Genomic DNA, 57,523 nt, shown 5'->3' with positions numbered 1-57,523 from the left:
GCTCGATTCTCATGCTAATAACTGATAAATCAACCGACGATGCGTTGCCTGATTAGGAGTATTAAAATAAGCCACCACGAATACGCAGCGCAATCCAACAAAGGTAAAAGGCCTCAAAACTTAGAAGCCTATGCACTTTAACTCTTACTAGTGGAAACGAGCTTACGGGGATGTAAAAATCTTAAGATCCACATCAAGCTCATCTGCAGTGCTCAGCCAATCTTCAATTAGTTGATGCGCCTGAATACTTGTGGGCGAACACGCTAGCGGACTCTGCATACTTCTTGTGAAATGACTAGCTGAGAAAGAGTTGCCGGCAACAATCCAAATCTCCTTCTTACATTTCATCGATACTCTCCGCTCACAGATAACATCCCAGACCCTCTCAGAGAGTGAATCATCAAGTGGTGCAGGATGATTAATAGAACCTTCCACTAACCTGTAACGTGTATCTAGCGGAAACTCAGCACCAGCAGCGGGCCAAGCTTGCTTCCATGTAGAGAAGTTTCCAGGCTTCACCCTTTTAAGCCCTGAAATCAACATGTGAATGTTTTTTATTGCCTGACTGCCAACTTCCGCAATAGCACCGGCTGGAGATTGAGGGTTTAATGAATCACCACACTTAACATGAACAAAGCACAATTTTTCCGGCGAAGACAAAATGAAATCAGCAGGCTCAACGCCCATATCACAACAAAGAACAATATCACAAGCAGGGATATATGTTGCGAAAGGACCCAGTGCTCCAATTGGAGTTGTTTGGTCCCCATACCCTTTCAGCAAGTCGATCAAATAAAATATCGAATCCGTATCAAAATCAGCTCTAGTAGTCCGATGATACTTATGGTCGAGAGTGTGCCCCTTCTCCCTGAGAGCTGGAGCTCTAAGTGCGTCAAGCGGAAAAATGGCATTGCCTGCAAAGCTTTCTTCAGCAGGAATCCCGCGTTCGTAGGGTAAGGCTAGCTTGTAAAAGGCTCCCGCCAGATACGTTACGCCGTCTTCGTACAGCACTTTCAATCTATGCCCGGAATTCAAGTACTCCACTACCCACTCGATATCGGCTCTTCCTTCCGACGCTCCACTTAGAGCAACTTCAAAAAACCCATCATCATCCGAGTAACTTAACGAAAGTTCTATAAGATCACCTTGAGCGTCGAAAGCAATCCCCTGCTGATAGTCGACATAAACAAAATCAGGATAAACCACACCGTTGTCCGTCGCTTTAGGGCCTTCAAGATCTGTAAAATCTAGCAGAACTGACAAAATTTCTGACGTGGGCTTTTCGCTGACAGGCTGAGCATAGGACTTGATCAGTCGCCCAGCATTCCCTCCAGCATTGATACATTGGCTTATCGCATCGACCCATTCAGAAATGTCTTGAAGAGTGAAGTTGGATTCTTTTTGATCGACGATCCGCCCGGACCTAGCGCCAATGTAAAAACTACTGTCTCTTTTGCCGTCCAGGCCAATATTATCGACCTTCACCATAGTTAATGCGTACCTGGAGTTACTTTGACTGCCGCGCCCGCCATCAAGATTCTGCCCTTTCAATGCTACGGACTCTGGACGGCGCAAAGCCCGACCAATAGCACGAGCGTGAGTTTCCTTAATCTGATTAATTGCTGTTTTAGCAGCCAAAGCAGTCAGCTTGTCAATATGAATCGCATTACCAAGCCTATACTGCTCCTGATTATAATAACGGCCACCGCCGCTATCGAAGATAGCGACACCAGAATCAATTTCTTTTACCACAACTACATGCAGCCTAGGCTCAAAGAAAAGCTTATTTGTAAAAAACTTTGAACTTTTAAACTCAACATAAATCATGACATGCAAATCAAGAACTTCTTCATAAGATTTGACTAGCGATCCAGAACCATGCAATTCCCAATACAATCGATCCATCAGAAGCGGCAGAGAGAAATCAACCTCTTTTTGTACAAAGCAGACTGATGCATGAGGAATCTTGAGATCATCTTCTGGGTCAACACTATTGAGATCAACTCTTTCTTTGAACTTACCATCAAAATAACTATATTTTGGAAAGCTCTCTAAGAAAGATTCAATCAAATAACTTGTGCTTAATGAGCTGACAAATTCGCCTGCACCACCATTGGCGAGATAGCTATCAAATTTCTGATATCCATCCCACATGCCCTCATTTGCCCCGCGGCTCAGGTCGATCACCAGCGGTTGGGTTTCTCCATACCGGCGTACAATCCGACCTACTGCCTGAACTAGCTCACGACCACTACCCAGCTCATAGGTAAGTATCAGTAACTTAGCCTCAGGGATGTCAACTCCTTCATCAAGCTTGTGCTGGTGAATTATCACCCGCACCCCCTCAACTTTAAGAGCTGGGCCAACTCGCTTAAATTTATTTTGCGCCTCGTCGATTTCTAGTCGCTCGTGAACGCTTGCCGTGATGAATGATTGAGAAAGGAGTTCATGGTATTTTAATATCTCTTCCAGACTCTTGCATTTCACGATACATTTCACATCTTCATTTGCACCTAGGTAGCCTAGAATGCCTGCAAGCAAATCGTCCTCCCTATCAACTTGATCGTACTGGGGTTCCATAATAACCCCATCCTCGATAGCCTCTTTAAATGTAAAAACATAAAAATGATCGGTACTTACGTTCAGTTCAAACAAGTCATTACGATAAGGAGTTGCCGTAACCACTACTTTCATCGCTACGGACTGACGTATTATCTCACGCCAAACTGGAGAGGGCTCAGAGTGCCCTTCATCTACAATAATTAGATCAAAATCGCCTTGGACATTCTTTAATTCTTCATCACTCAGCATCGTCAGCTTTTGAAAGCTTGTTATATAAACTCCGTCACCCTGATCAAAATTAGAGTCCCTATAGGTTTTCTTTAACTCAAACTCTTGATCACCAATTGTATTACGGAAGAATTTTTTTGAAATCTCTTTAAACAACTGATCTTTCACGGCCTTTCTGTGACATATCACAAGAACCTTCAAGGCATCTGACAGGTGTGATATAAGAGAGATAACTCCTGTTTTCCCCGCACCTGTTGGCAGGTTGATCAGAAACCCTCTCTCAGTATCATTTTCTTCGGCATACCTAACGAAGCTACGTACTGCTTCTAACTGACACTTTCTTAGCTTTTCTTCAGTAGAATCCAGATATTCCAAGATAGTCACAGCGGTCTTCCATGTAATTATATAGGGTGTTTTAGGATCTTCAGGCCACGATGCAGAGGCGCGACATCAAAACGCCATTATTCCATACACCTCGGCGCCAAGGGTAGATACTTGATCAGGCCATATAGGAGACGATCGAGCTTCCTTTCACCGGACGACGCGAGACCATCCTTCGTCCGCTCTTGGCTAAGGGAGTCCTCTACCAGCTTCACCTTTGGGTTATCCACAGGAACCAATATTCGAAAGAGTGGCTGCCACGCCTCAAGGAGGCAATTCTTGAGTAGATCTCCTGGCATGAGTGAAAGGTTGAGCTGCCTTTAAAAAGATATTTTTAGAGATAGAACTGGGATCAGCTTTATGAGAAATATATACAAAACATATAGTTAGAGTTAATTTCGACTCCTGGTGCCGCACCATACAAAACAAAGCCCTCGCAGAAATGCGAGGGCTTTGTTGTTTCTGAAGCAGTGATTGCCCAGTTATCCCTGCACAACACTGCCTCCTACATTGCCAGCGCACTGCGTGCTCCGAGCACTTCGCCTTTCAGACCCTCTTCTCAGAGCGGAAAAACCTTCTTGCTTTGGCTTGGACATACACGCGGCCAGTCATGCGGCCAGCCGATAAGTGGACTGTACCAACCCAGAAGGAAAGCAGCGGCTGGATACCAGTTTCAATTCAACGTCCTGCTGAAGGGCCCCGAACAATGGCCTTCCCGACCCGATCAGCACAGGAACAGTGGTAATCACCATGTCGGCGACTAATCCATCGCGCAGGAATGATTGCACCACCTGCCCGCCATCGACATAGACCCGACGCACGCCTTGCCTCTTCAAGTCCTCCATCAGTTCCATGGGTGCAAGGTTGGAGAAACGTACCTTGCCCTTCAACGCCTCGGGCACTGGCGAATCCGCCAGCCGTTCAGACAGCACCACCACGGGTCGTTCATAGAACCAAGTGTCGAAGGTCAGCACCTTCTCATAGCTTCCCCGCCCCATCACAATCACATCCTTGTCAGCGATGAAGTCTGAATAGCCATGGTCCTCAGTTGGATCGTCGCGCTGCAAAAGCCAGTCAATGTCACCATCGGGCCTGGCGATGAAGCCATCCAGACTGGTGGCGATGAAAACATGGGCAGTGGTCATCAGGACTACCTTATGACGTATGTCGATGCATGATCATAAGCCGAATAAACGTTTCTCTTCGCTCTCGCACGCCTCGCGGTTTTAGCTGCTTTCTATCGGAGAAGGGGCTCAGGCAATAGAGAGCCTGCTCCAGCCCAGCGGGAGCAAGCTCCCTCGCCACGAGGCGTAGCGCAACATTCACCTAATCATTTCTCCCGCCGATACCCTCGATAACAGCATCGCCCATCCCAAGCGCTGCGCTGACGCTCAACTACACTTCCCCAAATCCCCGCTCCAGGAGCACTAGCGATGAAGATCCGCAGCAAGATCATAGGCTCGGGGTTGATCAGCCTCTTCTTTGCCCTTTTGCTCGGTGGCATCGGGTTGTGGGGGTATCACTCCATGACCGAAGCCCTGGTGCAGAATGAGACCAGTATTTCGGCCATGCGCAAGCACATGGAGGCCGACATGATGCACGACGCCATCCGTGCCGATGTGCTGGCGGCGTTGCTGGTGGCGCCGGGGGATGCTCAAGCGGCCAAGGACGTAACGGAGGCGTTCGATGAACATACGCAGCGGATGCGCAAAGTTATCGCGGAGAACGCTGAGGCGAAGCTGCCAAAGGATGTCGCCCAGGCAATTGTCGAGTTGAAGCCCCAGGTCGAGACCTACATCGATAAAGCCAAACAGGTGATCGGCAAGGCGCTGAGCGGCGCTCAGGATGGGCATGCGTTGCGTACCGAATTCGACGCGGCGTTTTCGGCACTGGAAGAGCGCAACGAGGCGGTGAGTGAGCTGATCGAAAACCAGGCGCAGTCGTCGCGCGAGCATCAGGACAACAGTATTCAAGCGTCGCAAAGTTGGCTGATCGTCACGTTGCTGGCCACGTGCGTGGCGCTGGCGCTGGTGTCGTGGACTCTGCTCAAGGCTGTGCTTACGCCGCTGAACAAAATCATCCTCAACACCCAGGCGATTTCCCAAGGGGATTTGCAGCGGTCGATGGGCGCGCATGGCAAAGATGAACTCGGTCAGTTGCAGAGCGTGATCGAGCAGATGCAGGCCAATTTGCGGCAGATGATCGCCACGATCCGCAACCAGAGCGACGAGTTGCATGGTACATCCCGGACCTTGGGCGATACGGCGCGGCACATTGTGTCCAGCGCCGATCAGCAGGCCCATAGCGCCACCAGCATGGCGGCGAGCATGGAGCAGATGATAGCGAACATCAGCCAGATCCATCAGCACGCCGACAGCGCACGGACGATTTCGGCACAATCCGAACAGTTGGCAAGCAGCGGCGGCCAGGTGATTCTCGGGGTGGTGGAAGGCATGAACCGGATCGCCGAAGTGGTTAACCAATCGTCCGGCAAAATCACGGCTCTGGACGCTTCGTCCGAAGACATTCACTCCATCATTCAGGTGATCAAGAGCATCGCCGAACAAACCAACCTGCTGGCCCTCAACGCCGCCATCGAAGCGGCCCGTGCTGGCGAGGCAGGGCGCGGCTTTGCGGTGGTGGCCGATGAAGTACGTAACCTGGCGGCACGCACTACCCAGTCGACCCAGGAAATTACCGCGATGATCGAGCGCATCCAGACCAGCGCCCGGGATGCGGTGGCGAACATGCAGGCTTGTGTCAGCCGCGTGGACGAAGGTGTGAACCTGGCCCAGCAGGCCGGGGTTTCCATCAGCGAAATCCGCACTGGCGCCCGACATGCCGCCGAAGTGGTGGAGGAAATTTCCCAGACTATTGCCGAACAATCGAAGGCCAGCGATGAAATGGCCAGGCGGGTGGAGTCGATTGCCGAGCAATCTCGAGAAAACACTCGCTCGATTCACAACCTGACGCAAACGGCGGATCAATTGAACAATGCGGCGGGGTCGATGCAGGCTTCGGTGCAGCAGTTCAAGATCTGATCAAGCAGGGCTGCGCGGCAGCCCTTTTTATGAGTGCTGCGCACTCAAGCGGAAGCAAGCTCCCTCGCCATGGATCTATTCATTCCTCTAAATAGGTCCCGTTGCCGATTCCGTCAGAGGCTTTTTATAGTCCGGCTCACACCTGACTCACCTCAAACACAAACGATATCTCCCGCTTCTGCGCACTCCAGACATACCGAAGATGCTTACCCTGCACCGGAATCGAAACCGCTGGCGGACGAAACGCGGCGGCGCATTCGTGGCCAGGCAGGCGGACGCTGTTGTAGAGCAGGCCCCAAGACAAGGTTTCGCGCAGCTGCCGGGCGAACACCTGGGACGGGCCGTAGGCGCTAGGGTCCGGGTCGTGGAGGTGGGGATAGTCGTGGCGGATGTCATGCAGGGGCTTGATGACCTTGTTGACGTAAGTGCGCATGGTCAATTCCAGATCAGGCTCGTTGGTCGCACCGAGAAATCTGGCTTGGTGATAGCAGGTTTCGGCAATGGCAGCTTTCTGACTACTGGCGGCGTAATAGACGCCGAAGGTGCCATCGCTGAAGCGACTGGTTTTGCCTATGTGGGTAAACGCCGCCATCACCGGCGAGGAACCAGGCCCGGAAACACGGTCCTCGGGGCGCACCCGGGACAACACGCCGGCCTGCGCCATGAGCCGGTCGTTGGTCAGTGCTTCCAGGGCATAAGCGGTTGGCAGGTCGTCGGGATCGAGTACATCTTCGAACAGCGTGATCGGCGGGAAACTGCTGTTGACGATCCGATAGGCCCGTTTCCATTGCGGATCCGTCACTGGTGGTGTCATCAACCGCGCACTCCATCGAGATAGCGGCGCACGTCGGCAATGTCCACCACCCGCCCGGCCAGCATGTAGGCCAATGCCGACTGACCGTTGAACGGCGCCGCGGTATTGGGGCTGCTGACCCATTGATAGGCGCGGTCCCGGTTGTTGCTGAAGATGATGCTCAGCGCCTTGTGAATACCCATGAGGTAGGAAATACGCTCGAGGGTGTCACGAGGCAGTCTTACGTTTTCTGGTAACTGTTTGTATTTGTAGAAGGTCGTGTTGCCGACCTTGCCCAGTAACGTGCGCTGCTGCTCGACACTGCAGCCCCACAACGCCATGAGGTTGAAGAAAAACTTCAACGCGACTCGACCCGCGTCCGGGGAGTCCAATTGTTGCTGTGCGTTGAGGGTGATGGAGGAAGTAGCCATGGGTCTGGGCTCCATTGTCACGGGGTGGTACTGGGAGAATAGTACATATATGGATATAAATTTAAATTTAATTCGCAGGCGAATAAAAAATGCCGGATTTGAATTCGTAGGACATTTCCTTGTGACCTTTTGCCCCTGACAAATTACACAATCCCATACACGCCAAACCGGCAAAAACCGCAAATCCCACATAAGCTCCAACCATCGCTTGTCGGAGCATTTCGGCACAAAATCGCGACAACCGTGGCAAGTTGCATGATGATAGCGACCATGCACTGCCTGGCCCGACCAAGTGCACAACAATAGCGAGCCCACTTATGCAGAGGGCATTACCCCATGGATAGCAGAACTCTACGCAACCTCATGCGCATCGTGCAGACCGGCTCGTTGTCGGCGGCAGCCGAACATTCGTGTCTCACGGTGCAAGCATTGGCGGCGCAGTTGAACAAGGTCGAAGAGCAGTTCGGTTTCCGGCTGTTCCGACGTTCGAACAAAGGCCTGACGTTGACGAGCCAAGGCTCGGAACTGACCCCTTTTATGGATCAAGTACTGGTGGCCACGCGACAGTTGGAGGAGAAAGTCGCGGCACTCAAGAGCCCTCGACAGCGCACGCTTAAAGTGGCGCTCAATACCACCCTGCCGGCTGAGTTCAACCGGCGGATGATCGATCGGTTGATTGCCGTATTCCCCCAGTACCAGCTGGAGTTCAGTTACGCCGAGTCGATGGAGAACTTGAGCAAGCTCAAGAACGAAGATTTTGACCTGGCGATCCTGATCGGGGCCCAGCAAAGTGGCTTTTCAAGCATCACGATGCCTGACGTCCAAGTGCAGGTGGTCGGCGCCCATTGTGGCGACGAGGACGATTCCCTCGGTTTGCTCGGCGATAAATTTCAGGTGCGTCCGGCAGAAGAATGTCCGTACTCCCACAGCTTTCTTCGTTTTCTCGATGCGGGCCTGGGCGAATACGGGTCAAGCCAGCGGATGGTGTACTCCTGCAGTGAAACGCTGACGTTGTCGTTGATCACTCAACTCGACGGCCTGGGGCTGGTGTCCAGGGAAGCGGCGCTGCGCAATGGCTTGGCGATTTTCCCGGACTTCGAGGATTTCCTTGAGGTTCGCCTGGCGGTGAACAATCCAGAGTTGTCCGGCCAGGCGCTGAACGATGTGGTGGACCTGACGCTACAGGAACGAACCGAGCGCGATGTACGACGCCGTGCCCACCGCCACACTGAGAAACAGGTTGCGGCTGAAATACGCACATAACAGCGTTGGAATCGCGGCATAGAATTCCGGGCGATCGAGCTGTATCCGCTGATCCTTGATCAACAACGGGGTGAGGCTGATGGCCGCTACGATCGCCACCGGCAGGTATTCCAAGGCGCGCGCGACAAACGGTGGCCAGTGTTCAGTGTTGACCTGCAACGGCAGGGCGCGAGGCAGGAAAGTCACGGCCATCATCAGCACGACAACCAGGATCAGGAACGTTTGGTCAGGCATACGCCCACCCCGCAGCCAACGAATGTGGCGATGAAGACATTGAACGGCGAACTGCCAAGCAGGCTCAGCCCGCCCATACAGACCACAGCCGCCAGGGCCGCGATCAACTTGTTACGGGTGTCGCACAACGAAACCAGCACGTAGAGCATCATCGCGGTCAGGGCGTAATCGAGCTGATACTTGATCAGGTGCGCCGCGTATTGCGCGCACACGGCCCCCAACAACCCACCCAGCACCCAGGACGTGTGGCAAAACAGGTTGAAGCCGATCAGGTAACGCACACTCACAGGCGCCCCGGTGCCGAGCTTGACGCTGTGGAAAGCGAACGACTCGTCCGTGAGCCCCACCGCATAGCACCAGCGCTCGAAACGACTGAGCCCCAGCGCTCGCAAAGCCTTGGCCATATAGACCGACATCAGCATATGCCGCGCATTGATCAAGAACGTGGTGAGCACGATGGTGGTCAACGAGGCGCCGCTGGAAATCAACGCCAATGCCGCGAATTGCGAAGCGCCCGCGTAGACGAACAAGCACATCGCCACGGGCAACCATAGCGGCAGCCCGGCGTTGACCGCCATCAGACCGAACACAAACGAAACCGTGAAATAACCCGCTACCACCGGACTGGCTTCAGCAAAGGTACGCGAGGCTTGTGGTTCGACCACCAGCGGCTGGCTGGAAGTCTTGTTCATAAATCCCTCTCGAATGTGATTTCACCCCGGGGCTCACAGAACCCCTGGGCAGCCCAGAAACGCTTGCCGGCCAGATTAGCATCGTCGACGAACAGGAACATGCGCAGCACGCCCACCCGCTTCATGTCGGCCGAAGCGGCCTCCACCAGACGCTGGCCCAAGCCTCGGGTGCGATGTGCCGGGCTGACGGCCAGGTGATTGATCGTGCCGCGGGTGCCGAGCATGCCACCGATCACTGCGCCGACCACTTCCCCGCTGGCATCGACCGCCAGGTACGCGGTGGTGGTGTCCTGCAACAACACCCCCCGCAAAAATCGGGCGTCCTGCCAGTCGCAGAACGACACTTCGTCGAATCCGCGAAAAAACCGCTCCAGTCGTTCGGCATCCCTGACCTGGGCCCGGCGCAGCAGAACCTGCTGCACCGGATCATCCATGGGTTCGATCCGTTCAGCGAACAATGTCGAAAGCGGTCCCGGGCCGCGAGAAGGAAATGGCGAGGATCTGCCGGAAGGCCATTTCATGGGCGTGAACGTTGCGGGCCGGTGTCACGTAATGGCGCATGTCGCGATCGAGGAAGAACGTGGTGTCGAGGATGTCCTCGTAGGTGGTCGCCGCCAGTTGCTCTTCCTGAGCAGAGTACAGACGACTTTCCGCGCCAGCTACGTTATGGCGCCCCCAGAAATGCACGCCGCTGAATGGATAGCCGTCGCAGTGAATCCCTTCGGGGGTGATTTCCAGCTGCTTGCCGGGCTTGATCTCGATGCGGATCTGATGGATCTGGCATTGCCAGATTTCATCGTGCAGTTCCTGCGGCAGGACGTTCTTGTAAACCTCGAAGTCCGTGTCGATCAGGCTGCGCATCACGGGTGAGTTGATCACTTCGTTGGAGAAGTCCTGGAAGTGCCGCTCCAGCCCGCCGACATAGCTGTTGTTGGTCTTGGACTGAATGTAGGCCCGGTGTTCGAGCTGCTTGAGCTCACGGGTCGTGGGGTTGTATTCGAAATCGCTGTAGCGGCGAAAACGCATGCCTGACTCGGCCTGGCCGTAGTAACTGTCGGGCTCCATGTTTTCCCAGCTTTTGGTCAGCCGGACAAAATCACCGAAATGACCGTAGAGGTTGAAGTCCCCACCGCGAACGTTGACGTATTTGTCACGTCTTAGCGCTTCGCCCACTTCCCTGTTCAGAACGATCATTTTTCATAGGTCTCCACTGCGTTGAGCGGCCTAATCTAGTAGGTGCAGGATTTACGTCCATGAGAAAGAATTTGAGGCACTTCAAGTCGCGCTTGAAATGGCGGTTGAAGTTTCATTAGTGCGATTTTTTCTCAAGAAAACAGGCGTTTTTTGCGATATTTCTGGCGTCAAAAGGCAAAAACCCCCGATTTGGTGTCGGGGGTTTCATCACGCGCTTGTCACACAATCAGGCATCAGAAGACGTTGATCGGGTAATCCACGAACACCCGCAGCTCGTTGCCGCTGACGTTGTACTCGCTGGACTTCTGCGACACACGCAGGACGGAGCTGCGCAACCTTACGCTCAAGTCCTTGGCCGGGCCACTCTGGACCACGTACTTGAACTGGTTGAAGATCTCGCGCTCGGTGCCACCTTCGCTGGTGGACGTGGTGATGTTATCGCCACGCACATAAGCCACGTTATAGGTCAGGCCCGGTACGCCGAAGGAGGTGAAATCCAGGCCATAGCCTAACTGCCAGCTGCGTTCGTCTTCAGCGTTGAAGTCGGACCAGTAGGAGTTGGCCAGGTAGATCGTGTTACCGCCGTCGCCCACGCGATTCTGCTCGCGTTGATAGCCGCCGTAGGCGTAGCCCAGGTTGCTGTCGCCGGTGCTGCGCTGGTGGGCGAGCGTAAAGCTGTGCGGCCCTGTGACAAAGGTGGCGGCCAGGCTCCAGATCTTGTTGTCGTCGCCGGTGACGTTGTTTTCGCGAACGTAGCTGTTGTCCAGCTTGGTGCGATAACCGTTGAAGTCCAGGGTCAGGGATTGATCCTTGGCCAACGGGAACACATAGTTGGCGTTCACGTATTGCTTCTTCAACACGTCTTCGACGTCCGAGGCGTAGAGCGCAGCCTTGAACTGCTCGGTGAACTGATAGCTACCACCCAATACGTTGATCGACTTCAGGCCACCGCTGTCACGGCCTTCGGCGCTCTTGCGCGACTCGGCGGTGAAACGACCGGCGTTCAACTCCAGGCCCTTGATCTCTTTGGAAGTGATCAGCGTGCCGGTGTAGCTTTCCGGCAGCAGGCGCGAGTTGTCATAGCTCAATACCGGCAGGGCCGGCATCTGGTCACCGTAGGCCAGCACGGTATTGGAGACGCGGAACTTGACCGCTGCACCAAACCTGGACAAATCATCGGCCGCGTTGCCGCTGTCGCCTTGCTTGAAGAAGTCGATGCCGCCCGCCCCGCTACGTCCCTTGCCGCCATCGAGGCGCAATGCGTACAGGCCGAAAGCGTCCACACCCACACCCACGGTGCCTTGGGTGAAACCGGACGAGAATGTACCGATAGCTGCCTGGCCCCATTCGGCCTTGTCCTGGTTGCCGTCTTTGTAGTCGCGATTGATGTAAGCGTTGCGCAACAGCACCTTCAGGCTGCTGTCTTCAACGAACCCCTTGGACTCAGCCTGGTCGTTGGCCATGGCGTGCGTCGTGCTCAAAATCCCCAGTGCGATCAAACCAATGCGCTTGTTCAACATGTTTATTTTCCTTGTACGGGTTGATACGCACTGCGACTGGCAGCCGAAATGGCGCTTTTGCGCTCTTTTTCGGACTCTTGCTCCTGAAATAATGAAAAGGCCCGCCCACGAGTGATCGTGTCGGGCCTTTTTATTATTTAAGAGTCATGGCTGTTAGCCACAGGCGTGGGCGAATCCTAGTCGCGCCCTCAACAATGTGTCAATTTCGTGAATCGTCGGTAATTAGGCGAAAAACATCTAAGAACCGTTCAAGGAGAACAGCCGTCCAGACCACAGGCCGGCGCCGGCGTAGAGGCCTGCACCGGCAGGGTTTGCCTCAACCATTGGGCGAATGCCTCGGGTTTGCCGAGCCAGGGACCGACGTCGATCAACGTGAACTGGCCGGCCCGCTCCAAGGCAAACGTCGGGAAGCCCTGGCCACCGAGCTTGGCCAGTAGGGCGCGACTGGCCTTGATATGGCCTTGCACATCAGCCGTATCGAACGCCGGCTGGAACACTTGGGCTGTAAGACCAATGGATTGAGCCAGTTCCAGTAGCACGGCGTTGTCAGCAATACGCCGACCTTCGACGTAATGCGCAGTCTGCAGGCGCCCGAGCAGCTCCAGGCCGAGGCCGCCGAGTTGTTCGGCAGCAAGGATGGCGGCGGTCGGCGGTGCCGAATCGAACACCGCACCGGTATCACGCAGCAGGCCTTCGTAGTAGGCCTCACCAAACGTCTGCCCGGTGTATTCGGCGATGCGCCGGTCGTGGGGCATCACGTAATTGCGCAACTGCGGCGAGACCTGCTGCCGATTGGTACCCGTCATCATGCCACCGCCATGGGCGATCACTGGCAGCACTCGCCGGGCGGCCTGCACCAATGGTTTGGCCCCGTAGCACCAGCCACACAGCGGATCGTAGATGTAATGAAGGATGGTCATGAGAACTCCGCTGGCCGTGAGGATTCGATGGCAGCAGGGTAGCCTCGTGGGTGTTGCGGAAAAACGCTGGAATGACTTTCAATCTATTTCGAAAAGCGGTCGAATGATCCATTTATCTAAAACCACTATCCAGTGTGGGGGCTCGCTCGCAATGGCGGCGGCACATACAACATGGATACAAGCTGAACCATCGTCATCGCGAGCAAGCTCGCTCCCACAGGGATTTGTGTGCATTTTAAATCCTGGGGGCATAAAAAAAGCGCTGCCATCCCGGCCAGCGCCTTTTATCAATCCGTCGAATTCTATCCTTGCATCACATCCCACAATGCTTCCAGCTCCGCCTCGCTGAAAAGACCAGCGGGGTAGCGTTCAACGATCACCCGGCGCGGATCAGGTTCTCTGATCTGACGCGTTCCGTTGGACTTCAACCACTGAGCCAAAGCTTGCAGCGACTCACCATTAACGGCCAAGGGATGGCATGTGCGCTCGCTTATCATATTCATTCCAGCGCCCTCTCCTGGTTGATGAGCGGCCAATTTATCCAAGGTTTATGACAAAACAACTCAGCTCCGCTCCCCAGAACTGCCTAAATATAGATACAAGAGCTATGCCAATGTATCGGCGACGCCAATAAACAGGCACAAAAAAGCCCGCGCCCCCAATCGGGCCGCGGGCTTGCCAGAATGGATCCAAAAACGCCGACACAGGGCCGCCGCAATCGCTATCCCCAGGCTGTTACATCACCACTCATTTTACGTGTGGCGCGGGTTGCTGCTGGGTAAGGCAATGGATATTCCCACCCCCCAGTAACAGTTCACGCCCTGGCACCATGACCACTTCGTGCTGGGGAAACAGGTTCTGCAGAATTTCCCTGGCCTGGGTATCCAACGGATCGTCAAAACTCGGCGCGATGATGCCACCGTTAACGATCAGGAAGTTCACGTAGGAACCGGCCAGCCGCACGCTCGGATTGCGCTCCTGGGAACCTTGCACCGCATCCACGCCTGCACATTCCTCTTCGGTGGCATACAGCGGCCCTGGAATCGGCATTTTGTGCACTGTGAACGGGCGCCCCTTGGCGTCAGTGCTGTTTTGCAGCACGTTCATCGCAGCGTGGCAGCGGGCGTAGTTCGGATCCTGCGGGTCGTCGGTCCAGGCGAGCAGCACTTCGCCAGGACGCACGTAGCAACAGAAATTATCCACATGGCCATCGGTTTCGTCATTGAACAGACCGTCCGGCAGCCAGATGATCTTGTCCACCGCCAGCTGCGCGCTGAGCATCGCCTCGATATCTTCGCGGCTCAGGTGTGGATTGCGATTGCGGTTGAGCAGGCACTCTTCGGTGGTGATCAGGGTGCCTTCGCCATCGACATGGATCGAGCCGCCCTCGAGTACAAAACCTTCGGTGCGATAACGCGGGCTGCGCTCGATCTCGAGAATCTTGCTGGCCACTTGCGAATCACGATTCCACGGCGCATACAGGCCGCCGTCGAAACCGCCCCAAGCGTTGAAATCCCAGTCGACACCACGGACCTCGCCGTCGTCATTGATGACAAAAGTCGGGCCTGTATCTCGGACCCAGGCGTCGTCACTGGACATCTCCACCAAGCGGATATTCGGCACGTCGAGGCGCGCCAGGGCGTTTTCGTACTGGGCCGCGGACACTGCCACAGTCACCGGTTCGAAACGAGCGATGGCCTTGGCCACCGCCACGTGGGCAGCCTGGGCAGGCTTACCGCCCAGGCGCCAGTTGTCCGGGCGCTCGGGCCAGATCATCCAGACCTGGGTCTGGGGTGCCCACTCGGCAGGCATGTGGAAACCATCCGCGCGGGGAGTGCTGTGCAAAGTTGTCATGAGTCAGGACTCCGTGAGCGATACAAAAGGGTAACGGCACGCGAGGAGGGAATGCGTCGCGCAATGCCGACTTTATAATCGATAAAAATCTGCTTTAAAAGTATAAAAAACACATCGCCATGGAAAAATAGCGATAAACACCGACAAAAATCGAGTTGTGGATATTGATACTGCGAGGGTGCAGCTTGCTCGCGATAGCGGTAGGTCAGTCAACAAAATGTCGACATGGAAAACGCCATCGCGAGCAAGCTCGCTCCCACGGGGCATGACCCGCCTTAAAGCCCCTCGTCCAGCACCTTCGCCAACATATCGACGAAGAAATCCACGCTCTGACGCGTGGTGACCATCGGTGGCTTGATTTTGAGGATGTTCAGGTAGTCGCCAGTCGGTTGCATGAAGATACCCAGCTCCCGAAGACGACTGCACAGCGCCGTGGTTTCTTCGGTGGCCGGCTCCAGGGTGTCGCGGTTACGGATCAATTCCACACCCAGGTAGAACCCGGAACCATGCACCGCACCGACCAATGGATACTGGTCAATCAAGGCTTGCAGCCGTGCCTTGAAATGCGCGCCCACCACTTGGGCGTTTTCCCAGAGTTTTTCTTCTTCCATGACGTCCAACACGGCCATGCCGATCCGGCAACTGACCGGGCTGCCGCCGGCGGACGAGAAGAAATAGCCCTCGGCTTCCAACGCCTCGGCGATCTCCCGTCGAGTGATGACCGCTCCCAGCGGCTGGCCGTTGCCCATACCCTTGGCCATGGTGATGATGTCCGGCACCACACCCTGCTCCTCAAAGCCCCAGAAAAACTCGCCCATGCGCCCATAACCGACCTGCACCTCGTCGGCGATGCAGACACCACCGCGCTCGCGCACCATCGCGTAGACCTGTTTCAAGTACCCTGGCGGCAGGGCGATCCCACCGGCATTGCCGTATACCGGTTCGCAGATGAAGCCGGCGAGTTGGCGTTTTTTCTCGGCAATTTTTGCCAGATTGTGCTCTACGCTGCGCACGTAGTCCGGCGCGCTGTTGGGGCCACGGAATTCACCCCGATAGGTGTTTGGCGCGGTCACCGGATGCACCCAGTCCGGGCGGCTGCTCAGGGCCTGGGGATTGTCGGCGATGGACGTCGATACCGCATCGGCCGCCACCGACCAGCCGTGATAGGCCTCCAAGACACTGAGCATGTCCCGTCCACCGCTGTAGGCCCAGGCCAGGCGGATTGCCAGGTCGTTGGCCTCGGTGCCGCTGTTGACCAGGAACACCCGGTCCATGCTGGACGGCGCCAGCGACAACAGGCGCTCGGAAAACTCGGCGATCGCCGCATAATGGAAACGTGAGTTGGTGTTGAGTAGCGACCACTGCCGGGCAGCCACCGCCGCCATGCGTGGATGGCCGTGCCCAAGCACCGCGACGTTGTTGAGCATGTCCAGGTAGGAGCGGCCCTGCATGTCGATCAAATGGTTGCGCCAGCCGCGCTCGATGCGTGGCGGATCGACGTAGTAGTGCTTCTGCGAGCGGGCAAAGCTTGCGTCGCGGCGGGCCAGCAACGCCTGGGGATCGATCTCCGGCTCGGCATCGCAAGCCAGCCCCAAAAGCACCGCTGGCGAAGGGCAGAGCGCCTGCCAGGCCGGGGCCCGGGATGGCGTGCAGAACAGCGGCGGATTCAACTGCGCGCCCCGGCACAACTGGACCCGCAACGGCCCTTCCACTTCGCCCAGCACTTGCCCCTTGACCAGCGCCGCCCCCGAATGCAACGGCGATGTGACGCCCCACAGCCGCACGCTCGACTGAACGCTGTCCAGTTGCAGCATGCCGTCGGCGGTCTTGTGCACGACCCCGGCGAACGGTGCCTCCAGTGGCGTGCCACGAGGCACACTCAACTCCACGTGCAATGGATAAGTCTCAGGTTCGACGGCGCTGTCCGGTCGGGTGCGAGACAACCGGTACTGCCCATAACGGCTGGCGGCCAGCCCGTGAACAGCAGCGGCTTCGCTCAACAGACGCTGGTCGATTCCCGGTTGCTCCCAGTTACCGGCTTCGAAATGCGGGCTCAGCACGCCCAGGTCGATCAGGGCAAATTCACGCCCCACCAGGGTTGGCAACAGCGGCGCGAAACCTTCACTGGCAATGGCCGGCAAACTTTGGCCGACGGCGGTGAAAATCGCCGCTTCCATCAGTTCGAGGGGCACCGAGTGGGCAACCCGGAAAATTTCCCATTCATGTTCCAGGTTGTCGCGACTGTACTGGTTATCCGGGTCGATAGAGACCTGCTGCTCACCACTGAGCACCAGCACAGCGGCACGCGCCATGATCAGCGGCCACAGCGCCAGCAGCTCTTCGTGTTGCAACGGATTGACCGCGTGGTACGCCTTGATCGCCGGCAAGATAAAGAACGGATCACCGTCGGCGTGGTGCAACAGGGCCGCACACGTCACCGACAGATCGGTGATGCGCCAGGTACGGACCAGGTCGCCAAAATCGATCACACCCTGCAATTGCCACTGGCGCTGGGCATCGCGCTGCCAGACCGCGTTGTCATCGGTGATGTCCATATGAATCGCCTGCACCGGCAGGCTGGCCTTGAGCGGCTGCAAACGCCACTCGGCCTGTTGCGCGACCTCGGCGATCAGATTGCGCCGTTGGTCATCCTGGATTACCGGCAGCAGATGGCCGATCAGCGTATTGGCGTGACGGGCGTCCCATTGCAGCGTGCGCTCCAGGCCTGGATGCTCGAACGTCGCCAGGGCCAGGTCGATTTCCGCGCACAAGCGACCCAGACCGGTCACCAGCTCCGGCCCCAGGTGTTTGAGTTGGGTGAGGGATTGGCCGTCGATGTACTCCAGCAGCCGGACATGGACTGCTTGCCCGTCGACTTCCAGGGTCAGCAGGTCCTGGCCGTTATTGGCAGTCATCACCCGTGGCACTTTCACTGCGCTGTGCCCGGCCAGTTGCTTGAGGGCCGCATGTTGGGCCTGGAGCTCATGGACGGCGTAGTCGCCGTGGCAAATCTTCAATACAAACCGCCCGCGCTCGCTGTCGACGCGGTAGTTGAGGTCCTGCTGGCTGCCAAGGGGTCGCAGGTCACCGCTGAGTCCGTAATTCGAGCGCAGCAGTACCAACGCCTGTGCGGCGCTGATCTGTGGGCTTGGCAAACTGGCACGGTGAACCAACGTGGCGAGCGGCATACAACGACCCCTGAGGTGGTTTTATCGGATGTCTATCTCGCCACTGAGTCGAGGGATAAGCAACCCCTCTGTATTGAGATGTGGGCGCGGACGCATTTTTGACAGGCCGACAGAGCGCTGTAGTGGCGAGGGCGCTTGCTCCCGCTCGGTTGCACAGCAACTGCCAAAACCGGAGCTGCTTTGCAGCCCAGCGGGAGCAGGCTCCCCGCTACAGGTGGATTACCAAGCCCATGGAAAGCGCCCAAAACATCTCGCTTGCACCGTCCCCGACATGCCGACAAGCTATGCTCCTATGCTTTGGCTCTCACGGAAAAGGCTTAACCGGATGCGCATTCTTATCACTGGCGGTGCCGGCTTCATCGGCTCAGCTCTCATACGGCACTTGATCCTGGATACCGAGCACCAGGTCCTGAACCTCGACAAGCTGACGTATGCCGGCAATCTCGAATCGCTGAGCAGTATCGATCACGACAGCCGCTACGAATTCGTGCAGGCCGATATCGTCGATCAACCGACCGTCAGCGCGGTGCTCGCGCGGTTCAAGCCCGACGCCATCATGCACCTGGCGGCGGAGTCCCACGTCGATCGTTCCATTGACGGGCCGGCGGACTTCATCCAGACCAACATCGTCGGCACCTACAGCCTGCTGGAAGCCTCCAGGGCCTATTGGCAGAGCCTGCCCGAGGCGCAGAAACGCGCGTTTCGCTTCCATCACATTTCCACCGACGAAGTGTATGGCGACCTGCACGGGGTGGACGATCTGTTCACCGAAACCACGGCTTATGCGCCAAGTTCCCCCTATTCGGCCAGCAAAGCCGCGTCCGATCACTTGGTCCGTGCCTGGCAGCGCACCTACGGCTTGCCGGTGCTGCTGACCAATTGCTCGAATAACTACGGGCCGTTCCACTTCCCCGAGAAACTGATTCCCCTGGTGATCCTCAACGCGCTGGCCGGTAAACCGCTGCCCGTGTATGGCGATGGCCAGCAAGTGCGCGACTGGCTGTACGTCGAAGACCATGCCCGGGCGCTGCTCAAGGTTGTCACCGAAGGCGTGGTCGGTGAGACCTACAACATCGGCGGCCACAATGAACAAAAAAACATCGAAGTGGTGCGCAACATCTGCGCGTTACTCGAAGAGCTGGCGCCCCACAAACCCGAAGGGGTCGCGGGCTATGCCGACCTGATCACTTTCGTCAAAGATCGCCCCGGCCACGATCTGCGCTACGCCATCGATGCCGGCAAGATCGAACGGGAATTGGGCTGGACGCCCCGGGAAACCTTCGAGACCGGCCTGCGCAAAACCGTGCAGTGGTACCTCGAAAACCTGCTGTGGTGCCGGCGTGTCCAGGACGGCAGCTATCAAGGCGAGCGCCTGGGCTCGCTCGACAACAAGGATGCGATTGCATGATGAAAGGTATTGTTCTGGCCGGCGGCTCCGGCACACGCCTGCACCCGATCACCCTCGGGGTTTCCAAGCAGTTATTGCCGGTTTACGACAAACCGATGATCTATTACCCGATTTCGGTACTGATGCTCGCCGGCATCAAGGACATCCTGGTGATCTCCACCCCACAGGACCTACCGCAATACCAAAGCCTGTTGGGCGACGGCAGCCAGTTCGGCGTGCACTTCAGCTACGCCGAACAGCCGTCACCTGATGGCCTGGCCCAGGCGTTCCTGATCGGCGAGCAATTTATTGGCAGCGATCCGGTCTGCCTGATCCTGGGCGACAACATTTTCCACGGCCAGCATTTCGGCGAACAATTGCAGACCGCCACCAATCGGCAGAGCGGTGCGACGGTGTTTGGTTATTGGGTCAAGGATCCCGAGCGTTTTGGCGTGATTGACTTCGACCCTGAAGGGCGAGCCATTTCCATCGAAGAAAAACCCAGCGTGCCCAAGTCCAGTTATGCCGTGACGGGCTTGTACTTCTACGATAACGACGTGATCCAGATCGCCAAGACCATCAAGCCCTCGTCACGCGGCGAACTGGAGATCACCGACGTCAACAACGCCTACCTGCAACGCGGCGACCTGCATGTCGAGCGTTTTGGCCGCGGTTTCGCCTGGCTCGACACCGGCACCCACGACAGCCTGCTGGAAGCCTCGCAATACGTGCAAACCATCGAGCACCGCCAAGGCTTGAAAGTCGCCTGCCTTGAAGAAATTGCCTACCAACAGGGCTGGGTCAGCCGCGAGCACGTTCTTGAACGTGCCAAGTACTTCGGCAAGACCGGTTACGGCCAGTACCTGTTCAAGATCGCCGGAGAAACCCATTGAACGTCATCGCCACCCGCTTGCCGGAAGTCCTGATCATCGAGCCGAAGGTCTTCGGTGACGATCGTGGCTTTTTCTATGAAAGCTTCAATGCCCGGGCATTTGCCGAAGCCACAGGGTGTGCGCTGCAATTCGTCCAGGACAACCATTCGCGCTCGGCCAAAGGCGTTCTGCGCGGCCTGCACTATCAGATCGAGCAGGCCCAAGGGAAACTGGTACGTGTCACGGCGGGGGAAGTCCTGGACGTGGCGGTGGATATTCGCCGCAGTTCAGCGACTTTCGGTCAATGGGTGGGCGTGCACCTGTCGGCGCAGAATCACCGACAAATGTGGATTCCGCCGGGGTTTGCCCACGGTTTCGTGGTGCTGAGCGAATCAGCGGATTTTCTCTACAAAACCACGGACTACTACGCCCCCTCGGCTGAACGTTGCATTCGCTGGGACGATCCGCAGTTGGCGATCGATTGGGCACTGCAAGGCGCACCGATCCTGTCGCCCAAGGATCAGGCCGGCAAAACCCTGAGCGAGGCGGACCTGTTCCCATGAGTGTTGCCTTGCGTATTCTGATCATCGGCCAGAACGGCCAGGTATCCCGAGCACTCCAGTCGCGCCTGGCCGGCATGGGCGAGTTGATCGTATGCGGCAGCGACCAGCTCGACCTGGCGCGCCCGGATCTCATTGGCGCGCCCATCGGCGCCCTGCGTCCCGACTTGATCATCAACGCCGCCGCCCACACGGCCGTCGACCAGGCCGAGAGTGAACCGCAGCTGGCGTTCGCCATCAACGCCAGCGCACCGGGCGTCCTGGCCCAGGTGGCGCTTGAGCTGGGTATCCCGCTGATCCACTACTCCACCGACTACGTCTTCGATGGCCGCAAGCCCGCCCCCTACACCGAAGACGACACCACTAACCCGCTGAGCGTCTATGGGCGCAGCAAACTGGCTGGCGAAGACGCCATTCGCCAGGCCGGCGGCCAGCACCTGATTCTGCGCACCAGTTGGGTGTATTCCACGGCAGGTCGTAACTTCCTGCTGACCATGCAACGCCTGCTCCAGGAAAAACCACAGTTGCGCGTGGTGGCCGACCAGATCGGTGCACCGACCTGGGCTGGCACCATCGCCGACAGCACCGCGAAGCTCATCGAGCGTTGGCGCACCGGTCAGTGCGGCGCCTGGGGTACCTATCACCTGACGGCCCGGGGCGAGACATCCTGGTTCGGTTTCGCCCAGGCCATCGGCGAACACCTGATCGAGCAACACAAGGCCTGTGCCGTGCTCGAACCCATCCCGTCCAGCGCTTACCCGACCCCGGCCCCCCGCCCACTGAATTCGCGCCTCGACTGCACGCGCCTGCTCCATGAATGGGGGGTGAGCCAACCAGACTGGCGAAGCGCGTTGCACCAGTGTCTTGCCGAGCAAGCCTAGGCATAATGCGCCTGTCCCCACAGGCGCCTGATGCTCATGAACTCCACTCTTCCCCGCAGACCCCGTTGGCGCAGCCTGGCCTTGCTTGCGCTATGCCTGGCGCCATTGCTGTGGCCGCTGGAGCACCTCGCCGAGCGTTACTACCGTAGCGAACTGGCCGGGCAGAATCGCCAGACTCTGGACCTCTACGTCGCCAACCTGCTGGGTACGTTGCACCGTTATGAAGTACTGCCGCAGATTCTCGGCGAGCTACCGGCCTTGCGCGCGGCGCTGTCGACACCGGACGATGGCATCATCCAAGGCAACGCCAACCGGCTGCTGAAAAACATAAGCGCCCAGACCGGCGCCGAAGTCATGTACTTGATGGACGCCACCGGCAAGACCCTGGCCGCGTCGAACTGGGACAAGCACGACAGTTTCGTCGGGCGCAATTTCGCCTTCCGACCGTACTACATAGAAGCCATGGCCGGACGCCTGGGGCGCTTTTTCGGCCTGGGCACTACATCGGCCAAACGTGGCTATTTCTTCGCCGCCGCCGTGCGCGACCGGGAAAAAGTCATCGGCGTACTGGTGGTCAAGGTTGACCTGGACCACACCGAAAGCCTGTGGGGCAAAACCCCGGAGCAGCTGCTGGTGACCGATCACAACGGCGTGGTCATTCTCACTTCACGGCAGGAATGGCGATTCCGCGCGACCCGCCCCTTGAGTGACGAAGAAGGAAAGGCCATCAGTGCCGTACAACCCTATCCGACCCGCGACCCCAAGCCGTTGAACCTGGATGCCAACGCCTGGCTGACCCAGACCCAGTCCATCGAAGAAACTGGCTGGAGCGTGAGCATCCTCGCCCCCCGTACGCTGATCGACCGGCCGGTGCGCACCGTGGTGGCCATCGGCGGCGCGGCGTTGCTGGTGTTGATGCTGTTGCTCGGGTTGATGATGCAGCGCAGGCGCCATTACCTGGATCGGATCGCCTTCGAAGCCAAGGCTCGCCACGAACTCGAAGGCCGGGTCGCCGAGCGTACCAGTGATCTGGAAGGCCTGAATCGGCGCCTGAGGCAGGAAGTGTTGGAGCGCGAGCAGGCCCAGCAGGAACTGGTTCGCGCCCAGGATGACCTGGTGCAGGCCGGCAAACTGTCAGCCTTGGGCACCATGTCGGCCAGCATCAGCCACGAACTCAACCAGCCGCTGGCGGCGATTCGAAGTTATGCGGAAAACGCCGAGATTCTGCTCGACCACCAGCGTACCGAGGACGCCCGGGGCAACCTCAAGCTGATCAGCGAACTGACCGGGCGCATGGCCTCGATCATCGCCCATTTGCGCGCTTTTGCCCGGCGCGACCGGCATGCCCCGGAAAGCGTTGCCCTGCAACCGGCCTTGGACGATGCCTTGGCGCTGCTCGCCAAGCGCCGACGCAGCATGGAAGTGGAGCTGATCCGCGACCTGCCGGCCGCAACACTGTGGGTCGAGGCCGGGGAAACCCGTTTGCGCCAGGTACTCGGCAACTTGCTGGCCAACGCCCTCGATGCCCTCACAGAGAAAGGCCCGCCGCGCAAACTCTGGATCAGTGCCCAGGCCACCGAAACCGGCGTCAACCTGTATATCCGCGATAATGGCCCCGGGTTTTGCATGGAAGCCCTTGGCCGCGCCGGCGAACCCTTCTACACCACCAAGACCCGCACCCAGGGCCTTGGCCTGGGGCTGGCGATCTGCGACACCCTGATGCGCGCCTTCGGCGGCGAACTGTCGTTCGCCAACCATAAGGAAGGCGGTGCCCTGATCACCCTGAAGCTGCGCGCCGGCGCCCCCGGAGTGAGCCTGCAACCGTCCGAGGACCGTAGCGTATGACCATCGATAACCGGATTGAGGTGGTGCTGATCGACGACGATCCCCACTTGCGTCAGGCCTTGAGCCAGACCCTCGACCTGGCCGGCCTGAAGATCCTGCCCCTGGCCGAGGCCAAGGGCCTGGCGGGGCAACTGCCACGTGACTGGCCGGGTGTGGTGGTCAGTGATATCCGTATGCCCGGCATGGACGGCCTCGAATTGTTGAGCGAACTCCACACCCAGGATCCGGAGCTGCCTGTGCTGCTGATCACCGGCCACGGTGATGTGCCGCTGGCCGTGCAGGCGATGCGCGCCGGGGCCTATGACTTCCTGGAAAAACCCTTCGCCAGCGATCATCTGCTCGACAGCGTGCGCCGGGCCCTGGCCTTGCGCCGACTGGTGCTGGACAACCGCAGCCTGCGCCTGGCCCTGAGCGATCGTCATGAACTCAGCGCCCGACTGGTCGGCCAATCGACGCCAATGTTGCGCCTGCGCGAGCAGATCGGGGCCCTGGCGGCGACCCGCGCCGACGTGCTGATCCTCGGGGAAACCGGCGCAGGAAAGGAAGTGGTTGCCCGTGCCTTGCACGACCTTTCGGGCCGGCGCAACGGGCCGTTCGTGGCGATCAACGCCGGGGCCCTGGCCGAGTCGGTGGTGGAGAGCGAGCTGTTCGGTCACGAGCCGGGCGCGTTCACCGGTGCGCAGAAACGCCGCATCGGCAAATTCGAGTTCGCCAATGGCGGCACGCTGTTTCTCGATGAAATCGAAAGCATGAGCCTGGATGTACAGGTCAAGTTGCTGCGTCTGCTGCAAGAGCGCGTGGTGGAACGACTGGGGGGCAATCAACAGATCCCGTTGGACATCCGCGTCATCGCCGCCACCAAGGAAGACCTGCGCCAGGCCGCCGATCAAGGGCGCTTTCGCGCCGACCTGTATTACCGCCTGAACGTCGCGCCGTTGCGCATACCGCCATTGCGCGAACGGGGTGAGGATGCGTTGATGTTGTTCCAGTACTTCGCCGACGAAGCCAGCACCCGCCACGGCCTGCCGCCCCATGAGTTGCAACCGGCGCAACGGGCGCTGCTACTGCGCCATACCTGGCCGGGCAACGTGCGAGAACTGCAGAACGCTGCCGAACGCTTCGCCCTGGGCCTGGAACTGGCCCTGGACAACAGCGCGCCGGACGGCAGCCCCGGCGTACCGGTGGAAGTGGTCAGTGGCGGCCTGAGCGAACAAGTGGAAAACTTCGAGAAGACCCTGATCGCCGCCGAACTGGCCCGACCTCACAGCTCGGTACGCAGCCTCGCGGAAGCCTTGGGCATCCCGCGCAAGACCTTGCACGACAAACTGCGCAAGCATGGGCTGAACTTCGGCGACAGCAGCCACGGCCCGACCGATGAGTCCGATTGAGTTATTGTCATTTCCTTTCAAGCAAAAGGCCCCACAATGAACCGCGACAGTCGTTACCTGGAATCGATCCTGCACCACGACATCCCCCTGACGCGGGACATGGGCCTCAAGGTGCTCGATTGGCAGGCCCGGCAACTGCGCCTGTTCTTGCCGCTTGCGGCCAACGTCAATCACAAGAGCACCATGTTCGGCGGCAGCCTGTACTGCGGCGCGGTGCTGGGGGGCTGGGGTTGGTTGCACCTGGCCTTGCGTGAAGAAGGCATCGAAGACGGGCACATCGTGATTCAGGAAGGGCAGATCAGCTACCCGTTGCCGGTCACCCGCGACGCCACAGTCATCTGCGACTCACCAGAGGAGAAGGTATGGAAGCGTTTCCTGGCCACCTACCGGCGCTACGGACGGGCGCGGCTGGCCTTGCAGACCCAGGTGTTGAATACCGGGAGCGATGAGCCAGCGGTGGAGTTTGAGGGGCAGTACGTGTTGCACCGCTGACTTTGGAAACGCCACGAAACCTCTGTGGCGAGCCGGGCTCAAGAGCGAGCAAGCTCCAACAGCTTTGCACGCCACACCACTTTTGCCGGCAACGCCAGGAACGACGTATTCAACAGCGATTCACGAGCCGGATAACAAAACGGCTCGCCATTGAGATCCAGCACCTCGCCACCCGCCCCTTCCAGCACACCCTGGGCGGCGGCGGTGTCCCACTGGGACGTCGGCGCCAACCGTGGGTAACAGTCGGCCGCCCCTTCGGCTACCAGGCAAAACTTCAACGAACTGCCGATACTGGTCAGTTGCAATTCGCCCAGGCTCTCGCTCAGGCCGCCCAGAAGACGTTCCTGCTCCGGACTGGTATGGCGGCGGCTGGCGACCACAGTGAAGGTTTCTCCCGGCGCCAGTACATTACGCACCGCAATAGGCAAAGGCTCACTACCCTGGTCGGCGCGCCAGGCACCCAGCCCCGCGCCGCCAACGTAGAAGCGACCGTTGGTGGGCATCGACACCACGCCAAACACCACCCGGCCTTGCTCGACCAATGCAATGTTGACCGTGAACTCCTCACTGCCGGAAATGAACTCCTTGGTCCCGTCCAACGGGTCCACCAGCCACCAACGCTGCCAACCGGCACGTACGCTTTGCGCAATATTGGCGTCCTCTTCGGAGAGGATCGGAATGTCCGGCGCCAGCGCCGTCAGCCCGGCGACAATCACATCGTGAGCCGCCATGTCTGCTGCAGTCACCGGCGACTCATCGGCCTTGTGGTTGACCTGCACATTGGCGCGCCAGAACGGCAGGATCGCCTCGCCAGCCTTGAGCGCCAGTTCGACCACAGGGGCCATCAGCGAATGGGGGAAATTCATGGCAGGAACACTCCGCGCTGAGTCAGCAGGTCACGGGCCAGATACAGTGCCGCCAGGGCGCGACCCTCGGTGAATTGAGGGTTTTGCGCCAGGCCAGACAACTCGCGCAGATTGACCTTGTCCACCCCCATCGGCTCGGGCTCGTCGCCCTCCAGCCGCTCCTCATACAGATCAGTCGCCAGCACCACTTGGATTTTCTGGCTCATATAACCGGGGGACAGCGACAGCTCGGTCAGGTGTTCCAACTGACGTGCGCCAAAACCGGCCTCCTCCTTGAGCTCCCGCTCGGCCGCCGCCAACACATCTTCACCCGGCTCGATCAAGCCCTTGGGCAGGGACAGTTCGTAGGCGTCGGTGCCTCCGCAATACTCCTCCACCAGCACCGCGTGGTCGGCATCGAGCATCGCTACGATCATCACCGCGCCGTAACCTGCGCCCTTGCTCGCCAGACGTTCATAAGTGCGCTCCACACCGTTGGAAAAACGCAGTTTCAGTTCTTCCACACAAAACAGGCGGCTGGTGGCAACGATCCGGCGATCGAGTATGGTGGGTTTCTGGCGCATGAACGGCTCCCTGGGCGATAGCGGGCTACTATACCCGGCCTATTCTGATTGTTTGTGTCGGATATCCGATTACCGCTGGAGAAGTTTTATGGCCTCGCTGCCCTGGCATGAGATCGATACGGTTCTGCTGGACATGGACGGCACCTTGCTGGACCTGCATTACGACAACCATTTCTGGATGGAACACCTGCCCCAGCGCTACGCCGAACTGCACGGTGTGAGCCGGGCGATGGCCGAGATGGAGTTGCAACCGTTGTTCGAACGCAACGCCGGCCAGTTGCAATGGTATTGCCTGGATTTCTGGAGCACCGAACTGAAGCTGCCGGTGCGCGAACTGAAGCTGGAGACCGCGCACCTGATTGCCTTGCGCCCCGACGCAGACACCTTCCTGGCGGCGATCCAGCGGGCCGGTAAACGCGTGGTGATGATCACCAACGCCCACCGCGATTCGCTGTCGCTGAAGCTGGAACGCATCGAACTGGCCCCCTACTTCGACCGTTTGATCAGCTCCCACGACTACGGCTTCCCCAAGGAGAATCGGCAATTCTGGGATGCGCTGCAAGCTGACCTGAACTTCGACCCGGCCCGCAGCCTGTTTATCGACGACACTTTGCCGGTGTTGCGCAGCGCCCGGGAATTCGGCGTGGCCCACCTGCTGGCGGTCAGCGAGCCGGACAGCCGCAAAGGGCCGAAGGACACGGGGGAGTTTGAAGCGTTGGGGGATTACCGGGCTTTGATTGCCGGGCTTTGAAACCGCGTCGTGTTCATCGCGAGCAGGCTCGCGATGAACACGACTCGGGGCCTGAGGTTTACTCAGGGATACGCAACACCTGTCCTGGATAGATCTTGTCCGGGTGCGACAGCATCGGCTTGTTGGCTTCGAAAATCTTGTTGTACTTGTTCGCGTCGCCATACTCGGCCTTGGAGATGGCGCTGAGTGTATCGCCCTTCTTCACAGTCACGAAACGCGCGGCCTTTGCCACCGGACCGGTCACCGTAATCTGATCGTCAACACTGCCTACGCCTGCAATGTTGCCCACCGCCAGCAGGATTTTCTCCTTCTCCTCCTGGCTTGCAACTTCACCGGTAACGGTGACCTTATCGCCCTCGATGGTCGCTTGAACATTCGGATTACCCAGGCCCACCTTACTGATGTGTTCCTTCAACTGCTCACTGGCATTGGCGTTGCCGGGGTTAGCAGGTCGATAATTTTTTCGCCTGCTTCCTTCACAAAGCTAAAAAGACTCATGGTGCACGCTCCTTGGGTTAAATGTCCTGACGCAAAAGACTAGACCAGGCCGGGTGTAGCCGGTTCCCGACCGACCAATGACCCCGCCGCGCGCAAGCGCTAGAATCCGAACCTTCCCGCGCCTTGGAGCGAAGATGGACATCAAGCAGCTGAAATTTCTCATCGCGCTCGACGAAACCCGTCACTTCGGCCAGGCCGCCGCACGCTGCCATATTACCCAGCCGACCCTGTCGATGCGCCTGCGTAGCCTTGAGGAGGAACTCGACCTGCCGCTGGTCAACCGTGGCCAACGCTTTGAAGGCTTTACCGCGCCGGGGGAACGGGTGCTAGCCTGGGCGCGCACAGTATTGGCGGCTTATGACGGTCTGCAGGCCGAAGCGGCGGCCTGTCGTGGCAACCTGGTGGGTACGCTGCGCCTGGGCGTGGTGCCCTTGTCGGACTTCGACCCGCTGTCGATGATGCAACGCTTGCACACCGAGCACCCTCGCCTGCGTTTTGAACTGTCGTCCTTGAGCTCCGAGCACATCCTCGAACAATTGGCGAACAACCGTATCGACCTGGGCATTTCCTACCTAGAACGCCTGGACAACGAGCGTTTCGAGGCCCTGCCTTTCAGCCACACGCGCATGGGCCTGCTTTACGACCAGCGTTTTTTCTTTTTCGGTGAACAACCACTGAGCTGGGAAGCGCTGATCGAACTGCCCCTGGGCATGCTCACCAGCGGCATGCATTTTCGTCAATCCATCGACCACAACTTCCACAGCAGGGGGCTCACACCTCAACCGTTGTTGCAAACCGACGCGGTGCACCAGTTGCTACAAGCCGTGCACGGCGGCTTGTGCTGTGCGGTGATGCCTCTGGACAGCGGTCTGAATGTCCTGACCGAAGACCTGCGCATCCAGCCCATCGAAAGCGCGCAGACGTTAGTCCCGCTGGGGCTGATCATGCGGCGCGGCGCCCCGCGCTCGGCCTTGGCGGAGGCTTGTTTTGCCCTTTATCAGAAATCAGCGACAGTATCTTGATCGACGTCATCTATTGAGAGATCAGTAATAGCGATTAGACGTGGCAGATTGCCGCATTTAGTCTTAACACTATTCCTACTTTCAGTGATGCCTATGAACGACAAGCCTCCGGTCTGTCCAGCGCCTGCAGTGGAAACATCCGCGCCGGCCGCCAGCCAGAGCTATCGCTACTGCAATCTGGACCGCTCCCAATCGGACAGCACCGCGCTGGCCGAGGAAGTGGCGCTGGCGATTGCCTATAACGGCATCAGCCAGGCCGTCATGTTGGTCACGCCCACAGACCTTGAAGACTTCATCGTCGGCTTCAGCCTCGGCAGCGGCATCATCGAAGACTCATCGGACATCTATGACCTGCAACTGAGCGGCGCAGGTTCTGCGCACTATGCCCAGGTGACCATCGCCAACCGCGCCTTCTGGAACCTCAAGCAGCAACGCCGACAGTTGGCCGGCACCAGCGGCTGTGGGCTCTGTGGGGTGGAAGCGGTGGAGCAGGCGCTGCCAGATCTCAAGGTGCTACCCGGCGCACCGCTGCCACCGGCGCAATGGCTCGATGGCCTGCGCCAACGCATCGGCCAATTCCAACCGCTGGGCCAGCACTGCGGCGCGGTACACGCGGCATTGTTCATGGACGCCCAGGGCGAATTGCTGTTGGGCCGCGAAGACATTGGCCGGCACAACGCCCTCGACAAGCTGATCGGCGCGCTGATCCGGCAACAGATCCCGGTGGCCGGTGGCGCGGCGATCGTCACCAGTCGCTGCAGTCTCGAGCTGATCCAGAAAGTGTTGCGCGCCGGTATCCAAACCCTCGTCAGCCTGTCCTCGCCCACGGGCCTTGCCGTGCAGTGGGCCCGCCAACACAACCTCAATCTCATCCACCTGCCGCAAAAAAGTGCGCCGCGGGTCTACAGCCCTGCGATGGAGAATCAAGCGTGAGCAATCATCAACAAGCCGACCAGAAACCCGTACCGCGCTACAAGCCCTACAAGGGCCCGGCCGGTGGTTGGGGCGCACTGATCAGCGTCGCCCAGGCCTGGCTGACCAGCGACAATGCGCTGAAAAACATCCGCATGATGCTCAAGACCAACCAGAACGGTGGCTTCGACTGCCCAGGCTGCGCCTGGGGTGACTCGCCGGAAAGCGGCATGGTCAAGTTCTGCGAGAACGGCGCCAAGGCAGTGAACTGGGAAGCGACCAAGCGCCGCGTCGATGGTGCGTTTTTCGCCAAACATAGCGTGACCTCGCTGCTGGAGCAGAGCGACTATTGGCTCGAATACCAAGGTCGCCTGACCGAACCGATGAGCTACGACGCCGAAACCGACCGCTACAAACCCATCAGTTGGGAAGCGGCGTTTGCCTTGATCGGCAAGCACCTGCAGGGGCTCTCCAGCCCGAACCAGGCCGAGTTCTACACCTCGGGCCGGGCCAGCAACGAAGCCGCCTACCTGTATCAACTGTTCGTGCGCGCCTACGGCACCAACAACTTCCCCGACTGCTCGAACATGTGCCACGAAGCCAGTGGCGTCGCGCTGTCCCAGAGCGTTGGCGTGGGCAAGGGCACGGTGACCTTCGACGACTTCGAACACGCCGACGCGATTTTCGTCTGGGGCCAGAACCCTGGCACCAACCATCCCCGGATGCTCGAACCGCTGCGCGAGGCGGTCAAGCGCGGCGCCCAGGTGGTGTGCATCAACCCGCTCAAGGAGCGTGGCCTGGAGCGTTTCCAGCACCCGCAGCACCCGCTCGAAATGCTCACCAACGGTGATAAACCAACCAACACCGCGTATTTCCGCCCGGCCTTGGGTGGCGACATGGCGATATTGCGTGGCATGGCGAAGTTCCTGCTGCAATGGGAACGTGAAGCGCAGAACACCGGCGCTGCGGCAGTCTTCGACCACGCGTTCCTCAACGAACACAGCACCAATGTGCTGGATTACCTGGCCGTGGTCGACGACACCCCTTGGGAGCAGATCGTCGAGCAATCGGGGCTGCCCCTGGTCGAGATCGAGCAAGCGGCGCGCATGTACGCCAAAAGCAAGAACGTGATCATGTGTTGGGCGATGGGCATCACCCAGCATCGCCATTCAGTGGCGACCATCCAGGAAATCGCCAACCTGATGATGCTGCGCGGCAACATCGGCCGCCCAGGCGCAGGCCTGTGCCCGGTACGTGGCCACAGCAACGTGCAGGGCGACCGGACCATGGGCATCAACGAGCGCCCGCCGGCGGTGTTTCTCGATGCGCTGGAACGACGCTTCCAGTTCAAGGTGCCACGCGAGAACGGCCACAACGTGGTCGAGGCGATCCACGCCATGGCCGACGGCCAGGCGAAGGTCTTCATTGGCCTGGGCGGCAACTTCGCCCAAGCCACACCAGACAGCCAGCGGACCTTCCAGGCCCTGGCCAATTGCGACCTGACCGTGCAGATCAGCACCAAGCTCAACCGTAGCCACCTGGCCCACGGTAAGGAGGCACTGATCCTGCCGTGCCTGGGGCGTACCGACATCGACTTGCAAACCGAAGGCGCGCAAGCGGTGACCGTCGAAGACTCCTTCAGCATGGTCCACGCCTCCATGGGCCAGTTGCAACCGCTGTCCAACCAGATGCGCTCCGAGCCATGGATCATCGCCGGCATCGCCGCCGCCACGCTGGGCAGTCGCCCGGTGGACTGGAACTGGCTGGTGGCCGACTACAGCCGCATCCGCGACCTGATCGCCGACACGGTCCCAGGCTTCAAGGACTTCAACGAAAAGCTCCAGAACCCCGGCGGTTTCTACCTAGGCAACAGCGCCGGTGCGCGGCGCTGGGCCACCGCGTCGGGTCGCGCCAACTTCAAACCCAACCTGTTGCCGACAGACCTGGTGCATGAGCGCACTCGCGCCACCGGCCAATTGCCCGACCTGATCATGCAGTCCATGCGCTCCCATGATCAGTACAACACCACTATCTATGGCCTCGATGACCGCTATCGCGGTGTGAAGGGCCAACGTGATGTGTTGTTCGTCAATGAAGCGGACATCATTCGCCTGGGCTTCAAGCCGGGCCAGAAGGCCGACATCGTCTCGCTCTGGGATGACGGCCGCGAGCGGCGGGTCAAAGGCTTTACCCTGCTGGCGTTCGACATTCCAGCGGGGCAGGCTGCCGCCTACTACCCTGAAGTGAACCCTTTGGTACCACTGGAAAGCACCGGCGACGGCAGTCACACGCCAACGTCGAAATTCGTGGCGATCCGCCTGGAAGCAGCGAGCGAGAACGGGTTGATCCTGGCCAAGTCGGCCTGACACGACCTTGCCTGGATCATGGTGGACCTGTGGCGAGGGGATTTATCCCCTCGCCACAAAGTATTTTCTAGCACCCACAAAAAAGGCCGTTTTCCATAGAAAACGGCCTGTCCGAAGTAGCTACAGACCGGTCAATTTGTCTTAAGTTCCACCCAAAAAACAATAACTTAGAGAATTGTGCACAAGTCGTGTTACTCGTCGGATTTCGATTGTAACCAAGCGAAGCCAGCCTCAGGATCGCGCCGTCATCCCTTTGAGGCTCCTCTATGAAGTTCTCCTCCATTCTCTTGTTGTCCCTTGGCCTGATCAGTGGCGTCGCTTCTGCTGGCGGCACTGCCGAAGCAGGTGTTGGCGGCGCATTGGGCGGGGTTTTGGGTTCGGTCGTCGGCCAGTCCCTGGGCGGCAACACCGGCTCCACCATCGGCGCAGCCCTGGGCGGCGCGGGTGGTAGCGCAGTTGGTGCAGACAAACATAGCCGCGGTGAAGCCGCGATCGGCGGTGCGCTGGGCGCAGCCGGCGGTAACGTGGTTGGCCGCAGCGTGGGCGGCAGCACGGGTAGCCTGATCGGTGCAGCAGCCGGCGGTGGTGCTGGTGGCGCGCTGGGTAACTACATGGGCAAGGACGATGACGACGACCGTTATGAAGGTCGCCGTGGTGATCGTCGCTACTATCGCGACGGCCACCCAGGTCGCGGCCATGCCTATGGGCATCGCAAGCATAAACATCGCTATCGCGACTAATCGCTGGTTTTAACTATCAGCGATTAAAAGATCGCAGCGTGCGGCAGCTCTTCCCAGAGCCTGACCGCAGGCTGCGATTTTTCGTTTCAGACCACCAACCGCTCCAGGGCCCCACGTAGCCGGTCCGGAATCGCCACTGGTCGATTCGACGCCCGCTCCACGAATACATGGACAAAGCGCCCCGCGGCACAAGCCTCCTCCTCCCCGGCCTTGAATACCGCCAGTTCGTATTGCACCGAGCTGCTGCCCAGCTTGGCGACCCGCAGACCGATTTCAATCCGGTCAGGAAAGGCAATCGACGCAAAATAGTCGCAGGCCGAACTCACCACGAACCCCACCACGTCTCCATCATGGATATCCAGGCCACCGACCTCGATCAGGTAGGTGTTCACCGCCGTATCGAAAAAGCTGTAATAGGTGACGTTGTTGACGTGACCGTACACATCGTTGTCATGCCAGCGCGTGGTGATGGGTTGCAAGTGGGGGTATTCGGTACGTTGGGGCATCAGAAGTCCTTTACGGTCGTTCTATGGTCTTGATGGGGCGAGAGCCTAGGCCTGCGCGAAGCCCTTACCCTGCGCGGCCAACTCGCCGATCAGGCGCGCGGGTTTCCATTGGTCACCCTGCTTCGTTTCGAGCTCCAGCAGGCGTGCGTGGATGTCTTCGAGCCCCTGCCCGTCGGCCCAGGCCATCGGGCCGCCCTTGTTTGCAGGAAACCCGTAGCCATTGAGGTAGACCAGGTCGATATCGTGAGCCGACTCGGCAATGCCTTCCTGCAGGATCTTCGCGCCTTCGTTGACCAGCGCCAGCAAGCAACGTTCGAGAATTTCCTCAGGCCCGATCTCGCGGCGCTGAAAGCCCAGCGCTTCGCTGACCTGCTGCACCAGCGCATCGACCTCGACATCATGCTCAGCTTGCCGGCTGCCGGTCGCGTAATGATAGTAGCCGTTGCCGCTTTTCTGACCGAACCGCCCCAGTGCGCACAACCGGTTATCCACTTGCACCTCTGGCGCATCCTGGCCTTTGCCCGCCAGCTCACGGGCGCGCCACTCCAGGTCGATCCCGACCACGTCATACATGCGAAACGGCCCCATGGCAAAACCGAAGCCCTGCAAGGCCGTATCCACCTGATGGGGAAATGCCCCCTCCAGCAACATCTTGCGAGCCTCCAACACATAAGGGTGGAGCATTCGGTTGCCGATAAAGCCATGGCAATTGCCCGACACCACGCTGACCTTGCCCATGCGCTTGCCCAATACCAGGGCCGCATCCAGCACCGCTTTGGAAGTTTGCGCGCCGCGAACGATTTCCAGCAGTTTCATGATGTGTGCTGGGCTGAAGAAATGCAGGCCCAACACCTGGGTTGGCCGGCGGGTGGCGGCGGCGATGGCATCGATGTCCAACGCCGAAGTGTTGCTCGCCAGGATGGCCTCGGGCTTGAGCAGGCCGTCCAACTCGCGAAAGATTCTTTGCTTGAGCTCCAGGTTTTCGTAGACCGCTTCGATCACCAGGTCCACATTGCGGATCGCCGCGTAATCGTCTGCCCGCGTCACCCGTGCAATCCGGGCGTCGGCTTCACCCTGATCGATTCGCCCTTGGCGCACGTTGTGGGCATAGGTCTCGGCCACGGCCACCAGTGCCTGTTCGAGCATCTGCGGGTTGTTGTCGACCCACTGCACTGTCACTCCCGCATTGGCCAGGCACATCACGATGCCCCGCCCCATGGTGCCTGCACCGACCACGGCGGCGCGCTGAATATCGAAGGGTGTCTGGCTCATGTTTGCTCTCTTGTTGGCGATCCAAAGACAGCCTTCACCTTAGTCAGCAGCCGGTTATTTTTGAAATTTATTCGTGTGATGCAGGGCATTCATCGGATGGATGCAGCTCACAAATGCGCCTGAGTCCACTGGCGCACTTCAGCGTACGGATACTCCTCCAGCGCGGCATATCCCCTGATCGTCCGCGCTTTCAGTTTGGTAAACAGCGGCACACTGATCCCGCACAGAAATCGGGTCAGCCGCTCTGCGGAGGGCACACTGCCGGTATGCTGCTCATGCCTGTGGATAAAGTCGCCGCTCAATGCCTCGAAGCTTTTATCCACAAGCGCGGGCAACGAAGGTGGCTCCGGCAGGTGTGTGACATGTCCATGGCACACCGAGCAATGACCGCACTGCCTGGGCGCATTCTCATCCCCGAAATACTGCGCCAAGCGATAACCGAGGCAACGGTCAGTGGCGAACAACTCAAGCATGGCGTGAATGCGCGCGATTTCAGCGCGCTCGTGGCGGGTGAAATGAGCATATAGCTCGGCCCCCAGGACCTGCGCATCAAGGTCTGTCTCCAGCACGCTGTACACTTCGGTCATCTGCTTGCTTTCCAGCTCGATCCAGCCCTTTTCCTGGAAATAGCCCAGCGCCTTGACCACCCGATCACGCTCGGCGTGATACTGCTGGTACATCCCGTCGAAATTCACCGTGGCCCAGCTCCGGGCGCGACTGGAGGTCTGGATGATGGCCGAAACGAAATCCCGGCGCTCACCTTCGAAGCGCTCCAGCAGCGTGTGCGGCTCGGCCAGGAACTTGAAGCGGTACTCGGCGAAATAGGCATAACGCGGTGCGATCAGCCGACGCAGCTCCAACTGGACCAGCAGCGTCTTGAGCGGCAGTTGCCGGATATTGCTCTGGTCTGCCAGCGGGCCCAACAAAAACTCCCATTGCCCATCGGGGGCGGCGACCTTCAGCTCATCGAGTACGCAACGAATGCCTTCCAGCTCCGGGGTATCGCCATACACAAAGTTTTCCAGCACGTTGAGGCTGTCGCGGTTAGCCAATACCAGGCAATCGGACGGCTGCCCGTCTCGCCCGGCCCGACCGATCTCCTGACTGTAGTTTTCAATGGACTTGGGTAGGTCGAAATGCACCACGTTGCGGATATCGCTCTTGTCGATGCCCATGCCAAAGGCAATGGTCGCGACGATGCAATTGGACTGCCCGCCCATGAAACGTCGCTGGATGGCTTCGCGCTGCTCATGGGGCAAACCGGCGTGATAGGCCTCGGCCTCGATACCGTGTCGGTCCAGATGCTCGGCAATCTGCTCGGCGGTTCTCTGCTGGGTGACGTAGACGATGCTCGGTTGCCCAGCACGCTCACCCAGCCATTGCACCAGTCGCCCGCGCTTATCCGCACCCAGCACCGGCTCGACCAGCAAATTGAGGTTGGGCCGGTAGAAACCGGTTGTCACGACATCGGCGGCGGCGATGGCGAACTTCGCCTGCATGTCGGCGATGACCTTGGGAGTCGCGGTGGCCGTCAGCAGCAACACCTGGGGGATGTTGAACTGATGTTGATAATCGGGAAGCTTGAGGTAGTCGGGTCGGAAGTTATGCCCCCATTCGGAGATACAGTGAGCTTCGTCCACCACCAGCAGCGAGATCTGCACCTGCTGCAGGAAATTGCGAAAGCGCTCGTTCTTCAGCCGCTCCACCGAAATCATCAGGATCTTCAACTCGCCCGAACGGGCTCGGGCCATGGCATCGTTGACTTCGTCACTGCTCTGGGCCGAATCGATACTGGCCGACGCGATGCCGTGGCGCTGCAGAAACGCCAACTGGTCCTGCATCAGCGCCAGCAGTGGCGAGACCACCAGGGTCAGGTGCGGCAATAGCAAAGCCGGTAATTGATAGCACAGGGACTTGCCGGACCCGGTGGGAAAAATGGCCGCCGCCGACCGACCGGCCAATACGGCGCCGATGGCCGCTTCCTGGCCGGGACGAAACTGTGGATAACCGAAAACCTGTTCCAGGGTGCTGTGCATGTGCGGTCGCTCCTTTGACTGCTGCGCAGCCCAAAGCCTAGCGGGGCAGCGCAGCGAGTCGAGAAAAGGTCGGGGTAAAAAACGCTACCGGATGATACAGCCTCAGCCCCCTTTGGCTTTGCCATGAGGTGATACAAATCCAGGCACTTTGATGCCTCGTTCCCACTTCGTTTGCCAGGTAAGGTGCGCCGTCGATTCATGCGTTACACCGAGGCTTAGGAAGCCGGGGCCTAATACTTTGTTCAAGGAACGAACCATGCCACACCCATTTTCCGTACTACTCGCCCTGACGATAACGTCAGCCTCTCTATTGGCCGGTTGTTTGACCGTGCCTGAACAACCCGACATTGAAGCAGCCTCGTTCGAAACCCCGGAGTACCACGCCCAGCAAGGCTTGGCCGTCGTCAAGGCGTCGGCGTTATACGCGCGTGGCGGCACTGGGCAGGACGTGACCGTGGCGCTGATCGATTCTGGGCTCAACGCCAATCTGAAGGAGTTCGAAGGCAGGCTGGGTGACCCCGGATTCGACTACGTCGAAAACCGCCCGGGAACGCTGGACCGTGTCGGCCATGGCACGCAAATGGCCGGCATACTCGCCGCCAACAAGGACGATCAGGGCATGCATGGCATCGCGTTCAACGCGCGGTTGCTCCCCTTTCGTTTTGGTGACGACAACGAGCCGTTTTTCTTCGACAGCGAAATCGCCAACTCCTGGCAAAGCGCTTTCGACAAGGGCGCGCGCCTGCTCAACAACTCATGGGCCAACGCCATCCCCGCCACCGAAATCAACGAGGCGCGTTACAACCAGGTGATGCCCAACGCCTTGGCCGTTGCTCGAAAACTGGTGTCGGATGGCGCGGTGTTTATCTTCCCCACCGGCAACGAACTCAGACGCGAGCCCTTGGCCGAACCTGGATTGCCAGCGGCAATGCCTGAATTGGAGAAAGGCTGGATCGCTGTGGTTGCATTGAAAAACGACGGCAGTGCCATCAATGGAAAATCCAACTATTGCGGCATAGCAGCCGCCTGGTGCATTGCCGTTCCCGGCGGCGATGGCGGTGCCCAGGCAGGCCTGCTTACGGTAGGCAAGGATGGCAATTACGTGCAAACCGCCGGCACCTCCCCCGCCGCAGCCTTGGTCAGTGGTGCACTGGCGGCACTGCAAAGCCTTTACCCACAATTCAGCCCGCAGCAAGTGCGTGAACACCTACTGGCGACAACCAACCGCACGGGTATCTACGCGAATAGCGAAGCCTACGGCAGAGGGCTGATGGACCTTGAGGCAGCCTCACGACGCGCTCCTGGGCAAATGACTGACTGATGGTTCATGTGCAGGATTTCGTGGCAGCCTAATAAGCTGCCATCTACTACTCAATTATGGGAAGTGACCTACCGTTTCTGAAGCAGCCTTTACCGCGTACTTGTAGGACCCACCTGATAGTTGCTCGGAGAATGGGGATAGGTAACAACATCCAAGAGAGATCATTTATCCACGCGTCAGACATCGGTAAATGCCCTACATAACCTGTCCCTCCAGACCATATTGCGGCGCCTGGAAAGAGCTCTTTATAGTCCGCGGTGCGATTCGAAAAATCGTACTGAAGAGGCTCAAATGCACACAGAGAATCCGTCCACCGACCGATACCAGCGGCTCAACAGCACACCGATCCTGGCCATCGACACCGAAGCCGACCTCCACGACCTTTGCGACGCCGCCGCCCAACGCATCCGCGCCTCCAGCGACCTGCTCGAAACGCTTCACTGCTTATGCTTCAAGCACGCTGATGTGAAAGACATCCCCAGCATTGTCCATGCGCTTTATCTGTTGACTCAGGATGGTAGCGAGCTGTTGGAGGTAGTGCGGCAGCGGTTGCGTTGAGGGTCGGAGCTGAATGTTGAGGTCAGTCGTAAGACGTTAAATAAAGATCCAGTCCTTGATTGAACTCGCCTAGATGTTTTCCGCGTTTGTTGTACTTTTTCCATAGTGGCAGTTTTTGATCGAGCACGAACAAGGTCAGGAAAAGCCCGCAGAACGCCTTTGGGAGTTGGGTGATATCTTTGCTTTTTCCAATGAACAACGCTTTCACCCTAGACTTCCCACCGCTACAGCCCCCCTTTTACTCCGGACATTTCACCATGCACCTCGCGCCCGACTTCCCCGACGACCATGCCATGCGCCAGCTCATGGAACTGCTTCACGAAGAAATCGGCCTGCCGGAGCGCAAGACCATTCGCCTGGACACGGCGATCAATCTCGATCTTGGCTGCGATGGCGCGGACGCTCGACATCTGATGGAAGCATTGGAGGAGCGGTTCGCCATCGACCTCATCGACTACGACGCCTACCGCTACTTTCAACCGGAAGGATTTGATGTGTTTCAAAAGCGCAGGGCCAAAGGCCGTGGGAACAAGATGCCGCTGACCATCGGCATGCTCTACAAGGCCATCAAGGCACAACGATGGGATACGCGGGAAGTGGAAGAGGCCTAGTTGATCGAGGCGTCTTAAGTGGCATTATTCTGGCTGTTTGGATTTATTTCAGCTGGAATAATGGCAGTTTTCACGTTTTAGGTCATTAGGTCATATCGCAAGAATCACCTTTCCTTTCGCCACGTCAGCGCAGCAAGCCATCAACCTAAGTGCTAATATTCTGGCAGTAGATGCTAAAAAATGAAGGAATATTGCCACATGGCTAAGAAGACAGCGCCGCTCTTGCCCGCCGCATCCAAGCTACTGGCCGAATTCGGCGAGCGGCTGAAGCTTGCCCGGCTACGGCGCAAACTGACGGCCAAGCAAGTCGCCGAGAGATCAGGCATGTCCCTGACCACCTTGCGTTCTCTGGAGTCAGGTGGAGCTGGGGTCACCATCGGCGCCTATCTGTCGGTCATGCAGGTGCTGGGACTGGAGAGAGATTTGAACAAACTCGCAGCGACCGATGAAATCGGCAGGCAACTGCAGGATGCCCAACTGCTTCCCTCAACAAACACAGTGACCAACAAAGGCTCTCGAGTCCGCAGGCCCACCCCCTCTCCTGCAACCCAGGACAAAAACACGGACGTGATTGAGAGCAACAGTCAAACTCCTGATGCTTCTGCTGACTTTCCTTTCAACACCCACTCTCTTTCCAATCTGTTGACCCAGAAAAAAAATCCCAAATCTTCGACGGGTGAACAATGACGTTGATTGCTGTGTATGCCGACTGGGAATCATTGGGCGGTCCAAGACGCCTTGGTTTCCTGCATGCGAGGCGAGCTCGCTCCACTAATGTGTTCGAGTTTGAGTACGACGCAGCCGCGCTGTTCGATCCGGAGCTGAGTTTCACATCCCTGGACCCTCGCATCAGACTCTTTGAGGGTCGTCAGTTTCCTGGCCAGCACCAGACCCGCTTTGGCGTGTTCGCCGACTCGAGCCCTGATCGCTGGGGACAACTGCTGATGAAACGGCGACTGGAGCGAGACATTCGGGACGGATTGCTGCCCAAAGACAGCAGGCTGTACGAGTCCGACTACCTTTTAGGGGTGCACGACCTCTATCGAGTCGGGGCGATCCGATACAAGCTGAACGATGAAGGCAACTTTCTCGATGACCGCGATGGGGTGGCAGCGCCTCCTTTTATTGAGCTGCGCGCTTTGGAACAAGCGAGCCGGGCTCTGGAAAGCGATCCGGACAACACGTCACCCAATGGCCGAGAGTGGCTGAAAATGCTGATCGCGCCAGGTGGCTCACTCGGGGGCGCCAGGCCGAAGGCCAGTGTGGCAGATGAACACGGGCACTTATGGATAGCCAAGTTCCCAAGCACTCGCGATGACTATGATGTTGGCGGCTGGGAAATAGTGGTGAATGCCCTGGCCAATCATTGTGGCTTACGAGTCGCCAGCGCTCTCGCTCGACGCTACGCGAGCGATCATCACTGCTTCATGGTCAAGCGCTTCGATCGCACAGAGAGAGGTGGCCGGTTGCACTTTGCCTCAGCAATGACCATGACCGACCGCGTGGACGGCGACGATGCGTCAACAGGTGCCAGTTATCTAGAGCTGGCAGAGGTCCTGATCAAACATGGCTCCGAAGCCAAGGCGGATTTGCGTGAGCTATGGTCTCGAATCGTGTTCAACATCCTGGTTTCCAACACCGACGATCATCTGCGCAACCACGGATTTATCCTGGATCCTGGCCGAGGATGGCGCCTGTCCGCTGCCTACGACATGAACCCGGTGCCACACGCCGATGGACTGAAACTCAACATTACCGACGCGGACAATGCCCTGGACTTGGAACTCGCGCTAGAAGTAGCCGAGTATTTCCGGGTCAGCCAAGCAGATGCACAGGACATCGTTGCGCAGTTCCAAGAGACCGTTAGCCAATGGTCCACCCTGGCAGAGGCATTGGGACTCTCAAGGCGCGAACAGGACAATATGGCGTCCGCGTTTCGTCTTTCATACAAATAACCACCCAATAAAAAACCGCCCACAAAAGGCGGTTTTTTATTCGCTAACCGAGCCTTACAGCTGCGGACCAGCGGCCTTGATTGCATCGCTCACGTCGAACTTCTTGAAGTTCTCGGTGAACAAGCCGGCCAAAGCCTTGGCCGCTTCGTCGTATGCCGCTTTGTCGGCCCAGGTGTTGCGTGGGTTCAACAAGCCAGTCTCGACACCTGGAACAGCCAATGGCACGTCCAGGTTGATGATGTCCAGGTGTTCGGTTTGCGCACCGATCAGCGCGCCGCTCTGGATCGCCGCGATCACCGCACGGGTGGTCGGGATGTTGAAGCGCTTGCCGACGCCATAGCCGCCACCGGTCCAGCCAGTGTTGACCAGGTAGACCTTGGAGCCGAAGCCACGGATACGCTTGATCAGCAGTTCCGCGTATTCACCGGCAGGGCGCGGGAAGAACGGGGCGCCGAAGCAAGTGGAGAATGTCGACTTGATGCCGCTGCCCGAACCCATTTCGGTCGAGCCCACCAGTGCGGTGTAGCCGGACAGGAAGTGGTAGGCGGCTTGCTCTTCGCTGAGAATCGACACTGGCGGCAGTACGCCGGTCAGGTCGCAGGTCAGGAAGATCACCGCATTGGGCTCGCCACCGAGGTTTTTCGGCGCGCGTTTTTCGATCAACTCACGCGGGTAAGCGGCGCGGCTGTTCTGGGTCAGGCTGTCGTCGGCGTAGTCGGCTTTCTTGGTGACCGGATCCAGGACGACGTTTTCCAGTACGGCGCCGTGCTGGATGGCTTTCCAGATCACCGGCTCGTTCTTCTCGGACAGGTCGATGCACTTGGCATAGCAACCGCCTTCGATGTTGAAGACCACGCCCACGCCCCAGCCGTGCTCGTCGTCGCCGATCAGGTAGCGGCTTTCATCGGCGGACAGGGTGGTCTTGCCAGTACCCGACAGGCCGAAGAACAGGGTCACGTCGCCCTCTTCGCCCATGTTGGCAGCGCAGTGCATCGGCAACACGTCAACGGCTGGCAGCAAGAAGTTCTGGACGGAGAACAGGGCTTTCTTCATTTCACCGGCGTAACGCATGCCGGCGATCAGCACTTTCTTGGCCGCAAAGTTGATGATCACGGTGCCGTCGGAGTTGGTGCCGTCGCGCTCAGGCTCGCAGACGAAATTCGGCGCGTTGAGGATCTGCCATTCATCCTTGCCGCCGGCGTTGTACTGCTCGGGGTTGATGAACAGGCAACGGCCGAACAGGTTGTGCCAGGCAGTCTCGGTGGTCATCTTGACCGGCAGGTAGTGCGCAGGATCGGACCCTACATGCACGTGGGAGACGAAACGCTCGCGCTCACCCAGGTAGGCTTCCACGCGGTTCCACAGGGCATCGAACTTGTCGGCCGGGAACTTGCGGTTGATCGGGCCCCAGGCGATGGCGTCCTGGGTGGTCGGCTCTTCTACGATGAAACGGTCAACCGGCGAGCGACCGGTACGATGACCGGTACGGACAACCAGCGCGCCAGTATCGGCAAGCTCGCCTTCACCGCGACTCAGGGCTTCTTTAACCAGATCATCGACACTCAGATCGATGTACACGGCGTTATTGGCTTGCGTCATGAGGTTCCCCGTCGGCCCGTGGCCGAGTGCTCCAAACGTTTTGTAGTAGGAAGTCGCGCACTACTACCCGAAAAAAGTGGGCCGGATTATGCCAGAAAAGCCCAAAAAAAGTAGGGCCCTCCCGTCAGTACGGCGTAAATCCGGCGTTTGCCAGGAGATTTACCTGCGCTGAACCGTTTTAGTGACGAGTATCTGACGGTGTGTCGACACCCGCACCGGCGAACAATTGAGCAATATCCGCCGCGTCAAACAGGTAGCGCTCATTGCAAAACTGGCAATCGACCTCGATGGCACCGCCATGCTCGATCACCAGTTGCTGCGCATCTTCCAGACCCAGACTGACAAGCGCATTGCCGGAACGTTCACGGGAGCAACTGCATTGGAAGCGCAACGGCTGGCCATCGAACAGGCGCACCGTCTCTTCGTGGTAGAGGCGATGCAGCACGGTTTCATTGTCCAGGCTCAACAGTTCATCGGCGCTCAAGGTGCCGGCCAGAGCGGTGATGTGCTGCCAGCTGGCGTCACGCTCTTCCGGGTCGCGAAGGCGGTCGGCAGGCAATTGTTGCAGCAGCAGACCGCGAGCGCGCCGCCCGTCGGCATAGAGCCAGAAGCGGGTGTTGGTCTGCTGGGACATGACGAAGTAGTTGGTGAAGCAATCGGCCAGGGTCGCTCCGTCGAGATCGACAATGCCCTGGTAGCGCTGGCCTTGGGTCGGATCGACCGTCAGGGCCAGCACGCCGTTGGGCATCATGTCGGCCAGCGTCGCGTCGGGCGCGATCTGCTGCGCATCATAGCGGGCCAGGCCACGGATCTCGCGCTCACTGGAGCACTCGATCATCAGCAACGGCACCGGGCCATCGGAGCGGGCCTGGAGGATCAGCAAGCCATCGAACTTCAAGGTGCCGACCAGCAGTGCCGCAGCCGCCATCAGCTCACCGAGCATTTGTGCGACCGGCTCCGGATAGGGGTGTTTGGCAAGGACTTCGGCGTAACTACGCTCCAACGCCACCAGCTCGCCGCGGGCGTCGCTGTCATCGAAGATGAAACGCTGGGTGTAGTCGGTATCCGGTAAATCAGTCATAGGGTCTGGTATCTGAGGTGATGACAATTGTTGGCGGGCATTTTATGGCCATTCGGGGTGGGTTCCAAGCAAGGCTTGGGCTTGCCTGACGGGAAGATCCACACGATTCACCCCTGTGGACAGATACCCTCGCCACAATCGCCTGACTGACAGGCATCCAGGCCTGCGCGCCTATTCGCTATTACTGCCATGAAACCTGAACAGATCCCGGCGCTGCTTCTTGCTCGGCTTGCCATCGGTGCTGACACCCAGGGCGCCGGCCTTGCGTTGGGCCGCTGCGGTTTCGCGCTTGGCGATGCTGGCTGCGGTTTCGCGATACAGCGCCTGCGCTTCAGGCGCGCCGCGGCGCACGATCGAAAGGGCTTCGACAACCACGGTTTTTTCATCGAACCCGGTGCGAATGACAAATTCGTCGCCGATGCGCGGCTCCTTGCCCGGTTTGCAGCGTTCGCCCCGATGATGGACCTTGCCGCTTTCGATGGCGGCCTTGGCGAGGGCCCGCGTCTTATAGAATCGCGCTGCCCACAACCACTTATCGAGACGGACCTTGTCGTCCTCTTCCTGTTTTTGTGCCACTGCAATTCCTCTTTCTGCCAATAATCAGAACTGTACTACCGTTTTTGTCGGACACACGAATCCGGCACGACAGATAGAATGCCCGCCAAGCCGGCTTCACCGGCCCGAGCCGTGTGGAAAGTTACGCGCGGAAACAGGTGAGTAGATAACTGTCGCCATTTTGTGATTATTCTGCGTGAATACCGCGATTCGCGGGTTCAACGATCCGATGTACTGATCGCAGGTTGTTTTTATTGAAGACTTTTGACCATTTGACCGTTGTCGGTCTGCGCGAGTGGGTGGCGCTCCCGGATCTGGGAGTCGCGGGCCTACGGGCAAAAATCGACACCGGTGCCAGCACCTCCAGCCTGCACGCCACCGACATCGAGCCGTTCGAGCGCGACGGTGAAAAATGGGTGCGTTTCACCGCGCACCTGGGCACGGTGGTGCAGTTGCGCCATCGTCGCTGCGAAGCCCCGCTGGTGGCACGTAAAACGATAAAAAGCTCCAATGGCCACGCCCAGGTCCGCTACGTGATCAGCACCACGCTGGCATTGGGTGATCGGATCTGGCGGGTCGAGTTCACGCTGGCCTGCCGCAAATCCATGCGCTATCGCCTCCTATTGGGTTCCAAAGCCTTGATCGACGGCCAGTTGGTGGTCAATCCGGGCATCAAATACGTTCAAGACAAGCCGGTGTTCCCGGTGTCCACTACCTCTGCCACAGGTGTTGCATGAAGATCGCTGTGCTGTCGCGTAACCCGCGTCTGTATTCCACTCGTCGCCTGGTTGAAGCCGGCACCGAACGTGGCCATGAAATGGTGGTGATCGATACCCTGCGCGCCTATATGAACATTGCCAGCCACAAGCCGCAGATCCACTATCGTGGCAAGCCACTGGAAGGGTTCGATGCAGTGATCCCGCGCATCGGCGCATCAGTGACGTTCTATGGCTGCGCGGTGTTGCGTCAGTTCGAAATGATGGGCGTTTTTCCCCTCAACGAATCCGTAGCCATTGCCCGATCCCGGGACAAACTGCGCTCGCTGCAATTGCTGTCGCGGCGCGGGATTGGCTTGCCGGTAACCGGTTTTGCCCACTCACCCGACGACATTCCCGACCTGATCGCAATGGTCAATGGCGCGCCACTGGTGATCAAGGTGCTGGAAGGCACTCAAGGCATCGGCGTCGTGCTGTGTGAAACCGCGACAGCGGCGGAGTCGGTGATCGAGGCCTTCATGGGCCTGAAACAGAACATCATGGTCCAGGAATACATCAAGGAAGCCGGCGGCGCGGACATTCGTTGCTTCGTAGTCGGCGACAAGGTGATCGCCTCGATGAAACGCCAGGCCAAGCCGGGTGAGTTTCGCTCCAACCTGCATCGCGGCGGCAGTGCCAGCCTGATCAAGATCACCCCAGAAGAACGCATGACCGCTCTGCGCGCCGCAAAAGTCATGGGCCTGGCCGTGGCCGGCGTGGACATCCTGCGCTCCAATCACGGGCCACTGGTGATGGAAGTCAACTCTTCGCCGGGCCTGGAAGGGATCGAGACCACCACCAGCAAGAATGTGGCGGGGATCATCATCGAGCACTTGGAAAAGAATGGCGGGCCGAACATGACTCGGACAAAAGGCAAGGGTTAACCCGACACAAAACCCTGTGGGAGCGAGCTTGCTCCGGGCGGCGATCCGACGATGGCGGTGGATCAGCAAAGTTGATCTTGACTGATACACCGCTATCGCGAGCAAGCTCGCTCCCACAGGTTCTCTGTCTTACTTGAGAGAGATGGCTACACCGCATCCCGAGGCAGCATCAACCCCAACGGCAAGCGCACTCGCGCTTCCAGCCCACCGCCGACGCGGTTGCGCAGCTCGACGTTGCCGCCATGCATCGAGGCGATGCGCTTGACGATGGCCAGGCCAAGCCCCGTACCCTTCCCGCCCCGGGCACGGTCGCCTCGGGTGAAAGGGTTGAAAATGGCTTCCAACTCCGAAGGATCGATGCCGGCGCCACGGTCCATGACGCTCAACACCACATAGGGCGCGCTGGTGTCGCCGGAGACGTAGGCCGCCACCTCGACGCCAGTGCCAGCATGGTTCAGGGCATTGCCAATCAGGTTGTTCAGCAGACGCTTCATCGACACCCGGCGCAGCGGGAACGGTTGAATCGGCTCCAGGCGCAGGTGCACCTTTTCTTCGCCCTGGTTATAGGGCGCGACCACTTCGCGCACCAGTTCGCTGAGGTCCACCTCTTCCACCGACTCGTCACGACCGTCGCGAATGAACGCCAGGAACTGATCGAGAATCGCGTCCATGTCTTCGATGTCACGGACCATTTCATCGGTCAGGTCAGTGTGCTCGCCCATCAACTCCAGCGACAGCCGTAGCCGGGTCAGCGGAGTGCGCAGGTCGTGGGAGACACCAGCGAGCATCAGTTCGCGCTCGCGCCCGGCCTGTTCGACGTCTTCGGCCATCTGATTGAAGGCACGGTAGACCTCGGTCATCTCGCTCGGCGTGTCGCTGATGGGCAGCCGCACGCTACGGCCCTGGCCCAGTTGGCGGGCAGCGTAGACCAGGCGCTTGAGCGGTTGGTTGAGCTGGCTGACGAAGATCCACGCCGAAGCCGTCGACAGCAGGCCGATGGCCAGGAACCAGCCGAGCACGTTCCAGATTTTCTGGCCGCGCAATGGATGAGGGTACAGCGGCACTTTCAGCCAGCCATCCCCCAGGCTCGGGGCACGCACCCACAGCGCCGGCGGCGAGTGCATACGCAGTCGCACCTCGGTGTCGGCGCCGAGTTCGGCCTGCATCTGTCGTTGATAAATCTCGCTGTAAGGCCAGTGTTGCTCGCCCTCCGGCACACCGGCACCGACCACCCGGATCAAGGTCGCCGCTTCAGCGATTTTCGCTCGGTTGGTTTCGTCGGCAGCCCAATAGGCCCGCAGGGTCAAGGCAACGCCGTGGCTGTACTGCCGATCCACCAGCACGTCTTCGTTCATCAGCAGATAGACCAGGGTCAACGCCTTGGAGAAGAGCACGACGATCAGCACCAGCCAGAGGGTGCGAGAGAAGAAACTCTGGGGGAACCACACGGGGGTTTTCATGAATAACCGCTACACACTTGCAGGAGCGAGCGATGCTCGCACAATGACGGACCGCGAGTCGCCTGGAAGAACACACTCAACCAGCCAGGCTACCCGCTCCTACAAATCGCCGATCACTTGCTGGCGGCGCCATCCGGCACGAATACATAACCTACGCCCCAGACGGTCTGGATATACCGCGGCTTGGAAGGATCGGGCTCGATCATCCGGCGCAGACGGGAGATCTGCACGTCGATGGAGCGCTCCAATGCATCCCACTCACGCCCACGGGCCAGGTTCATCAGCTTGTCGCGGGTCAGCGGCTGGCGGGCGTTCATCACCAGGGCCTTGAGCACGGCGAACTCGCCGGTGGTGAGCATGTGGATCTCATTGCCGCGCTTGAGCTCGCGAGTGGCCAGGGACAGCTCATAGTCGCCGAAGGTCACGCTCTCGTCTTCGCTGCCCGGCGCACCTGGGACCGGAGCCGATTGACGACGCAGTACCGCCTTGACCCGCGCCATCAGCTCGTCGGGGTTGAACGGCTTGGCCAGGTAGTCGTCGGCACCCAGTTCCAGGCCCTTGATACGACTCAGTTCGTCACCTTTGGCGGTGAGCATGATGATTGGAATCTGGTTATTGGCGCCGCGCAGGCGACGGCAAGCCGTCAGGCCGTCTTCACCGGGCAACATCAGGTCCAGCACCACGAGGTTGAAAACCTCACGGGCCAGCAGGCGATCCATTTGCTCGGTGTTCGGTACGGTGCGGGCACGGTAGCCCTTGCTGACGAAAAAACGCTCCAGCAGGCTGCTCAGCCCGGGATCGTCGTCAACGATAAGAATTTTTTCGCCTTCAGCAGTTTGTGCAGTGCTGCTCATAGGAAGCTCCTTTGATCTTGGCGCGCATTATGGCCTAGCTGCCGTTATACGCACCGTGTGCATTGTTAGCAGATTTTTCCTCTACCTCCACGAATCCGGGTATCAAGCCTACAGACCACGACGCCCCCCCGAAGGACAGAACGCTGGTTATAATGCGCGGCCCTTTGTGCCAGGGAATGTCGGATCATTATCCCGGCGTATCGTTTTTTTCCCTTGGCCCGGCAGCACTTTTTGAATTTCGCGGGTCAACAGGCAGCCTTTTGACCCAGGCAGCGGCGCACGCCAGGCCGCTCAACCAGTCTCGCCGAGCCCCGTTTGCGCGGTGGCGAGCCTGATTTCACAATTTGTCAGGTGGTTTTATGGACAGCATCAACAGCCGCATCGCCGAGGAACTCGGCGTACGCCCACAACAGGTCGAAGCGGCCGTCGCGCTACTCGATGAAGGCTCCACGGTACCTTTTATCGCCCGTTACCGGAAAGAAGTCACCGGTAGCCTCGATGACACCCAATTGCGTCATCTGGAAGAGCGCCTGCGCTACCTGCGAGAACTCGACGAACGGCGCATCAGCATCCTGGCCAGCATTCAGGAGCAGGGCAAGTTGACCCCACAACTTGAACGCGACATCAAGCTGGCCGACACCAAGACCCGCCTCGAAGACTTGTACCTGCCCTACAAGCAAAAGCGCCGCACCAAGGGCCAGATCGCCCTGGAAGCTGGCCTTGGCGAGCTGGCCGACGGCCTGTTCAACGACCCGACCCTGGCCCCGGAAACCGAAGCCGCACGTTTCGTCGACGCCGAAAAAGGTGTGGCGGACGTGAAAGCGGCGCTGGAAGGTGCCAAGTACATCCTCATGGAACGCTTCGCCGAAGACGCCAACCTGCTGGAAAAACTGCGCAACTACCTCAAGCAGGAAGCCACCCTCAGCGCCCGCGTGATCGCTGGCAAGGAGGAAGAAGGCGCCAAGTTCCGCGATTATTTCGAACACGACGAACCGCTCAAGAGCATGCCGTCCCACCGTGCACTGGCGATTTTCCGTGGCCGCAACGAAGGCATCCTCAGTTCCGCGCTGAAAGTCGGCGATGAACTGCCCGGCACCATGCACCCGTGCGAAGGCATGATCGGCCAGCAATTCGGCATCCAGAACCAGAACCGCGCCGCCGACAAATGGCTGGCCGAGGTGGTCCGCTGGACTTGGAAGGTCAAGCTCTACACCCACCTGGAAACCGACCTGCTGGGAGAGTTGCGCGACAACGCCGAGACCGAGGCGATCAACGTCTTCGCCCACAACCTGCATGACCTGTTGCTGGCCGCGCCGGCCGGCCCGCGTGCCACCCTAGGCCTGGACCCGGGCCTGCGCACCGGTTGCAAGGTCGCGGTGGTGGACTCCACCGGCAAGCTGCTGGACCACGCCACGGTCTACCCGCACGTGCCACACAACAAGTGGGACCAGACCCTCGCCGTACTCGCCGCCCTGTGCGCCAAGCATTCGGTGGACCTGATCGCCATCGGCAACGGCACCGCCAGCCGCGAGACCGACAAACTGGCCGCCGAGCTGATCAAGAAATACCCGGCCATGAAGATGACCAAAGTCATGGTCTCCGAAGCCGGCGCTTCGGTTTATTCGGCATCGGAACTGGCCTCCAAGGAATTCCCGGACCTGGACGTGTCGATCCGTGGGGCGGTGTCCATCGCCCGGCGCCTGCAGGACCCACTGGCGGAGCTGGTGAAGATCGACCCGAAATCCATCGGTGTCGGCCAGTACCAGCACGACGTTTCCCAGTTGAAACTGGCCCGTGGCCTGGACGCCGTGGTGGAGGATTGCGTGAACGCCGTGGGCGTGGACGTGAACACCGCTTCGGTGGCGCTGTTGGCGCGTATCTCCGGCCTCAACGCCACGCTGGCGCAGAACATCGTCACCCACCGTGACGAACACGGCGCGTTCAAGACCCGCGCCGCGTTGAAGAAAGTCCCGCGCCTGGGCGAGAAAACCTTCGAACAGGCCGCCGGTTTCCTACGCGTCATGAACGGCGACAATCCGCTCGACTCGTCGGCCGTCCACCCCGAAGCCTACCCGCTGGTGCAACGCATCGCCGCCCAGACCGACCGCGACATCCGTTCGCTGATCGGTGACGCCGCGTTCCTCAAGCGTCTGGACCCGAAAAAATTCACCGACGAAACCTTCGGCCTGCCGACTGTGACCGACATCCTCCAGGAACTGGAGAAACCCGGCCGCGACCCGCGCCCCGAGTTCAAGACCGCGGAGTTCCAGGACGGCGTCGAAGACCTCAAGGACCTGCAACCGGGCATGATCCTCGAAGGCGTGGTGACCAACGTCACCAACTTCGGAGCCTTCGTCGACATCGGCGTGCACCAGGACGGCCTGGTGCACATCTCGGCCCTGTCGGAAAAGTTCATCAAGGATCCGCGCGAAGCCGTGAAGGCCGGTGATGTGGTGAAAGTGAAAGTCATGGAAGTCGACATCCCACGCAAACGCGTCGGCCTGTCGATGCGCATGAGCGACACGCCGGGCGAGAAAGTCGACGGTGCCCGTGGGGCTCGTCCGGGCTCGACGCCGCGCCAGTCGCAGAACACCGCGCCGCGCAAGGAAACCACCAGCGCGGCCCCGACGAACAACGCCATGGCCTCGTTGTTCGCCAACGCCAAGCAGTTGAAGAAGCGCTGATGGACGCGCCGGCCGGGTTGGTGGAAAGTGCGTTTTTCAAGCTGCTCGGCTGCCGTTTGCAGAGCCTTGGGGACGGGGTGGCGCAAGTCGCCCTGGGCCTTGAGCCGCCGTTGCGCAATCGTGGCGGCAAGCTGCACGGCGGCGCGCTGTTCAGCCTGGTGGACATCGCCATGGGCCTGGCCTGCTCCAGTGTCCACGGCTTTGACCAGCAGAGCGCGACCATTGAATGCAAGATCAACTACATTCGCGCCGTTTCCGACGGCGAAGTGTTGTGCACCGCCCGGGTCATCCACCCGGGCCGGCGCACACTGGTGGTCGAGGCCGAGGTGATGCAAGGCGACAAACTGGTCGCAAAAGCGCAAGGCACGTTCGCTGTCCTATAGCTCCCCATCATCGATTTGGGGTAATTTCGACGCCACGAATGCGGTGTCGGGCTTTTCTGTGGAAGCGAGCTTGCTCGCGATAGCGGTGGTTCAGCAACGTTCATGCTGACTGACCTTGCGCCATCGCGGGCAAGCTCGCTCCCACAGGGGGTTGCGACGATTAGCCTTAAGCCACACAAAAACCAGGCGAAAACGCCAGTTTTAACTTCACCCTTGTAGACCGTCTTGCCCACCCCCATATTGGGGCGACTGACGCGTGAAGGAATTCAACTTGAGCGACCTTTTAAACCGCCGCCTGGCCCTGCTCGGCGAGCGCGCCAACCTCTCCCTGCTCGAACAGTGCCTGCACGGCATCGAGCGTGAATGCCTGCGTGTCACGGACCATGGGCGTCTGGCACAGACCCCGCATCCCCGGGCGCTGGGTTCGGCGTTGACCAACGAACAGATCACCACGGACTATTCCGAGTCGTTGCTGGAGTTCATCACCCCGGCCCTGGCCGACCCAGCCGATACCCTGCGTAGCCTCGACAAAATCCATCGGTTTGCCTACAGCAAGCTCGGTGACGAGTACCTGTGGAGTCCTTCGATGCCGTGCCCGCTGCCGGAAGAAGAAGACATCCCGATCGCCTACTACGGCACCTCGAATATCGGTCGGCTCAAGTACGTCTACCGTAAGGGCCTGGCCCTGCGCTACGGCAAGACCATGCAGTGCATCGCCGGGATCCACTACAACTTTTCCCTGCCGGAAAAGCTCTGGCCCTTGCTCCGGCAGGCCGAAGGCGTCGAGGTCAGCGACCGTGACTTCCAGTCGTCGGCCTACATCGCACTGATCCGCAATTTCCGCCGCTACAGCTGGTTGTTGATGTACCTGTTCGGCGCCTCGCCGGCCCTGGACGCCGGTTTCCTGCGCGGTCGCCCGCACCAGTTGGAACAACTGGATCCGGACACCTTGTACCTGCCCTACGCCACCAGCCTGCGCATGAGCGACCTGGGCTACCAGAGCAACGCCCAAGCCGGCCTGACACCGTGCTACAACGACCTGACGAGCTACACCGATAGCCTGCGCAAAGCGGTGGCAACGCCCTACGCGCCCTACGTTGAAGTTGGCACTCACCAGAACGGCGAGTGGGTGCAGCTCAATACCAACATCTTGCAGATCGAAAACGAGTACTACTCCAACATCCGGCCCAAACGTGTGACCTACACCGGCGAGCGGCCGATCCAGGCCTTGATGGCCCGGGGCATCCAGTACGTCGAAGTGCGTTGCCTGGACATCAACCCGTTTCTGCCGATGGGCATCGACCTCACCGAATCGCGGTTTCTCGATGCGTTCCTGCTGTATTGCGGCCTCAACGACAGCCCGCAGCTGGAAAACAATGAGTGCAGCAACGCCACGAGCAACTTCCTGACGGTGGTCAAGGAAGGTCGCAAGCCTGGCCTGCAATTGCAGCGACAAGGCCAAGCCGTGGACATGCAGGCCTGGGCCATCGAATTGCTGGAAAAAATCGCGCCGCTGGCCTCGCTGCTCGACCAGAGTCACGGTGGCGACGCCCACCGCCAGGCATTGGACGCGCAACTGGCGAAGGTCCGTGATCCCTCCCTGACGCCCTCCGCCCAAGTGCTGGCGGCCATGGCCGAGCATCAGGAAAGCTTTGCCCAGTTCTCCCTGCGCCAAAGCAAAGCCCACGCCGAATACTTCCGCGCCGAGCCATTGCCAACCCAGGAGCAGACAGCCTTCGAAGACGCCGCCCGTGAATCCCTGGTTCAGCAAACTGAGCTGGAGCAGAACGAGGTGGGGGATTTCGATGTGTTCGTGGGTTCGTATCAGGCGAGCATTCTGGCGATCAGTAACTGACCAAACATTTCCATGGCTCCTGCGTGAAAGTGCAGCTTTTGTGGCGAGGGGATTTATCCCTCGCCACAAAAGCTGCAGGCAAGCCCTACTTCTGCCCGATGCATAGAATTTTTCGCAAATAAGCTCATTCGAAAAAGTTATTTATTTTTGAATTCTTAGATCATTTAGTCTCTTCGAACGCCGAATCTCCGGCGACCTGTCGAGGAGCTTTCCCATGACGTTGCGTTCCCCCCTTCGCCTTCTCGCGGTCGCCTCCCTGGCCGCAGCGAGCCTTTTTGCCCAGGCGGCCGACCTGACCGTCGCTTACCAGACCACCGTCGACCCGGCCAAAGTCGCCCAGGCCGATGGCGCCTACGAAAAAGCCACCCAAGCCAAGATCGACTGGCGCAAATTCGACAACGGCGCCGACGTCATCACCGCCATCGCCTCGGGCGACGTGCAGATCGGCTACCTCGGTTCCAGTCCGTTGACCGCGGCCATCACCCGCAAGGTCCCGGTGGAAACCTTCCTCATCGCCACCCAGATCGGCGCCGCCGAAGCCCTGGTAGCCCGCGACGGTTCCGGGATCAAGACCCCTCAAGACCTGATCGGCAAAAAGATCGCCGTACCCTTCGTGTCCACCGGGCACTACAGCCTGCTCGCCGCGCTGAAGCACTGGAACATCGACCCGTCGAAAGTCACCGTACTCAACCTCGCGCCACCGGCCATCATTGCGGCCTGGAAGCGCGGCGACATCGACGCCACCTACGTCTGGGACCCGGCTCTGGGCGTGGCCAAGGAAAACGGCAAGGTACTGATCAGCTCCGCAGAACTGGCCCAGTTCGGCGCACCGACCTTCGACGCCTGGATCGTGCGCAAGGACTTCGCTCAGAAGCATCCGGAAATTGTCACAGCCTTCGCCAAAGTCACCCTGGATGCCTATGCCCGGTATCGCAAGGACCCACAAGCCTGGCTGGCCGATGCGTCCAATATCGACAAACTGGTGAAACTCTCCGGCGCCAAGGCCAGCGACATCCCGCTGTTGCTGCAAGGCAACGTGTTTCCCCTGGCAGCCGATCAGGTCGTGAGCCTCGGTGCTCCGACCACCAAAGCCATCACCGACACCGCAGCCTTCCTCAAAGAGCAGGGTAAGGTCGAAGCCGTGTTGCCGGACTACGCGCCTTTTGTCAGCGCCAAATACATCACCCAGTGATCGAACAATAGAAGGAGTCACGGCGATGGCTTTGCTACAGCTGGAGCGCATCAGCGCACAGTACCCCGGCGCAGCGGAACCTGTGCTGGCGGATATTTCCCTGACCCTGGGGCCCCGGCAATTGCTGGTTGCCCTCGGCCCGTCCGGCAGCGGCAAGACATCGTTGTTGAACCTGATTGCCGGATTCGTCGAGCCCAGCGCCGGGCAGATCACCCTCGACGGTGTACCCGTCAAGGGCCCGGGTGCCGAACGCGGCGTAGTGTTCCAGGACGATGCGTTGCTGCCCTGGCAGGACGTGCTGGCAAACGTCGGCTTCGGCCTGGAACTGGCCGGGGTCGCCAAGGAAAAGCGTGAGGCCCGAGCCCGGGAAATGCTCGCCCTGGTGGACCTGGCCGGTTTCGACCAACGCCGCGTCTGGCAGCTCTCCGGTGGCCAGAAGCAGCGTGTGGGCCTGGCCCGGGCGTTGGCAGCCGAGCCGCGCGTGCTGCTGATGGACGAGCCTTTCGGCGCACTGGACGCCTTCACCCGCGAGCAGATGCAGGAACTGCTGCTGCAAGTCTGGCAGCGCACCGCCAAACCGGTGTTTCTCATTACCCATGACATCGAAGAAGCCGTGTTCCTGGCCACCGACCTGATTCTGCTGGCGCCCAACCCAGGGCAGATCGTCGAGCGCCTGAGCCTGGACTTCGGCCAGCGCTACGCGGCCGGGGAATCGGCGCGGTCGATCAAGTCCGACCCACGTTTTATCGAAACCCGCGAGCATGTGCTCGCCAAGGTGTTCGCCCAACGCAGCGCCACTCGGCCACAGGAGCGCGCATGAGCAGCTACGAAGTTCCAGCCGTGGTCAGTGAAGCGGCAACCAAGCGCACGGCCATCGACCCGAGGTCCAACCTGAGTACGCGCTGGATCAGCGGCTTGACCCTGATCGCGCTGCTGGCGATCTGGTGGGCCGTCACCGCCAGTGGCCTGATCGAACCGCTGTTCCTGCCCTCGCCCTCTGCCGTACTGCAAAAGGGCTGGCTGCTGGCGACCAGCGGCTACATGGACTCCACCCTCTGGCAGCATTTGGCAGCCAGCCTTCAGCGAATCGGCGTGGGCCTGCTGTTCGCCGTGCTGACCGCGGTGCCGGTGGGTATCGCCATCGGCGCCAACCGTGTCGCTCGCGGCGTGCTCGATCCATTGATCGAGTTCTACCGGCCAATTCCACCGTTGGCATACCTGCCGTTGATCGTGATCTGGTGCGGCATCGGTGAGTTGTCGAAAGTACTACTGATTTACCTGGCGATCTTCGCGCCGATTGCCATCGCCACCGCCACGGGTGTGCGCACCGTCGACCCGGCCAAGTTGCGGGCCGCGCAATCGTTGGGCGCCACGCGAGCCCAGTTGATTCGCCACGTGATCGTTCCCAGTGCGTTGCCGGACATCCTCACCGGCATTCGCATTGGCCTGGGCGTCGGTTGGTCGACGCTGGTGGCCGCCGAACTGATTGCCGCCACCAGTGGCCTGGGGTTCATGGTTCAGTCAGCAGCGCAGTTCCTGGTCACAGACGTGGTGGTGCTGGGGATTCTGGTGATCGCACTGATCGCCTTCGCCATGGAGATGGGTTTGCGCGCCCTGCAACGCAAATGGGTGCCGTGGCACGGCCAGGCCCATTGATAGCGAATGACCACGCCGACCATTCGGCGCCCCACTGCGAGAACACGACAATGAACCGCCCGACCATTACCCCTTTGAGCATCGCCCTTGGTGCGCAGATCAGCGGGATCGACATCAGCCAGCCCCTGAGCCAGGAACATCGCGATATCATCGAGCAGGCCCTGCTTGAGCATCAGGTGCTGTTCTTTCGCGACCAGCCAATCGAGCCGACGCAGCAAGCGCGCTTCGCCGGGTATTTTGGCGACCTGCACATTCACCCGATCTACCCCAACGTGCCGGAGCAGCCCGAGGTGCTGGTGCTCGACACCGCCGTCACCGATGTTCGCGACAACGCGGTGTGGCACACCGACGTGACCTTTTTACCGACCCCCGCCCTGGGCGCGGTGCTCAGCGCCAAGCTGCTGCCGGCGTTCGGTGGCGATACCTTGTGGGCCAGTGGCATTGCAGCTTACGAGGCCTTGTCGGCACCGTTGAAGCGCTTGTTGGAAGGCCTGACCGCAACCCACGATTTCACCCGCTCGTTTCCCTTGGAACGCTTTGGCAACACCGCCGAGGACCTGGCGCGCTGGGAACAAGCGCGGCGGAAAAACCCACCGTTGTCCCATCCAGTGATCCGCACCCATCCGGTGAGCGGACGTCGCTCGCTGTTCGTCAACGAAGGCTTCACCACACGCATAAACGAACTGTCGGAAAGCGAAAGCGAGGCGATCCTGAAGCTGCTGTTCGCCCACGCCACCCGCCCGGAGTTCACCCTGCGCTGGCGCTGGCAAGTCAACGACGTGGCGTTCTGGGACAACCGCGTCACCCAGCATTTCGCCGTGGACGACTATCGCCCGGCCCGGCGCGTGATGCATCGGGCGAC

General features: G+C 59.3%; 52 protein-coding genes and 1 pseudogene (1 of these 53 cut by a window edge). 28 read left to right on the top strand and 25 right to left on the bottom strand.

The window, feature by feature from the left end; all coding sequences use genetic code 11:
• Positions 1-162 precede the first annotated feature (162 nt).
• A complete protein-coding gene (locus J9870_RS01500; RefSeq protein WP_210642394.1) occupies positions 163-3,174 on the bottom strand; it encodes a DEAD/DEAH box helicase family protein in 3,012 nt (1,003 codons plus the stop codon).
• Between the two features lie 605 nt (positions 3,175-3,779).
• Positions 3,780-4,316 carry a dihydrofolate reductase family protein gene (locus J9870_RS01495; protein ID WP_210642393.1) on the bottom strand — a complete coding sequence of 179 codons (537 nt, stop codon included), beginning with the start codon at positions 4,314-4,316 and terminating at the stop codon, positions 3,780-3,782.
• Between the two features lie 288 nt (positions 4,317-4,604).
• On the opposite strand from J9870_RS01495, the gene J9870_RS01490 reads away from it, so the two are divergent.
• Positions 4,605-6,212, top strand: coding sequence for a methyl-accepting chemotaxis protein (locus J9870_RS01490; RefSeq protein ID WP_210642392.1), 1,608 nt, complete (start codon positions 4,605-4,607; stop codon positions 6,210-6,212).
• A 136-nt stretch (positions 6,213-6,348) separates the two neighbouring features.
• Here the strand turns inward: J9870_RS01490 and J9870_RS01485 are convergent, their stop codons facing one another.
• Positions 6,349-7,026: an RES family NAD+ phosphorylase gene (locus J9870_RS01485; protein WP_210642391.1), complete on the bottom strand. Its 678-nt coding sequence runs from the start codon at positions 7,024-7,026 to the stop codon at positions 6,349-6,351.
• Entirely contained in the window at positions 7,026-7,436 is a 411-nt protein-coding gene (locus J9870_RS01480; protein ID WP_210642390.1) for an MbcA/ParS/Xre antitoxin family protein, read from the bottom strand. Before J9870_RS01480 ends, J9870_RS01485 begins: the two co-directional genes overlap by 1 nt.
• A 336-nt stretch (positions 7,437-7,772) precedes the next feature.
• Here J9870_RS01480 and J9870_RS01475 point away from each other — a divergent pair, with 336 nt between their 5' ends.
• Positions 7,773-8,699, top strand: coding sequence for a LysR family transcriptional regulator (locus J9870_RS01475; protein WP_210642389.1), 927 nt, complete (start codon positions 7,773-7,775; stop codon positions 8,697-8,699).
• On the opposite strand, the gene J9870_RS01470 is transcribed toward J9870_RS01475, so the two are convergent.
• From J9870_RS01470 to J9870_RS01430, 9 genes are all read right to left on the bottom strand, one after another.
• Positions 8,616-8,933: an AzlD domain-containing protein gene (locus J9870_RS01470; protein ID WP_210642388.1), complete on the bottom strand. Its 318-nt coding sequence runs from the start codon at positions 8,931-8,933 to the stop codon at positions 8,616-8,618. The two genes, J9870_RS01475 and J9870_RS01470, sit on opposite strands and share 84 nt — an antisense overlap.
• Positions 8,912-9,625, bottom strand: coding sequence for an AzlC family ABC transporter permease (locus J9870_RS01465; protein WP_210642387.1), 714 nt, complete (start codon positions 9,623-9,625; stop codon positions 8,912-8,914). Before J9870_RS01465 ends, J9870_RS01470 begins: the two co-directional genes overlap by 22 nt.
• Positions 9,622-10,059 carry a GNAT family N-acetyltransferase gene (locus tag J9870_RS01460; protein ID WP_210642386.1) on the bottom strand — a complete coding sequence of 146 codons (438 nt, stop codon included), beginning with the start codon at positions 10,057-10,059 and terminating at the stop codon, positions 9,622-9,624. Before J9870_RS01460 ends, J9870_RS01465 begins: the two co-directional genes overlap by 4 nt.
• A gap of 13 nt (positions 10,060-10,072) precedes the next feature.
• On the bottom strand, positions 10,073-10,819 hold the full coding sequence (locus J9870_RS01455) for a 2OG-Fe dioxygenase family protein (protein ID WP_210642385.1): 747 nt from the start codon (positions 10,817-10,819) through the stop codon (positions 10,073-10,075).
• A 233-nt stretch (positions 10,820-11,052) separates the two neighbouring features.
• Positions 11,053-12,339: an OprD family porin gene (locus J9870_RS01450; protein ID WP_210642384.1), complete on the bottom strand. Its 1,287-nt coding sequence runs from the start codon at positions 12,337-12,339 to the stop codon at positions 11,053-11,055.
• Positions 12,340-12,587: 248 nt separating this feature from the next.
• Positions 12,588-13,259 carry a DsbA family protein gene (locus J9870_RS01445; protein WP_210642383.1) on the bottom strand — a complete coding sequence of 224 codons (672 nt, stop codon included), beginning with the start codon at positions 13,257-13,259 and terminating at the stop codon, positions 12,588-12,590.
• 302 nt (positions 13,260-13,561) lie between these two features.
• A complete protein-coding gene (locus J9870_RS01440) occupies positions 13,562-13,762 on the bottom strand; it encodes a hypothetical protein (RefSeq protein ID WP_109751950.1) in 201 nt (66 codons plus the stop codon).
• A 244-nt stretch (positions 13,763-14,006) separates the two neighbouring features.
• Positions 14,007-15,113: an agmatine deiminase gene (aguA, locus tag J9870_RS01435; RefSeq protein WP_210642382.1), complete on the bottom strand. Its 1,107-nt coding sequence runs from the start codon at positions 15,111-15,113 to the stop codon at positions 14,007-14,009.
• Between the two features lie 275 nt (positions 15,114-15,388).
• Positions 15,389-18,301 carry an aminotransferase gene (locus J9870_RS01430; protein WP_210642381.1) on the bottom strand — a complete coding sequence of 971 codons (2,913 nt, stop codon included), beginning with the start codon at positions 18,299-18,301 and terminating at the stop codon, positions 15,389-15,391.
• 325 nt (positions 18,302-18,626) lie between these two features.
• On the opposite strand from J9870_RS01430, the gene rfbB reads away from it, so the two are divergent.
• Genes rfbB through J9870_RS01395 form a run of 7 tightly spaced genes read left to right on the top strand, consistent with a single transcriptional unit; the run spans position 18,627 to position 25,726 of the window.
• On the top strand, positions 18,627-19,709 hold the full coding sequence (gene rfbB / locus J9870_RS01425) for a dTDP-glucose 4,6-dehydratase (RefSeq protein WP_210642380.1): 1,083 nt from the start codon (positions 18,627-18,629) through the stop codon (positions 19,707-19,709).
• On the top strand, positions 19,706-20,581 hold the full coding sequence (gene rfbA, locus J9870_RS01420; RefSeq protein WP_210642379.1) for a glucose-1-phosphate thymidylyltransferase RfbA: 876 nt from the start codon (positions 19,706-19,708) through the stop codon (positions 20,579-20,581). Before rfbB ends, rfbA begins: the two co-directional genes overlap by 4 nt.
• Entirely contained in the window at positions 20,578-21,123 is a 546-nt protein-coding gene (gene rfbC, locus J9870_RS01415) for a dTDP-4-dehydrorhamnose 3,5-epimerase (RefSeq protein WP_210642378.1), read from the top strand. The genes rfbA and rfbC overlap by 4 nt, the downstream gene beginning before the upstream one ends.
• The gene (gene rfbD / locus J9870_RS01410) at positions 21,120-22,001 is read left to right on the top strand and encodes a dTDP-4-dehydrorhamnose reductase (RefSeq protein WP_210642377.1); all 882 of its coding nucleotides are present in this window, start codon (positions 21,120-21,122) and stop codon (positions 21,999-22,001) included. Before rfbC ends, rfbD begins: the two co-directional genes overlap by 4 nt.
• 36 nt (positions 22,002-22,037) lie before the next feature.
• Positions 22,038-23,846 (top strand): ATP-binding protein, encoded by a 1,809-nt coding sequence (locus tag J9870_RS01405; protein WP_210642376.1) that lies wholly within the window; start codon positions 22,038-22,040, stop codon positions 23,844-23,846.
• Complete coding sequence (locus J9870_RS01400; protein WP_210642375.1) at positions 23,843-25,234, top strand: sigma-54 dependent transcriptional regulator; 1,392 nt, start codon at positions 23,843-23,845, stop codon at positions 25,232-25,234. Before J9870_RS01405 ends, J9870_RS01400 begins: the two co-directional genes overlap by 4 nt.
• Before the next feature lie 36 nt (positions 25,235-25,270).
• Complete coding sequence (locus J9870_RS01395) at positions 25,271-25,726, top strand: thioesterase domain-containing protein (RefSeq protein ID WP_210642374.1); 456 nt, start codon at positions 25,271-25,273, stop codon at positions 25,724-25,726.
• Between the two features lie 38 nt (positions 25,727-25,764).
• Here the strand turns inward: J9870_RS01395 and cysQ are convergent, their stop codons facing one another.
• Positions 25,765-26,592, bottom strand: coding sequence for a 3'(2'),5'-bisphosphate nucleotidase CysQ (gene cysQ / locus J9870_RS01390; protein WP_210642373.1), 828 nt, complete (start codon positions 26,590-26,592; stop codon positions 25,765-25,767).
• Positions 26,589-27,155, bottom strand: a complete 567-nt coding sequence (nudE, locus tag J9870_RS01385; RefSeq protein WP_210642372.1) for an ADP compounds hydrolase NudE — start codon at positions 27,153-27,155, stop codon at positions 26,589-26,591. Before nudE ends, cysQ begins: the two co-directional genes overlap by 4 nt.
• Positions 27,156-27,243: 88 nt before the next feature.
• On the opposite strand from nudE, the gene yrfG reads away from it, so the two are divergent.
• Positions 27,244-27,906, top strand: a complete 663-nt coding sequence (gene yrfG, locus J9870_RS01380; protein WP_210642371.1) for a GMP/IMP nucleotidase — start codon at positions 27,244-27,246, stop codon at positions 27,904-27,906.
• A gap of 58 nt (positions 27,907-27,964) precedes the next feature.
• Here yrfG and lysM read toward each other — a convergent pair.
• Positions 27,965-28,404, bottom strand: a pseudogene (gene lysM, locus J9870_RS01375) (peptidoglycan-binding protein LysM).
• 134 nt (positions 28,405-28,538) lie between these two features.
• Between lysM and J9870_RS01370 the strand changes: the two are divergent.
• From J9870_RS01370 to J9870_RS01355, 4 genes are all read left to right on the top strand, one after another.
• Positions 28,539-29,426: a LysR family transcriptional regulator gene (locus tag J9870_RS01370; protein WP_210642370.1), complete on the top strand. Its 888-nt coding sequence runs from the start codon at positions 28,539-28,541 to the stop codon at positions 29,424-29,426.
• A gap of 93 nt (positions 29,427-29,519) precedes the next feature.
• A complete protein-coding gene (gene fdhD / locus J9870_RS01365) occupies positions 29,520-30,359 on the top strand; it encodes a formate dehydrogenase accessory sulfurtransferase FdhD (RefSeq protein WP_210642369.1) in 840 nt (279 codons plus the stop codon).
• Positions 30,356-32,704, top strand: coding sequence for an FdhF/YdeP family oxidoreductase (locus tag J9870_RS01360; protein ID WP_210642368.1), 2,349 nt, complete (start codon positions 30,356-30,358; stop codon positions 32,702-32,704). Before fdhD ends, J9870_RS01360 begins: the two co-directional genes overlap by 4 nt.
• Positions 32,705-32,970: 266 nt before the next feature.
• The gene (locus J9870_RS01355; protein WP_210642367.1) at positions 32,971-33,444 is read left to right on the top strand and encodes a glycine zipper domain-containing protein; all 474 of its coding nucleotides are present in this window, start codon (positions 32,971-32,973) and stop codon (positions 33,442-33,444) included.
• Positions 33,445-33,530: 86 nt separating this feature from the next.
• On the opposite strand, the gene J9870_RS01350 is transcribed toward J9870_RS01355, so the two are convergent.
• From J9870_RS01350 to J9870_RS01340, 3 genes are all read right to left on the bottom strand, one after another.
• Positions 33,531-33,950, bottom strand: coding sequence for a thioesterase family protein (locus J9870_RS01350; protein ID WP_210642366.1), 420 nt, complete (start codon positions 33,948-33,950; stop codon positions 33,531-33,533).
• A 45-nt stretch (positions 33,951-33,995) separates the two neighbouring features.
• Complete coding sequence (locus tag J9870_RS01345; protein WP_210642365.1) at positions 33,996-35,222, bottom strand: 3-hydroxyacyl-CoA dehydrogenase; 1,227 nt, start codon at positions 35,220-35,222, stop codon at positions 33,996-33,998.
• 107 nt (positions 35,223-35,329) lie between these two features.
• A complete protein-coding gene (locus J9870_RS01340) occupies positions 35,330-37,258 on the bottom strand; it encodes an ATP-dependent DNA helicase RecQ (protein ID WP_210642364.1) in 1,929 nt (642 codons plus the stop codon).
• 256 nt (positions 37,259-37,514) lie between these two features.
• Here J9870_RS01340 and J9870_RS01335 point away from each other — a divergent pair, with 256 nt between their 5' ends.
• On the top strand, positions 37,515-38,579 hold the full coding sequence (locus J9870_RS01335; protein ID WP_210642363.1) for a S8 family peptidase: 1,065 nt from the start codon (positions 37,515-37,517) through the stop codon (positions 38,577-38,579).
• A gap of 291 nt (positions 38,580-38,870) precedes the next feature.
• Entirely contained in the window at positions 38,871-39,137 is a 267-nt protein-coding gene (locus J9870_RS01330; protein ID WP_210642362.1) for a hypothetical protein, read from the top strand.
• A gap of 22 nt (positions 39,138-39,159) precedes the next feature.
• On the opposite strand, the gene J9870_RS01325 is transcribed toward J9870_RS01330, so the two are convergent.
• Complete coding sequence (locus J9870_RS01325) at positions 39,160-39,345, bottom strand: hypothetical protein (protein WP_210645476.1); 186 nt, start codon at positions 39,343-39,345, stop codon at positions 39,160-39,162.
• A gap of 49 nt (positions 39,346-39,394) precedes the next feature.
• Here J9870_RS01325 and J9870_RS01320 point away from each other — a divergent pair, with 49 nt between their 5' ends.
• From J9870_RS01320 to J9870_RS01310, 3 genes are all read left to right on the top strand, one after another.
• Positions 39,395-39,748, top strand: a complete 354-nt coding sequence (locus J9870_RS01320) for a DUF1493 family protein (RefSeq protein WP_210642361.1) — start codon at positions 39,395-39,397, stop codon at positions 39,746-39,748.
• 198 nt (positions 39,749-39,946) lie between these two features.
• Positions 39,947-40,435: a helix-turn-helix transcriptional regulator gene (locus J9870_RS01315; RefSeq protein WP_210642360.1), complete on the top strand. Its 489-nt coding sequence runs from the start codon at positions 39,947-39,949 to the stop codon at positions 40,433-40,435.
• Entirely contained in the window at positions 40,432-41,703 is a 1,272-nt protein-coding gene (locus J9870_RS01310) for a HipA domain-containing protein (RefSeq protein ID WP_210642359.1), read from the top strand. Before J9870_RS01315 ends, J9870_RS01310 begins: the two co-directional genes overlap by 4 nt.
• Positions 41,704-41,757: 54 nt before the next feature.
• Here the strand turns inward: J9870_RS01310 and J9870_RS01305 are convergent, their stop codons facing one another.
• The 3 genes from J9870_RS01305 to J9870_RS01295 form a co-directional block, all read right to left on the bottom strand.
• Positions 41,758-43,302: a phosphoenolpyruvate carboxykinase gene (locus tag J9870_RS01305; protein ID WP_210642358.1), complete on the bottom strand. Its 1,545-nt coding sequence runs from the start codon at positions 43,300-43,302 to the stop codon at positions 41,758-41,760.
• Between the two features lie 178 nt (positions 43,303-43,480).
• Positions 43,481-44,383 (bottom strand): Hsp33 family molecular chaperone HslO, encoded by a 903-nt coding sequence (gene hslO / locus J9870_RS01300; RefSeq protein ID WP_210642357.1) that lies wholly within the window; start codon positions 44,381-44,383, stop codon positions 43,481-43,483.
• Between the two features lie 171 nt (positions 44,384-44,554).
• Positions 44,555-44,959, bottom strand: a complete 405-nt coding sequence (locus J9870_RS01295; protein ID WP_210642356.1) for a S4 domain-containing protein — start codon at positions 44,957-44,959, stop codon at positions 44,555-44,557.
• Positions 44,960-45,252: 293 nt separating this feature from the next.
• On the opposite strand from J9870_RS01295, the gene J9870_RS01290 reads away from it, so the two are divergent.
• On the top strand, positions 45,253-45,675 hold the full coding sequence (locus J9870_RS01290; protein ID WP_230682611.1) for an ATP-dependent zinc protease: 423 nt from the start codon (positions 45,253-45,255) through the stop codon (positions 45,673-45,675).
• A complete protein-coding gene (gene rimK, locus J9870_RS01285) occupies positions 45,672-46,577 on the top strand; it encodes a 30S ribosomal protein S6--L-glutamate ligase (RefSeq protein ID WP_003196697.1) in 906 nt (301 codons plus the stop codon). The genes J9870_RS01290 and rimK overlap by 4 nt, the downstream gene beginning before the upstream one ends.
• Before the next feature lie 146 nt (positions 46,578-46,723).
• Here rimK and J9870_RS01280 read toward each other — a convergent pair whose 3' ends face one another.
• The gene (locus J9870_RS01280) at positions 46,724-48,037 is read right to left on the bottom strand and encodes an ATP-binding protein (RefSeq protein ID WP_210642355.1); all 1,314 of its coding nucleotides are present in this window, start codon (positions 48,035-48,037) and stop codon (positions 46,724-46,726) included.
• 113 nt (positions 48,038-48,150) lie between these two features.
• Positions 48,151-48,891: a two-component system response regulator OmpR gene (gene ompR, locus J9870_RS01275; RefSeq protein ID WP_003186825.1), complete on the bottom strand. Its 741-nt coding sequence runs from the start codon at positions 48,889-48,891 to the stop codon at positions 48,151-48,153.
• A 359-nt stretch (positions 48,892-49,250) separates the two neighbouring features.
• Here ompR and J9870_RS01270 point away from each other — a divergent pair, with 359 nt between their 5' ends.
• From J9870_RS01270 to tauD, 7 genes are all read left to right on the top strand, one after another.
• Entirely contained in the window at positions 49,251-51,575 is a 2,325-nt protein-coding gene (locus J9870_RS01270) for a Tex family protein (protein WP_210642354.1), read from the top strand.
• Positions 51,575-51,958, top strand: a complete 384-nt coding sequence (locus J9870_RS01265; RefSeq protein ID WP_210642353.1) for a PaaI family thioesterase — start codon at positions 51,575-51,577, stop codon at positions 51,956-51,958. Before J9870_RS01270 ends, J9870_RS01265 begins: the two co-directional genes overlap by 1 nt.
• Before the next feature lie 271 nt (positions 51,959-52,229).
• Positions 52,230-53,813, top strand: a complete 1,584-nt coding sequence (gene gshA, locus J9870_RS01260; protein WP_210642352.1) for a glutamate--cysteine ligase — start codon at positions 52,230-52,232, stop codon at positions 53,811-53,813.
• Between the two features lie 214 nt (positions 53,814-54,027).
• The gene (tauA, locus tag J9870_RS01255; protein WP_210642351.1) at positions 54,028-55,005 is read left to right on the top strand and encodes a taurine ABC transporter substrate-binding protein; all 978 of its coding nucleotides are present in this window, start codon (positions 54,028-54,030) and stop codon (positions 55,003-55,005) included.
• A gap of 25 nt (positions 55,006-55,030) precedes the next feature.
• The gene (gene tauB, locus J9870_RS01250; protein ID WP_210642350.1) at positions 55,031-55,825 is read left to right on the top strand and encodes a taurine ABC transporter ATP-binding subunit; all 795 of its coding nucleotides are present in this window, start codon (positions 55,031-55,033) and stop codon (positions 55,823-55,825) included.
• Positions 55,822-56,661, top strand: coding sequence for a taurine ABC transporter permease TauC (tauC, locus tag J9870_RS01245; protein ID WP_210642349.1), 840 nt, complete (start codon positions 55,822-55,824; stop codon positions 56,659-56,661). Before tauB ends, tauC begins: the two co-directional genes overlap by 4 nt.
• Before the next feature lie 50 nt (positions 56,662-56,711).
• On the top strand, positions 56,712-57,523 hold the 5' portion of the coding sequence (gene tauD, locus J9870_RS01240; protein WP_210642348.1) for a taurine dioxygenase. It continues 31 nt past the right edge of the window; the window shows 812 of its 843 coding nt (coding positions 1-812); the start codon lies at positions 56,712-56,714; its stop codon lies off the right edge, out of view.

It is taken from the genome of Pseudomonas sp. Tri1 (assembly GCF_017968885.1).
Classification (GTDB): domain Bacteria; phylum Pseudomonadota; class Gammaproteobacteria; order Pseudomonadales; family Pseudomonadaceae; genus Aquipseudomonas.
Note: the sequence above shows the minus strand (reverse complement) of the source record. Positions and strands in the feature narration are given on the sequence as shown.

What these genes read in the sequence shown, in the direction of transcription:
- J9870_RS01495 (WP_210642393.1), bottom strand. Translation starts at nt 4,316, where the DNA reads ATGACCACTGCCCATGTTTTCATCGCCACCAGTCTGGATGGCTTCATC.
- J9870_RS01490 (WP_210642392.1), top strand. Translation starts at nt 4,605, where the DNA reads ATGAAGATCCGCAGCAAGATCATAGGCTCGGGGTTGATCAGCCTCTTC.
- J9870_RS01485 (WP_210642391.1), bottom strand. Translation starts at nt 7,026, where the DNA reads ATGACACCACCAGTGACGGATCCGCAATGGAAACGGGCCTATCGGATC.
- J9870_RS01480 (WP_210642390.1), bottom strand. Translation starts at nt 7,436, where the DNA reads ATGGCTACTTCCTCCATCACCCTCAACGCACAGCAACAATTGGACTCC.
- J9870_RS01475 (WP_210642389.1), top strand. Translation starts at nt 7,773, where the DNA reads ATGGATAGCAGAACTCTACGCAACCTCATGCGCATCGTGCAGACCGGC.
- J9870_RS01470 (WP_210642388.1), bottom strand. Translation starts at nt 8,933, where the DNA reads ATGCCTGACCAAACGTTCCTGATCCTGGTTGTCGTGCTGATGATGGCC.
- J9870_RS01465 (WP_210642387.1), bottom strand. Translation starts at nt 9,625, where the DNA reads ATGAACAAGACTTCCAGCCAGCCGCTGGTGGTCGAACCACAAGCCTCG.
- J9870_RS01460 (WP_210642386.1), bottom strand. Translation starts at nt 10,059, where the DNA reads ATGGATGATCCGGTGCAGCAGGTTCTGCTGCGCCGGGCCCAGGTCAGG.
- J9870_RS01455 (WP_210642385.1), bottom strand. Translation starts at nt 10,819, where the DNA reads ATGATCGTTCTGAACAGGGAAGTGGGCGAAGCGCTAAGACGTGACAAA.
- J9870_RS01450 (WP_210642384.1), bottom strand. Translation starts at nt 12,339, where the DNA reads ATGTTGAACAAGCGCATTGGTTTGATCGCACTGGGGATTTTGAGCACG.
- J9870_RS01445 (WP_210642383.1), bottom strand. Translation starts at nt 13,259, where the DNA reads ATGACCATCCTTCATTACATCTACGATCCGCTGTGTGGCTGGTGCTAC.
- J9870_RS01440 (WP_109751950.1), bottom strand. Translation starts at nt 13,762, where the DNA reads ATGAATATGATAAGCGAGCGCACATGCCATCCCTTGGCCGTTAATGGT.
- aguA (WP_210642382.1), bottom strand. Translation starts at nt 15,113, where the DNA reads ATGACAACTTTGCACAGCACTCCCCGCGCGGATGGTTTCCACATGCCT.
- J9870_RS01430 (WP_210642381.1), bottom strand. Translation starts at nt 18,301, where the DNA reads ATGCCGCTCGCCACGTTGGTTCACCGTGCCAGTTTGCCAAGCCCACAG.
- rfbB (WP_210642380.1), top strand. Translation starts at nt 18,627, where the DNA reads ATGCGCATTCTTATCACTGGCGGTGCCGGCTTCATCGGCTCAGCTCTC.
- rfbA (WP_210642379.1), top strand. Translation starts at nt 19,706, where the DNA reads ATGATGAAAGGTATTGTTCTGGCCGGCGGCTCCGGCACACGCCTGCAC.
- rfbD (WP_210642377.1), top strand. Translation starts at nt 21,120, where the DNA reads ATGAGTGTTGCCTTGCGTATTCTGATCATCGGCCAGAACGGCCAGGTA.
- J9870_RS01405 (WP_210642376.1), top strand. Translation starts at nt 22,038, where the DNA reads ATGAACTCCACTCTTCCCCGCAGACCCCGTTGGCGCAGCCTGGCCTTG.
- J9870_RS01400 (WP_210642375.1), top strand. Translation starts at nt 23,843, where the DNA reads ATGACCATCGATAACCGGATTGAGGTGGTGCTGATCGACGACGATCCC.
- J9870_RS01395 (WP_210642374.1), top strand. Translation starts at nt 25,271, where the DNA reads ATGAACCGCGACAGTCGTTACCTGGAATCGATCCTGCACCACGACATC.
- cysQ (WP_210642373.1), bottom strand. Translation starts at nt 26,592, where the DNA reads ATGAATTTCCCCCATTCGCTGATGGCCCCTGTGGTCGAACTGGCGCTC.
- nudE (WP_210642372.1), bottom strand. Translation starts at nt 27,155, where the DNA reads ATGCGCCAGAAACCCACCATACTCGATCGCCGGATCGTTGCCACCAGC.
- yrfG (WP_210642371.1), top strand. Translation starts at nt 27,244, where the DNA reads ATGGCCTCGCTGCCCTGGCATGAGATCGATACGGTTCTGCTGGACATG.
- J9870_RS01370 (WP_210642370.1), top strand. Translation starts at nt 28,539, where the DNA reads ATGGACATCAAGCAGCTGAAATTTCTCATCGCGCTCGACGAAACCCGT.
- fdhD (WP_210642369.1), top strand. Translation starts at nt 29,520, where the DNA reads ATGAACGACAAGCCTCCGGTCTGTCCAGCGCCTGCAGTGGAAACATCC.
- J9870_RS01355 (WP_210642367.1), top strand. Translation starts at nt 32,971, where the DNA reads ATGAAGTTCTCCTCCATTCTCTTGTTGTCCCTTGGCCTGATCAGTGGC.
- J9870_RS01350 (WP_210642366.1), bottom strand. Translation starts at nt 33,950, where the DNA reads ATGCCCCAACGTACCGAATACCCCCACTTGCAACCCATCACCACGCGC.
- J9870_RS01345 (WP_210642365.1), bottom strand. Translation starts at nt 35,222, where the DNA reads ATGAGCCAGACACCCTTCGATATTCAGCGCGCCGCCGTGGTCGGTGCA.
- J9870_RS01340 (WP_210642364.1), bottom strand. Translation starts at nt 37,258, where the DNA reads ATGCACAGCACCCTGGAACAGGTTTTCGGTTATCCACAGTTTCGTCCC.
- J9870_RS01335 (WP_210642363.1), top strand. Translation starts at nt 37,515, where the DNA reads ATGCCACACCCATTTTCCGTACTACTCGCCCTGACGATAACGTCAGCC.
- J9870_RS01330 (WP_210642362.1), top strand. Translation starts at nt 38,871, where the DNA reads ATGCACACAGAGAATCCGTCCACCGACCGATACCAGCGGCTCAACAGC.
- J9870_RS01320 (WP_210642361.1), top strand. Translation starts at nt 39,395, where the DNA reads ATGCACCTCGCGCCCGACTTCCCCGACGACCATGCCATGCGCCAGCTC.
- J9870_RS01315 (WP_210642360.1), top strand. Translation starts at nt 39,947, where the DNA reads ATGGCTAAGAAGACAGCGCCGCTCTTGCCCGCCGCATCCAAGCTACTG.
- J9870_RS01310 (WP_210642359.1), top strand. Translation starts at nt 40,432, where the DNA reads ATGACGTTGATTGCTGTGTATGCCGACTGGGAATCATTGGGCGGTCCA.
- J9870_RS01305 (WP_210642358.1), bottom strand. Translation starts at nt 43,302, where the DNA reads ATGACGCAAGCCAATAACGCCGTGTACATCGATCTGAGTGTCGATGAT.
- hslO (WP_210642357.1), bottom strand. Translation starts at nt 44,383, where the DNA reads ATGACTGATTTACCGGATACCGACTACACCCAGCGTTTCATCTTCGAT.
- rimK (WP_003196697.1), top strand. Translation starts at nt 45,672, where the DNA reads ATGAAGATCGCTGTGCTGTCGCGTAACCCGCGTCTGTATTCCACTCGT.
- J9870_RS01280 (WP_210642355.1), bottom strand. Translation starts at nt 48,037, where the DNA reads ATGAAAACCCCCGTGTGGTTCCCCCAGAGTTTCTTCTCTCGCACCCTC.
- ompR (WP_003186825.1), bottom strand. Translation starts at nt 48,891, where the DNA reads ATGAGCAGCACTGCACAAACTGCTGAAGGCGAAAAAATTCTTATCGTT.
- J9870_RS01270 (WP_210642354.1), top strand. Translation starts at nt 49,251, where the DNA reads ATGGACAGCATCAACAGCCGCATCGCCGAGGAACTCGGCGTACGCCCA.
- J9870_RS01265 (WP_210642353.1), top strand. Translation starts at nt 51,575, where the DNA reads ATGGACGCGCCGGCCGGGTTGGTGGAAAGTGCGTTTTTCAAGCTGCTC.
- tauA (WP_210642351.1), top strand. Translation starts at nt 54,028, where the DNA reads ATGACGTTGCGTTCCCCCCTTCGCCTTCTCGCGGTCGCCTCCCTGGCC.
- tauB (WP_210642350.1), top strand. Translation starts at nt 55,031, where the DNA reads ATGGCTTTGCTACAGCTGGAGCGCATCAGCGCACAGTACCCCGGCGCA.
- tauC (WP_210642349.1), top strand. Translation starts at nt 55,822, where the DNA reads ATGAGCAGCTACGAAGTTCCAGCCGTGGTCAGTGAAGCGGCAACCAAG.